The sequence below is a fragment of the Planktomarina temperata RCA23 genome (assembly GCF_000738435.1).
GTDB lineage: Bacteria > Pseudomonadota > Alphaproteobacteria > Rhodobacterales > Rhodobacteraceae > Planktomarina > Planktomarina temperata.
Genome location: NZ_CP003984.1, coordinates 2,629,166 through 2,686,836, shown reverse-complemented (window position 1 = coordinate 2,686,836; position 57,671 = coordinate 2,629,166). Strand labels below are relative to the sequence as shown.

The 57,671-nt window shown below is 54.7% G+C and carries 50 protein-coding genes and 2 tRNA genes (2 of these 52 running past the window's edge); 24 read left to right on the top strand and 28 right to left on the bottom strand.

The window, feature by feature from the left end:
- Positions 1–302 carry the final stretch of a 3-oxoadipate:acetyl-CoA acetyltransferase gene (locus RCA23_RS12940; protein WP_044050662.1) on the top strand. Its footprint begins 541 nt before the window's first position, so 302 of the gene's 843 nt are visible here — the last part of the coding sequence; its start codon lies off the left edge, out of view; it ends in the stop codon at positions 300–302.
- Complete coding sequence (locus tag RCA23_RS12935; protein ID WP_044050661.1) at positions 299–1,303, top strand: 3-carboxy-cis,cis-muconate cycloisomerase; 1,005 nt, start codon at positions 299–301, stop codon at positions 1,301–1,303. The genes RCA23_RS12940 and RCA23_RS12935 overlap by 4 nt, the downstream gene beginning before the upstream one ends.
- An 11-nt stretch (positions 1,304–1,314) precedes the next feature.
- Here RCA23_RS12935 and hpaD read toward each other — a convergent pair whose 3' ends face one another.
- Both hpaD and hpaE read right to left on the bottom strand, forming a co-directional pair.
- A complete protein-coding gene (gene hpaD, locus RCA23_RS12930; protein ID WP_044050660.1) occupies positions 1,315–2,298 on the bottom strand; it encodes a 3,4-dihydroxyphenylacetate 2,3-dioxygenase in 984 nt (327 codons plus the stop codon).
- A gap of 23 nt (positions 2,299–2,321) precedes the next feature.
- Positions 2,322–3,830, bottom strand: coding sequence for a 5-carboxymethyl-2-hydroxymuconate semialdehyde dehydrogenase (gene hpaE / locus RCA23_RS12925; RefSeq protein ID WP_044050659.1), 1,509 nt, complete (start codon positions 3,828–3,830; stop codon positions 2,322–2,324).
- 119 nt (positions 3,831–3,949) lie between these two features.
- Here hpaE and hpaR point away from each other — a divergent pair, with 119 nt between their 5' ends.
- Positions 3,950–4,411, top strand: coding sequence for a homoprotocatechuate degradation operon regulator HpaR (gene hpaR / locus RCA23_RS12920; RefSeq protein ID WP_044050658.1), 462 nt, complete (start codon positions 3,950–3,952; stop codon positions 4,409–4,411).
- A 52-nt stretch (positions 4,412–4,463) separates the two neighbouring features.
- On the opposite strand, the gene RCA23_RS12915 is transcribed toward hpaR, so the two are convergent.
- Positions 4,464–5,801: an ammonium transporter gene (locus tag RCA23_RS12915; protein WP_044050657.1), complete on the bottom strand. Its 1,338-nt coding sequence runs from the start codon at positions 5,799–5,801 to the stop codon at positions 4,464–4,466.
- Positions 5,801–6,139, bottom strand: a complete 339-nt coding sequence (locus RCA23_RS12910) for a P-II family nitrogen regulator (RefSeq protein ID WP_044050656.1) — start codon at positions 6,137–6,139, stop codon at positions 5,801–5,803. The genes RCA23_RS12915 and RCA23_RS12910 overlap by 1 nt, the downstream gene beginning before the upstream one ends.
- Before the next feature lie 262 nt (positions 6,140–6,401).
- Between RCA23_RS12910 and RCA23_RS12905 the strand changes: the two genes are divergently transcribed.
- The 5 genes from RCA23_RS12905 (at position 6,402) to RCA23_RS12885 (ending at position 11,292) form a co-directional block, all read left to right on the top strand.
- The gene (locus RCA23_RS12905) at positions 6,402–7,541 is read left to right on the top strand and encodes a CaiB/BaiF CoA transferase family protein (RefSeq protein ID WP_236631361.1); all 1,140 of its coding nucleotides are present in this window, start codon (positions 6,402–6,404) and stop codon (positions 7,539–7,541) included.
- Positions 7,542–7,608: 67 nt separating this feature from the next.
- Positions 7,609–9,048 carry an aldehyde dehydrogenase family protein gene (locus RCA23_RS12900; RefSeq protein WP_044050655.1) on the top strand — a complete coding sequence of 480 codons (1,440 nt, stop codon included), beginning with the start codon at positions 7,609–7,611 and terminating at the stop codon, positions 9,046–9,048.
- A gap of 86 nt (positions 9,049–9,134) precedes the next feature.
- Positions 9,135–10,487: a selenium-binding family protein gene (locus RCA23_RS12895; RefSeq protein ID WP_044050654.1), complete on the top strand. Its 1,353-nt coding sequence runs from the start codon at positions 9,135–9,137 to the stop codon at positions 10,485–10,487.
- Positions 10,484–10,840, top strand: coding sequence for a 2Fe-2S iron-sulfur cluster-binding protein (locus RCA23_RS12890; RefSeq protein ID WP_044051572.1), 357 nt, complete (start codon positions 10,484–10,486; stop codon positions 10,838–10,840). Before RCA23_RS12895 ends, RCA23_RS12890 begins: the two co-directional genes overlap by 4 nt.
- Positions 10,841–10,842: 2 nt before the next feature.
- Positions 10,843–11,292 (top strand): CoA-binding protein, encoded by a 450-nt coding sequence (locus RCA23_RS12885; RefSeq protein WP_044050653.1) that lies wholly within the window; start codon positions 10,843–10,845, stop codon positions 11,290–11,292.
- Positions 11,293–11,302: 10 nt separating this feature from the next.
- Here RCA23_RS12885 and RCA23_RS12880 read toward each other — a convergent pair.
- The 4 genes from RCA23_RS12880 to RCA23_RS12865 all read right to left on the bottom strand — a co-directional run bounded on the left by RCA23_RS12880 (position 11,303) and on the right by RCA23_RS12865 (position 15,245).
- Positions 11,303–11,377: transfer RNA gene (locus RCA23_RS12880), tRNA-Gln, on the bottom strand.
- A gap of 117 nt (positions 11,378–11,494) precedes the next feature.
- Positions 11,495–13,138, bottom strand: coding sequence for a KpsE/RkpR family capsule polysaccharide export protein (locus RCA23_RS12875; RefSeq protein ID WP_044050652.1), 1,644 nt, complete (start codon positions 13,136–13,138; stop codon positions 11,495–11,497).
- Positions 13,116–13,775, bottom strand: coding sequence for an ABC transporter ATP-binding protein (locus tag RCA23_RS12870; protein WP_044050651.1), 660 nt, complete (start codon positions 13,773–13,775; stop codon positions 13,116–13,118). Before RCA23_RS12870 ends, RCA23_RS12875 begins: the two co-directional genes overlap by 23 nt.
- A gap of 171 nt (positions 13,776–13,946) precedes the next feature.
- Positions 13,947–15,245, bottom strand: coding sequence for a Na+/H+ antiporter NhaA (locus tag RCA23_RS12865; RefSeq protein ID WP_044050650.1), 1,299 nt, complete (start codon positions 15,243–15,245; stop codon positions 13,947–13,949).
- A 46-nt stretch (positions 15,246–15,291) separates the two neighbouring features.
- On the opposite strand from RCA23_RS12865, the gene RCA23_RS12860 reads away from it, so the two are divergent.
- Positions 15,292–15,912, top strand: a complete 621-nt coding sequence (locus RCA23_RS12860; protein ID WP_044050649.1) for a uracil-DNA glycosylase family protein — start codon at positions 15,292–15,294, stop codon at positions 15,910–15,912.
- Positions 15,899–16,675 (top strand): SseB family protein, encoded by a 777-nt coding sequence (locus tag RCA23_RS12855; protein WP_044050648.1) that lies wholly within the window; start codon positions 15,899–15,901, stop codon positions 16,673–16,675. The genes RCA23_RS12860 and RCA23_RS12855 overlap by 14 nt, the downstream gene beginning before the upstream one ends.
- Positions 16,676–16,684: 9 nt before the next feature.
- On the opposite strand, the gene RCA23_RS12850 is transcribed toward RCA23_RS12855, so the two are convergent.
- The 7 genes from RCA23_RS12850 to RCA23_RS12820 all read right to left on the bottom strand — a co-directional run bounded on the left by RCA23_RS12850 (position 16,685) and on the right by RCA23_RS12820 (position 24,902).
- On the bottom strand, positions 16,685–17,614 hold the full coding sequence (locus RCA23_RS12850; protein WP_044050647.1) for a 2-hydroxyacid dehydrogenase: 930 nt from the start codon (positions 17,612–17,614) through the stop codon (positions 16,685–16,687).
- A complete protein-coding gene (rodA, locus tag RCA23_RS12845; RefSeq protein WP_044050646.1) occupies positions 17,611–18,762 on the bottom strand; it encodes a rod shape-determining protein RodA in 1,152 nt (383 codons plus the stop codon). The genes RCA23_RS12850 and rodA overlap by 4 nt, the downstream gene beginning before the upstream one ends.
- Positions 18,759–20,711: a penicillin-binding protein 2 gene (gene mrdA / locus RCA23_RS12840; protein WP_052377182.1), complete on the bottom strand. Its 1,953-nt coding sequence runs from the start codon at positions 20,709–20,711 to the stop codon at positions 18,759–18,761. The genes rodA and mrdA overlap by 4 nt, the downstream gene beginning before the upstream one ends.
- Entirely contained in the window at positions 20,708–21,247 is a 540-nt protein-coding gene (locus tag RCA23_RS12835) for a hypothetical protein (protein WP_044050645.1), read from the bottom strand. The genes mrdA and RCA23_RS12835 overlap by 4 nt, the downstream gene beginning before the upstream one ends.
- On the bottom strand, positions 21,244–22,128 hold the full coding sequence (gene mreC, locus RCA23_RS12830; protein ID WP_044050644.1) for a rod shape-determining protein MreC: 885 nt from the start codon (positions 22,126–22,128) through the stop codon (positions 21,244–21,246). The genes RCA23_RS12835 and mreC overlap by 4 nt, the downstream gene beginning before the upstream one ends.
- A gap of 30 nt (positions 22,129–22,158) precedes the next feature.
- On the bottom strand, positions 22,159–23,196 hold the full coding sequence (locus RCA23_RS12825) for a rod shape-determining protein (RefSeq protein WP_044050643.1): 1,038 nt from the start codon (positions 23,194–23,196) through the stop codon (positions 22,159–22,161).
- 140 nt (positions 23,197–23,336) lie between these two features.
- Complete coding sequence (locus RCA23_RS12820) at positions 23,337–24,902, bottom strand: 2-isopropylmalate synthase (protein WP_044050642.1); 1,566 nt, start codon at positions 24,900–24,902, stop codon at positions 23,337–23,339.
- Between the two features lie 162 nt (positions 24,903–25,064).
- On the opposite strand from RCA23_RS12820, the gene RCA23_RS12815 reads away from it, so the two are divergent.
- Positions 25,065–25,826 (top strand): SDR family NAD(P)-dependent oxidoreductase, encoded by a 762-nt coding sequence (locus tag RCA23_RS12815; RefSeq protein ID WP_347721362.1) that lies wholly within the window; start codon positions 25,065–25,067, stop codon positions 25,824–25,826.
- A gap of 13 nt (positions 25,827–25,839) precedes the next feature.
- On the opposite strand, the gene RCA23_RS12810 is transcribed toward RCA23_RS12815, so the two are convergent.
- Complete coding sequence (locus tag RCA23_RS12810; protein ID WP_044050641.1) at positions 25,840–27,282, bottom strand: MORN repeat-containing protein; 1,443 nt, start codon at positions 27,280–27,282, stop codon at positions 25,840–25,842.
- Between the two features lie 179 nt (positions 27,283–27,461).
- On the opposite strand from RCA23_RS12810, the gene RCA23_RS12805 reads away from it, so the two are divergent.
- Positions 27,462–29,123 carry an NAD+ synthase gene (locus RCA23_RS12805; protein ID WP_044050640.1) on the top strand — a complete coding sequence of 554 codons (1,662 nt, stop codon included), beginning with the start codon at positions 27,462–27,464 and terminating at the stop codon, positions 29,121–29,123.
- 67 nt (positions 29,124–29,190) lie between these two features.
- On the top strand, positions 29,191–30,510 hold the full coding sequence (gene gltX / locus RCA23_RS12800; protein WP_044050639.1) for a glutamate--tRNA ligase: 1,320 nt from the start codon (positions 29,191–29,193) through the stop codon (positions 30,508–30,510).
- A 121-nt stretch (positions 30,511–30,631) separates the two neighbouring features.
- On the opposite strand, the gene RCA23_RS12795 is transcribed toward gltX, so the two are convergent.
- Together RCA23_RS12795 and ettA are read right to left on the bottom strand one after the other, a co-directional pair.
- Positions 30,632–30,838: a cold-shock protein gene (locus RCA23_RS12795; protein WP_044050638.1), complete on the bottom strand. Its 207-nt coding sequence runs from the start codon at positions 30,836–30,838 to the stop codon at positions 30,632–30,634.
- A 242-nt stretch (positions 30,839–31,080) separates the two neighbouring features.
- Positions 31,081–32,736, bottom strand: a complete 1,656-nt coding sequence (gene ettA, locus RCA23_RS12790; protein ID WP_044050637.1) for an energy-dependent translational throttle protein EttA — start codon at positions 32,734–32,736, stop codon at positions 31,081–31,083.
- A 136-nt stretch (positions 32,737–32,872) separates the two neighbouring features.
- Here ettA and RCA23_RS12785 point away from each other — a divergent pair, with 136 nt between their 5' ends.
- Entirely contained in the window at positions 32,873–33,472 is a 600-nt protein-coding gene (locus tag RCA23_RS12785) for a nicotinate-nucleotide adenylyltransferase (protein ID WP_044051569.1), read from the top strand.
- Here RCA23_RS12785 and RCA23_RS12780 read toward each other — a convergent pair.
- Entirely contained in the window at positions 33,469–34,296 is an 828-nt protein-coding gene (locus tag RCA23_RS12780; RefSeq protein ID WP_044050636.1) for a DMT family transporter, read from the bottom strand. The genes RCA23_RS12785 and RCA23_RS12780 overlap by 4 nt on opposite strands.
- Positions 34,297–34,503: 207 nt before the next feature.
- Between RCA23_RS12780 and dacB the strand changes: the two genes are divergently transcribed.
- A complete protein-coding gene (dacB, locus tag RCA23_RS12775) occupies positions 34,504–35,961 on the top strand; it encodes a D-alanyl-D-alanine carboxypeptidase/D-alanyl-D-alanine endopeptidase (protein ID WP_044050635.1) in 1,458 nt (485 codons plus the stop codon).
- On the opposite strand, the gene RCA23_RS12770 is transcribed toward dacB, so the two are convergent.
- Positions 35,953–36,327, bottom strand: coding sequence for a tellurite resistance TerB family protein (locus RCA23_RS12770; protein WP_052377181.1), 375 nt, complete (start codon positions 36,325–36,327; stop codon positions 35,953–35,955). The two genes, dacB and RCA23_RS12770, sit on opposite strands and share 9 nt — an antisense overlap.
- A gap of 139 nt (positions 36,328–36,466) precedes the next feature.
- Here RCA23_RS12770 and RCA23_RS12765 point away from each other — a divergent pair, with 139 nt between their 5' ends.
- The 4 genes from RCA23_RS12765 (at position 36,467) to RCA23_RS12755 (ending at position 40,928) form a co-directional block, all read left to right on the top strand.
- A complete protein-coding gene (locus RCA23_RS12765; RefSeq protein WP_044050633.1) occupies positions 36,467–38,041 on the top strand; it encodes a lysine--tRNA ligase in 1,575 nt (524 codons plus the stop codon).
- Positions 38,042–38,104: 63 nt separating this feature from the next.
- Positions 38,105–38,506, top strand: a complete 402-nt coding sequence (locus RCA23_RS12760; protein ID WP_044050632.1) for a DUF4864 domain-containing protein — start codon at positions 38,105–38,107, stop codon at positions 38,504–38,506.
- A gap of 134 nt (positions 38,507–38,640) precedes the next feature.
- Positions 38,641–39,195, top strand: a complete 555-nt coding sequence (locus RCA23_RS16925; protein WP_347721361.1) for a hypothetical protein — start codon at positions 38,641–38,643, stop codon at positions 39,193–39,195.
- Complete coding sequence (locus RCA23_RS12755) at positions 39,138–40,928, top strand: glycosyl hydrolase family 28-related protein (RefSeq protein ID WP_347721360.1); 1,791 nt, start codon at positions 39,138–39,140, stop codon at positions 40,926–40,928. The genes RCA23_RS16925 and RCA23_RS12755 overlap by 58 nt, the downstream gene beginning before the upstream one ends.
- Before the next feature lie 74 nt (positions 40,929–41,002).
- Here the strand turns inward: RCA23_RS12755 and uvrB are convergent, their stop codons facing one another.
- Entirely contained in the window at positions 41,003–43,192 is a 2,190-nt protein-coding gene (gene uvrB, locus RCA23_RS12750) for an excinuclease ABC subunit UvrB (protein WP_044050631.1), read from the bottom strand.
- Between the two features lie 187 nt (positions 43,193–43,379).
- Here uvrB and RCA23_RS12745 point away from each other — a divergent pair, with 187 nt between their 5' ends.
- Positions 43,380–44,465, top strand: coding sequence for an NAD(P)/FAD-dependent oxidoreductase (locus RCA23_RS12745; RefSeq protein WP_044050630.1), 1,086 nt, complete (start codon positions 43,380–43,382; stop codon positions 44,463–44,465).
- 3 nt (positions 44,466–44,468) lie between these two features.
- On the opposite strand, the gene RCA23_RS12740 is transcribed toward RCA23_RS12745, so the two are convergent.
- Genes RCA23_RS12740 through RCA23_RS12715 form a run of 6 tightly spaced genes read right to left on the bottom strand, consistent with a single transcriptional unit; the run spans position 44,469 to position 49,872 of the window.
- Positions 44,469–45,398 (bottom strand): AEC family transporter, encoded by a 930-nt coding sequence (locus RCA23_RS12740; protein WP_044050629.1) that lies wholly within the window; start codon positions 45,396–45,398, stop codon positions 44,469–44,471.
- A 1-nt stretch (position 45,399) separates the two neighbouring features.
- A complete protein-coding gene (locus RCA23_RS12735) occupies positions 45,400–46,188 on the bottom strand; it encodes an MBL fold metallo-hydrolase (protein WP_044050628.1) in 789 nt (262 codons plus the stop codon).
- A complete protein-coding gene (locus RCA23_RS12730; RefSeq protein ID WP_044050627.1) occupies positions 46,185–46,973 on the bottom strand; it encodes a TatD family hydrolase in 789 nt (262 codons plus the stop codon). Before RCA23_RS12730 ends, RCA23_RS12735 begins: the two co-directional genes overlap by 4 nt.
- Positions 46,970–48,094 (bottom strand): DNA polymerase III subunit delta', encoded by a 1,125-nt coding sequence (locus RCA23_RS12725; RefSeq protein ID WP_044050626.1) that lies wholly within the window; start codon positions 48,092–48,094, stop codon positions 46,970–46,972. The genes RCA23_RS12730 and RCA23_RS12725 overlap by 4 nt, the downstream gene beginning before the upstream one ends.
- Positions 48,091–48,705 carry a dTMP kinase gene (gene tmk, locus RCA23_RS12720; protein ID WP_044050625.1) on the bottom strand — a complete coding sequence of 205 codons (615 nt, stop codon included), beginning with the start codon at positions 48,703–48,705 and terminating at the stop codon, positions 48,091–48,093. The genes RCA23_RS12725 and tmk overlap by 4 nt, the downstream gene beginning before the upstream one ends.
- Positions 48,706–49,872 (bottom strand): serine hydrolase, encoded by a 1,167-nt coding sequence (locus RCA23_RS12715; RefSeq protein WP_052377286.1) that lies wholly within the window; start codon positions 49,870–49,872, stop codon positions 48,706–48,708.
- Between the two features lie 15 nt (positions 49,873–49,887).
- Here RCA23_RS12715 and RCA23_RS16590 point away from each other — a divergent pair, with 15 nt between their 5' ends.
- From RCA23_RS16590 to RCA23_RS12705, 3 genes are all read left to right on the top strand, one after another.
- Positions 49,888–50,103, top strand: coding sequence for a hypothetical protein (locus RCA23_RS16590; RefSeq protein ID WP_169701416.1), 216 nt, complete (start codon positions 49,888–49,890; stop codon positions 50,101–50,103).
- 32 nt (positions 50,104–50,135) lie between these two features.
- Positions 50,136–50,225, top strand: a tRNA-Ser gene (locus tag RCA23_RS12710).
- A 100-nt stretch (positions 50,226–50,325) separates the two neighbouring features.
- Complete coding sequence (locus RCA23_RS12705; protein ID WP_044050624.1) at positions 50,326–51,495, top strand: DUF6538 domain-containing protein; 1,170 nt, start codon at positions 50,326–50,328, stop codon at positions 51,493–51,495.
- Positions 51,496–52,370: 875 nt separating this feature from the next.
- Here RCA23_RS12705 and RCA23_RS16070 read toward each other — a convergent pair.
- Positions 52,371–54,917, bottom strand: a complete 2,547-nt coding sequence (locus RCA23_RS16070; RefSeq protein ID WP_052377180.1) for a tetratricopeptide repeat protein — start codon at positions 54,915–54,917, stop codon at positions 52,371–52,373.
- 103 nt (positions 54,918–55,020) lie between these two features.
- Between RCA23_RS16070 and RCA23_RS12690 the strand changes: the two genes are divergently transcribed.
- Positions 55,021–57,671, top strand: partial view of a hypothetical protein gene (locus RCA23_RS12690; RefSeq protein ID WP_169701415.1) — the 5' portion only. Its footprint extends 535 nt past the window's final position; the window shows 2,651 of its 3,186 coding nt (coding positions 1–2,651); it begins with the start codon at positions 55,021–55,023; its stop codon lies off the right edge, out of view.

Sequence of the window (57,671 nt, the reverse complement as noted above, 5' to 3'; positions counted from 1 at the left end):
CCATGCCGGCAGATCGAGCGGTTTTTGATTTTTATGTGGCGCAGATGCAAGCCCGCGCGCCTCAAGCTGAGTGGTGTGCCGCGGGTATTGGGCCCAATCAATTGGTTGTGAATGAATGGGCCATCGCGGCAGGTGGCCATACCCGCGCTGGGCTTGAGGACAATGTGCGCCTCGACCGCAACACGCTGGCCCCGTCGAATGCCGCTTTGATCGCCCGTGCCGCTGAACTTTGCACCCGCTATGAGCGCCCGGTCGCAAGCCCGGCGCAAGCGCGCGAAATTCTCGGTTTGCGGGCCGTATGACGACGGTATTTGACCATGCCTGGATGACAGGCCTCTTCGGCGACAAAGGCGTTGCGGAGCACCTGTCTGCTGAGGTGCAATTGGCGCATATGCTGCGCATTGAAGCGGCGCACAGCCGGTCATTGGGCAATGAATCTGCGGCCCGCGCGATTGAGGCGGCCCGGATAGGCCCAGAAGATTTGACAGAGGGAACGGCCACGGATGGGGTGCCTGTTCCTCAGTTGGTGCGCTGTCTCAAGGCGCAGATCTCGCCAGAGTTGCATGGGGATATCCACCGAGGGCTGACCAGCCAAGACGTGATGGACACGGCCCTGGTTTTATCTTTGAAGGACATTTTACCGATCTTCCGGCAGGGATTGATCGCGTTGCAGGCGGATTTGGCGCAATTGACGCAAGCACATGGCGGCGGTGCCTTGATGGGGCGCACGCGTATGCAGGCCGCGCTTCCCATAACGGTTGCAGATCGCCTTGTCACTTGGCGGATGCCCTTGGAGCGCCATCTCGCGCGGCTCGATGAGGTGCGCGCGCGTGTGCTCTGCGTGCAGTGTGGCGGCCCGGTGGGCCTTGGCGCGGGCGGGGCTGCGCTTGCGGCGCAATTGGGATTGGCCGCGCCGGATAAAAGCTGGCACGCCATGCGCGATGGATTTGCCGAATTGGCCAATTGGCTGTCGCTGGTGTCTGGCAGCTTAGGCAAAATGGGCAAGGATATTTCGCTCATGACCCAGCAAGGCGTGGATGAGATGCGCTTGCGCGCAGGCGGCTCTTCCTCGGCCATGCCCCATAAACAAAACCCAATTTTGGCGGAGCTATTGGTCACCCTGGCGCGCTATAATTCTGTTCAGCTTGGCGGGATGCATCAGGCTTTGATCCACGAGCAAGAACGCTCTGGGGCGGCTTGGGCGCTGGAATGGATGATTTTGCCTGCGATGCTACACAGCACCGCAAGAGGGCTCAGGGCGGCACAAGAGCTGCTGGCCCAAGTGGAAACAATCGGAAGCTGAGCGCGCGGCGCTTACGGCGCGATGATCGGCGTGGCGTTCAAGGCGCTGTCGCGCGGCGCAACCTCCGTGAACTCCGTGCCATGTTCAAACCAGCTTTTTGGCGCCGCCGCGCCCCATAGGGTTTGCCGTTGCGGATCTTTGAGGTCCCATTTGATGGGCTCATGATCGGGGTCCACAGTTTGATAATCTGAGCAATAGATTTCAATGCGATGCCCATCTGGGTCCAGGATATACAAGAAAAAGGCGTTTGAAATGCCGTGCCGCCCCGGTCCGCGCTCGATATTGCTGACATAGCCAGTGGTGGCCATGAGATCGAGCAGGTCAATGATGTTCAGCGGCGTCGGCACCCAAAATGCGATATGGTGCATCCGAGGGCCGCGGCCATTGGTGAAGGCCATATCATGCACGCCGCCTTTGCGATGCATCCATGCAGCCCAGAGTTTGCCACTGGCCTCATCCTCGGTATATTCGGTCACCCGAAAGCCAATGTCATTGTAGAACGCCACTGAGGCGTCGACATCGGGCGAGAAGCAATTGAAATGATCAATCCGCAAAGGTTTCACGCCGCGATAGAGTGCAAATTTTTGGTGCAGAGAGGGCAGGCGATCCATTTTATGATAAAATTCTAAAGGAATTCCAATATTATCCTCGGTCAACAAGGTTCGGCCCTGATAGGGGCGCTCGACCCATTGTGTCGGGCAGCCTTTGGCACGAAACTCGGCTTCGGCCCGATCTAAATCTGCCTCATCATAGGTCTTAAAGCCCATGACCTCCACCGTGCCGGGAAGATCGGATTTTTGCAAAATCACGCTGTGATGGCCGCGCTCTTCCATGGCGCGCAGATAGACATGGCTGTCTGTTTCATCCGAGACCTGCAAACCCAGAATTTCCGTGTAAAAGGTCTTTGAGCGGCCTAAGTCCGCGACGTTGAGGCAGGCATGGCTGAGGCGGACGGTGTTGAAGCTTGGGTAAAGATTTGGGCTGGGAACTGGCATTTTGGGCTCCTTTAATTCTGAGGTCAGACGCCTAGGCGTGAAATTTTATGGGCTCCGGTGGCAAAGCCAATGTGCTTTTGCTCCATATAAAATTCAAAGCTCCAATCGCCGCCGTCCCGGCCAATTCCGCTGGCCTTGACGCCGCCGAAGGGGGTGGGCAGGTGCCGGACGTTTTCGCTATTCACCCAGATCATGCCCGCCTCAAGCTTGTCAGTAAAACGCAACGCGCGGGTCAGGTCATTGGTCCATAGGTAGGCGGTGAGCCCGTAGGGCGTGTCATTTGCAATCTGAAGGGCCTGATCTTCACTGGCAAATGGAATGGAGGTGAGAACCGGGCCAAAAATTTCCTCTTGGGCAATGCGCATGGCATTATTCGCCTGCGTAAAGAGGGTTGGACGGATGAAATATCCGGTGTCGCCAAGAACCTCCCCACCAGCGGCCACTTGGGCCCCATCGTTTTTGGCAATATCGAAATAGGAGGTGACCTTGGCGAAATGCTCTTCGCTGATCAGTGGCCCGATTTCAGTGGCAGGATCGAGCGGGTGGCCGACTTTGATCTTATTGACCCGCTCAATCAACCGGGATTCAAAAGCGTCCTTGATGGTCTCATGGATCAAAAGCCGCGAGGAGGAGGTGCAGCGTTCGCCGTTGATGGAATAGATCATGAAGATCACCGCATCCAAAGCACGTTCCAAATCCGCATCTTCAAAGACGATGACGGGATTTTTGCCGCCCAATTCGAAATGCGTCCGCTTCAACGTATCTGCGCCCTGTTTGGTAATCATAGAACCGGTGCGGCTCTCCCCAACAAATGCGATGGCCTTGATGTCAGGGTGTTCTGTGAGCGCCTTGCCGGCATCCTCGCCATAGCCTTGAACCGTGTTTAGAACCCCGGGAGGCAGGCCGGCCTCTTCGGCAATTTCCACCAAGATCCGGGCCGTGAGCGGCGAGGCCTCTGCGGGCTTATGCACCACGGTGCAACCAGCTGCGAGGGCAGGGGCAATTTTCCATGTGGAGAGCATAAAGGGCGTATTCCAAGGGGTAATCACACCCACTGGGCCGATGGGCACCCTTGTGGTGATGTTCATCAATGTGGCCGATTGCAAATGCTGCCCATCTCGGGCGGCCTCCACTTGATCGGCAAAATAGCGAAAATTCTCCGCCCCGCGAATGGCCGCTTTTGACATGAAGCGCCAGGCCTGGCCGGTGTCCCAGCATTCGCAGAGTGCGATTTCTTCGGCGCGGGCTTCAATGCCCTCGGCAATTTTGATCAAAATAGCCTTGCGCTGTTTGGCGGGCATATCGCGCCAGGCTGGAAAGGCCGCTTTGGCCGCTTTAGCTGCCTTATCAATATCGCCTGCGTCGCCGCGCGCCACCTGGCAGATTGTGGATTTATCCACCGGGGAGAGGGTTTCAAAGACACCGCCGCCGCCCGCATGATCCGCCCCCGCGATCCGGTGCAGGATGCCGCTGCGCTGGAAGCGCGCCAAATGGCCATTGAGTTTTTCGATATTTTGTTCCAACGCGGACATTGCAGCTCTCTTTCAACCCTAGATTTTAGGTAACATGTTAACTAAATGGAGTGTTCTGATTTTTCATTGTGCTGTCAATATTTTTAAATAACATTGCACGGCAATTCATAGGTGCGTCAATGGCCAGAACCAAGCTTCAGCTTCCCTCGACACGGCGGTCTTTACCAATTGCCTTGATGCGATCGCGTGAAAAGGTCATGGCGCCGATCCGCGATATGCTGCGAGCTTCTGGTTTGACCGAACAGCAATGGCGGGTGCTGCGTATATTGTCCGAATTTGGCCCGCAGGATTTGACAGAGATTGCGCGGCAGGCCTGTTTGTTGATGCCAAGCCTATCGCGCATTATTCGAAGCCTGGCGCAAAATGGCCTCGTCATCCGGGCGTCTGATACCAAGGATCGGCGGCGGCAAACTGTGGTGATTTCCCCAGCGGGGCAGCACCTGATTGATGACAATTTGGTGCAGGCGACGCAGATCGCCGCAAATTATAGAAATCAGCTTGGCGCCGAGCGCTATGAGCTTTTGTTGGATCTTTTGACGGAATTGGAGCAGGGCCCGCCTTATCCCGTGAAACGCGCATAAAAAAGCCCCCTGAAAATTACCTTTCAGGGGGCCCAGTACGACGGGAAAGAAGTTAGCTACCCGAGAATTCCGGATAGGCTTCCATGCCCAGCTCGCTGCGGTCGAGACCGGTGATTTCGGCCTCTTCACTGACCCGCAGGCCGAACATCGCTTTAAGCACCAACCAAACCACGGCGGAGGACACAGTCACAAAGGCCCCGACGATGACGATTGATGTCAGTTGAACTGAGAAGCTGGCGGCGCTGTTTGTGAAGCAAACGGCCAGAGTGCCCCAGATGCCTGCGAAGAGGTGCACCGGGATGGCCCCGACCACATCATCAATCTTCAAGCGATCCAGAAGCGGCACGGCGAAGACGACGATAACACCGCCAACAGCACCGATCAGGGTCGCTGAGACCAGTGAAGGGGTCAGCGGCTCCGCAGTGATGGACACCAAACCTGCCAAGGCCCCGTTCAAGATCATGGTCAAATCAGGCTTTTTGTACAGGAGTTGCGTCAAGATCAGAGCTGCCACCGCACCGGCGGCTGCCGCTGTATTGGTGTTGGAGAAGATCCGGCTGATATCAGCCACATTGCCGGATGTGTCCATATACAGTTGTGACCCACCGTTAAAGCCGAACCAACCGAGCCAAAGGATAAATGTCCCCAAGGTGGCCAATGCGAGATTTGAGCCTGGCATTGGGTTTACCTTACCATCTTTGTATTTGCCCAAGCGAGGACCAAGGATGATCGCGCCGGTCAAAGCTGCCCAGCCGCCGACAGAGTGCACAACTGTTGAGCCTGCAAAGTCTTGAAAGCCCATTGCGTCCAAGAAACCACCGCCCCATTTCCAGCTGGCTTGGATCGGATAGATCACGGCCACAAGAACGATGACAAAGGCGAGGAACGGCCAAAGTTTGATCCGCTCGGCCAATGCGCCTGACACAATAGAAGCGGTCGCTGCGCAGAACATCAATTGGAAGAAAAAATCGGAGCCGACAGAGGCGTAGGTTAGATCAGCTTCCACACCTTCGAGCCCGACAGGCTCTAGCGCGGTGACTGAAAAGGCACCAACCACGTTTTGAATGGTCCAGCCATCGCCTGGATACATGAGATTATATCCCAAAATGTAGAAAAACAGCGACGCCAGAGAAAACAGTGCCATGTTTTTGGTCAGCTGCATCGCCACGTTTTTGCCGCGTACCAAACCGGCTTCCAACATGGCAAACCCAGCGGCCATGAAGAACACCAAGAACCCTGAGACAAGGAACATGAATGTGGTGAAAATAAAGCCGATGTCGGCATTCAGCGGGGTGACATCCGCCTCCTGCGCTGCGGCCAGTTGTGGAACGGCCAGCAGCAGAGTGGCCAGGCTTACAGTTCCTAATTTACTCGTTAACTCTCTACGCATCACAGAGCCTCTTCATTTGTTTCGCCGGTGCGCACGCGCAGGGCTTGTTCCAGGTCAAGGACGAAAATTTTGCCATCACCGATTTTTCCGGTATGGGCCGCTTTGGTGATGGCCTCCACCACACCGGCCGCAGCCGCATCGGTGACGGCGATTTCAAGTTTGATTTTGGGAACAAAATTAACTGTGTATTCTGCTCCTCGATATGTTTCGGTGTGACCAGATTGAGCGCCGAAGCCTTTAACTTCGCTCACCATCATGCCGCTGACACCGACCTCAGACACCGCTTCGCGCACGTCTTCGAGCTTGAAGGGTTTGATCGTTGCAATAATCAGTTTCACTCGTCTTCCTTTCGTTCTACCGGGTATAATTCTGGCTCTACCTTCAAATTGCTGCAGAGCGGCGTAAACTTTGAGCCTTGGTAAAAAACCGCAGATGTCGTGATTTGCCTAAAATATAGGCAATGAGGCAGGTGAGTTTCAAAACATCAGCGCGATCGGTCTGGAGATGGATGGCATTTTCCGCGCAGGGCCGGCCCTCTGGCCTTGTCTTTTGGTGACCCGAGGGCACAAACTGGCGCGATAGCGGACATGAGCTTGAAAGATGGATGATGATTCCATGGGGTTGAATAAAGAACTGGACGGGATGACGGTGGTCTCCCTCGAGCAGGCAGTGGCGGCGCCCTATTGTGGTTTGATGCTGGCGGATGCTGGGGCGCGGGTGATTAAGGTTGAGCGTCCGGAGGGGGATTTTGCCCGCGGCTATGATGCCGGCGCCAATGGGCAGAGTGCAATTTTTGCCTGGCTGAACCGCGGCAAGGAATCGATTTGCTTGAACCTCAAAGATCCCGAGGACTTGGCCGTGATGCACCGTATGCTGGCCAAGGCCGATGTCTTTGTTTCCAATCTTGCACCCGGTTCAGTGGCGCGTATGGGGCTCGGCGGCGCAGAGCTGCGACGTGATAACCCCGGTTTGATCACCTGCATGATTTCAGGGTACGGGCAATCGGGCGCGGCGGCGAAAAAGAAGGCCTATGATTTTTTGATCCAAGCGGAGAGTGGTCTGTGTTCTGTGACCGGCAGCGCAGAAAGCCCGGCGCGTGTGGGCCTGTCCCTGACCGATCTTTCGACAGGTTTGACTGCCTTTTCGGCCATTTTGCGCGCCTTGATCCAACGGGGGCGCACGGGGCGGGGCATTGATTTGGAAATTTCCATGTTTGATGTGCTGGCCGATTGGATGAATATGCCGCTCTTGGCACATCGTTATATGGGCGGCGCTCCGGCGCGCTCGGGGTTGAAACATTCGTTCATTGCCCCTTACGGCGCCTTTGAATGTCGGGACGGTGCGCAGGTTTTAATTTCTGTGCAAAGCAACCGAGAATTTGCGGCCCTATGCCGCCAGGTCTTGCAGCGACCGGAGTTGCCCGAAGATCCCAGGTTTTCGGAAAATCCGGAGCGATATGCCCATCGTGACGCGCTGGATGCCATCGTGGCGGATTGTTTTGCACAGTTCACCGCCGCTGAGATGGTGGACAAGCTGGATGCGGCGCAAATTGCCAATGCGCAACTCAATTCCGTGGCGGATCTGTCGGACCATCCATTTTTGCGCAATTCTGTGGTACAGATTGGCGATTGTGACGTTTCTTTGGCCGCTTTGCCAGTGACAAGCCATGCCGGACCAGGACAAAAAGTGCCGAATTTGGGCGCGCAAACCGAAGCTCTTCGCGCTGAGTTTAAAGCGTGATTTTTTGCGTGCAGAAGTGGCGCGCCTGTGAATAATGACCAAAGGTTCTAGCTGAAAGCGAAACGGTATGACAGTCGACACAAGCAATCTAGGTAAGTTTTACATCGCCGGGCAGTGGGTGGCGCCGAGATCACAGGCCAATATGCCCGTTTTAAACCCCGCCAATGAGCGCCAGATCGGCATCGTGCCCTTGGGGGATGCGGCAGATGTGGACGCGGCGGTTGCGGCGGCGGTGTCGGCCTTTCCGGCCTATAGCCAGACGCGCAAATCTGAACGTGTGGCTCTTCTTCAAAGCTTGATGAAGGTGACCCAGAGCAGGTTTGAAGATTTGGCGCAGGCGATGCGCATGGAGATGGGCGCGCCGATCACCATGGCCCGCGAGGCGCAGGCCGATGCCGCCATCGGTCATTTGCAGGGTTTCATGGACGCATTGGCCGAGTTGGTGGAACGGGAAACTTTGAGCAATGGGGACATTCTTTTACGCGAGCCGATTGGGGTGTGCGGATTAATCACCCCTTGGAATTGGCCGATGAACCAAATTGCCTTGAAGGTCATCCCGGCCTTGGCGACGGGCTGTTGCTGCGTTTTGAAACCCTCTGAGCATACGCCAATCTCTGCGATGATATACGCTGAAATTATAGATGCGGCGGCCTTTCCGCCCGGTGTGTTCAATTTGGTCCAGGGCGATGGCCCAACGGTGGGCGCGGCCCTGTCGCGCCACAAGGATGTGCAGATGATGTCATTTACCGGTTCCACCCGTGCCGGGACGGCTGTGACCCGTGATGCGGCAGAAACCGTCAAGCGTGTGACCTTGGAGCTTGGTGGCAAATCGCCCAATCTGGTGTTTGCCGATTGTGACCTTGAGGCCCAGGTGAGTGCCTCGGTCGCCGAATGCATGTATAACACGGGGCAATCTTGCGACGCGCCAACCCGGCTATTGGCCGAGCGCAGCTGCTATGAGGCTGTGCTTGAGATTGCCAAACGCGCGGCAGAGGCCACCGAGGTGGGAGATCCGGCGCAAGAGGGCGCGCATATTGGCCCGCTGTTTGACCGTATCCAATTTGATCGGGTGCAAGCCATGATTAAAGTGGGGCTTGAGGAGGGCGCACGCCTCTTGGCTGGTGGCTTGGGACGTCCTGAGGGGATTGATGCCGGCTGGTTTGTGAAGCCCACTATTTTTTGTGATGTGTCAAATGATATGCGGATTGCGCAGGAGGAAATCTTTGGTCCTGTTTTGGTCATCATTCCCTTCGAGGATGAGGCTGAGGCGATTGAAATCGCCAATGATACGCCCTATGGGCTGGCGGCCTACCTGCAAACTGGTGATCCGGCACGCGCGGAACGTGTCGCGGCCCGCCTCAGGGCTGGTGCGATCCACATCAATGGCGGCGGCTTCAATTATGGCTCACCCTTTGGGGGGTATAAACAATCCGGAAATGGCCGAGAAGGTGGTATGATGGGATTGGAAGATTACCTTGAAACCAAAACGCTGCACGGATTAGGCTAGGGGTGAGGCAGAAAGAGTTCTCAAGAAACCGCCCGTGGACGTGATAGGGTGGTGAGACTTGCGATCTTTGAAAGGGAGCAGTGAACATGAAGGACTGTTGTGGACCGGGCTACGCAAGCCCGCAGGAGGCGATCAAAGCGCCGCGTGAAAAGCTGCTCTATACTATTGCGATTTACACCGGCACGGGCATTCAAAAACCCGATTATTTGGCAACGGTGGATGTTGATCCCGACAGTCCGACCTATTCGCAGGTGATCCACCGCTTGGAGATGCCCGGCATCGGCGATGAGTTGCACCATATGGGGTGGAACGCCTGCTCGTCCTGTTTCGATGATGGCTCAATGTCGCGTAAGTATTTGCTGCTGCCTGGGGTGCGCTCGAACAACATCCATGTGGTTGACACGGCCAGTGACCCGCGCGCGCCGCGTCTTCACAAGGTGATTGACGGGGCTGAGATCAAGTCAAAAACCAATCTGTCGGGACCGCATACGGTGCATTGTTTAGGCTCGGAAATCATTATTTCCATGTTGGGCGATGCCAAAGGGGAAGCGCCAGGCGGTTATCTCCATCTGAACAAAGATTTTGACATCGTCGGGCGGTGGGAGAATTCCATGGGCGATATCAAGTTCGGATATGATTTTTGGTATCAACCACGCCACAATGTGATGGTCTCTTCCGAATGGGCCGCCCCCAATACTTTTATGCCGGGGTTTGATTTAGAAGAAGTCGGGCATTTGAAATATGGCCGCGAAATCCATTTTTGGGATTTTGAGAAGAAAGTCCCGATTGAAACGATGTATCTTGGCGAGGATGGGTTGTTGCCCTTGGAGGTGAAATTCCACCATGACCCCGATAGCACCCATGGGTTTTGTGGGGCGGCGCTCAGCTCAAATGTAATCCATTGGTGGCGCGATGAGGCTGGAGAATGGCAATGGGAAAAGATCATTGATGTGGCCAATGAACCGCATCCTGAATGGCCCATCCCGGTGCCGGGGGTAATGTCGGCTATTTTAATCTCGATGGATGACAAATATTTATACCTCAACAATTGGTTGCATGGGGATATGCGCCAATATGATATCTCAGATCCGCATAACCCGGTTTTGACGGGACAGGTCTGGATGGGCGGCTTATTGGGCAAGGCGCCGGAGGTGAATGGGGTGAAAATGGCTGGCGGACCGCAGATGTTCCAATTGTCTCTCGACGGCCGACGTCTCTATGTCACCACCAGCCTGTTCAGCACCTGGGACAATCAATTTTATCCTGAAATTCGCGAGCAGGGTGGTGTGATGGTGCAGATTGATTGCGATCCTGAAAATGGCGGAATGGTGTTAAATAAGGATTTTATTGTCGACTTTGGACAGGAGCCCAATGGTCCCTCCCGTTGCCATGAAGCGCGCTATCCGGGCGGCGATTGCACGAGTGATATTTGGCTGTGATCGTGACCTTATCAAACCGAGATGGGGCGCAATATAAGGTGGACCCCCGCCGTCCCCTCTTGGACAGCCTGCGCGATCAGGGGGTAGATTTGCCCTATGGCTGCAAATATGGCGGCTGCATCACCTGCGCGGCAAAATTGACCGCAGGAGAGGTTGACCAGCGCCGGCAAGTGGCGCTGAACAATCGGCAAATCAATCAAGGTTACGTGATCTTATGTGTCGCACGCCCCATGTCTGACATCACGCTCGAAATTGGGGTGGAAAGCCATGACCGCCTCTATCGCAACCCATTTCTGGACCCGTTGCAATCCCACGAACTCAAGGCTGATATTGCCGTGCCAAAGGAGGTCTGACCATGGACCATACTCAACCCTATTCAGATGCCTATTTGCAGGGGATTCTAAAATCGGTCAAAACCATCGCGATGGTTGGCGCCAGCCCCGATAAAACCAAATTTAGCTATGGGGTTTTGCGGGTACTCAGTGAAACTGGCTACGACATGATCCCGGTCAATCCGCGCCCGGGCCTTGAGGACATCCGAGGCTTGAAAGTCTACCCGAGCCTTGCGGCCATAGATCGTCCTGTGGATATGGTCGAAGTGTTTCGTCGTCCCGAAGATCTTATGGGTGTCACAAAAGAGGCCATCGCGATCGGCGCAAAGGTGCTTTGGGGGCAAATCGGCGTGGTGGATCACGCGGCGGCCCAGCTGGCAGAAGAGGCTGGGATGCAAGTTGTCATGGATAAATGCCCGAAAATTGAGCTGTTCCGGCCATTTTGGAAACCGAAATTACACCTGACGATCTAAGAGATAGAGCTGGCTGGGTCGGCAGGACTCGAACCTGCACTCTACTGTACCAAAAACAGGTGCATTACCATTATGCTACGACCCATCAGCGAGGCAGGGGATACGCCGGAAGCGCGGACGTTTCAAGCCCTGAAATCGCAAAAATTGCCCGAAGGGCTATTGTTGTTGATTTTTCATAGATGGCTTTAAAATATCTCCAGGGTCAGACCTGTTCGCGCAGGATGGACGCGGTGAGTGACATAATTAAGTAAACACCTCCGAAAATAAGGAAAGACAATAAGGTGTTTTCAAACTTGCGCGGATAAGAGGGATCCTCAGGCCTTACGGGGGCGACAGAGGTGGCCAAATACCGCGCTTGCCGGTCGGCCGCCACGCGGGCGGCCTCAACACTTTGTACCGCAGCTTGCACCATCATTTCGCGGGTTTGATAATCGGCTTCTGCAACGATCATCCGTGCGTTTTTGCTGGCCATCGAATCTGCGCCACCGGTGGTTTGCGTCAATTCGGCTCGCTTGGCTTCGATAAGATCTTTGTTGATTCGAATGGAGGTCTTCAAAGCATTGACCTTTGAGGTGTTCGGCCGGGCATTCTCCATATGGATAGCCAAGGATTTCTCCATCTGATCGACCTCTTGTTCCAGACTCATGATTTGCTGCTGTATAGAGGCAACGGCGGTTTTTGAATCAATCACCGATAACTCTTGCTGCAAAGTGACCAGGCGATCCAGCGCTTCATTGCGGGCGATCTGGGCATCCTCAAAACTTTCAATAGCGCCTTTCATTTGGTCATCGCGCAGGCGCTGTGTGATATTGCTTACGCGCTCTTCAGCATAGCCGATAAGCGCATTGGAAAATTCGACGCTGGCGTCAGGCGAGGCCGCAATCACCTCCATATTCACCAAACCTTCGGTCGGATCATAGCCGATTTTCACCGATTTTTTGAAAACTTTAAAGGCCTCCTCATTGGAGGCATCCGCTTTAAGACGGGCCAAAGGGTCAATGGCGGGGTCACTGAAATGGGCAATAAAATCGTGATCTTCATCCAAGCGGATCATCGCTTCTATTGAGGTGAGATAGCTTTGCACGGAGCTGCCATCACTCAAACCGGATCCTCCCGCGCCAGAGATCATTCCCATCAATCCCCCCCCGCCTGAGGATTGCTCGCTATTTTGTTGGATCAAAAACGCAGATTTTGTCGAATACATCGGCGAGGCAGCCGTATAAAAATACCAGCCCGCCAGAAGTGTCGGCAGACCGACAAAAAAGGCCAGGCGCAGGCCCAGCAGGGCCAGTTTCTTCTGGCGCCGCCGGATGATCGACTGTTGAATGCGCTCCACCTCACGGGCACGGCGCAGAGCCGGGTCATCCTCAGGGATCAGCGCGGGCAAGTTGTCTGATGCGTCGCGGCGCTGGGGCAATTGTGGCCGGCTGGCCCGGCCAGGTTTGGTCATAGGTGGAGGGCTGCCATCGTTTTTTGGCGCCAGCTCCAGCAGGTTGGACCGCTGGAACGGGTCAATCCCGGCTTGGCGTAAAAGGCGCACGGCGTCAAAATCAGATGTGGCAGGCAGATCATGGCGCTGTGCGGTGCGTCGCGCCATGCGCAATTGACGGCCGGTCAGCCCCTCCTTGCGAATTTCGTCAATATCGGTGCTGCCGATCGGAGCCTTGAGTGGTTGAGCAACTTGGTCATCCAAGCTGGCAACATTTATTGCAGGTTGTTGGGGCGCGGGTGCGACGGCCTTCGCGAGCTCGGGATTTCCCTCGGTCACTCCAAGCGAGGCATCGACCGCTTCCAAAACATCTGGGCGCGGAACACGGAATTTTTTAGCTCTGAGTTTCGAAGTCATAGACCTGTTTCGCCTCTTCCAAAGTGTCAAACTGGATAAATTGCCCATCGCGTAAAACGGCAGCTTGGGTTGCGAATTGTTCTAGGGTTTCTGGCTGGTGACTGACGATCACAATGGTCGTGCGATCGATCCGTTCCTGCAACAAATCACCCGCTTTTTTGTTGAATTCAAAATCTGTCGAACTGGGCATGCCCTCATCGATCAAATACATGTCAAACTCCAAAGCCAGCATGAGGGCGAAGTTGAACCGGGAATTCATACCAGAGGAATAGGTCGCCATAGGCATGTCGAAATATTCATCAATATCCACCAGCCAGCGACAGAAGGCCTCAATATAATCGGGATCAAGGCTGTAGAGCCGTGCGATATAGCGGGCATTTTCCTTTCCCGTATGGCGCGGCGATGTCCCGCCCATGAAGCCGAGAGGAAAGGAGATATTGCAGCCCCGAATAATGCGCCCTTCGTCAGGCTTTTCCAGCCCCGCCATCATATTGATCAACGTGGTTTTTCCAGTGCCGTTCGGGGCTAAAATTCCTAAGGATGTGCCCAATTCCACACGGAAAGACGCATTGTCCAAAATGACTTTGCGTTGGGTTCCAGTCCAAAAAGATTTGCTTACATTAGAGAATTCGAGCATCAGCTCTGTCCAATTTTTTCGTGAAATTAACGTAACTCAATAAAATTAAGAAGGAATCAATATGTATTTTTTAAGAGTATATCAGGTGAATTGATAAACATAACGTCTTTTGTCGCAGACGCCCCAAAGCTGCCAAATTGGCTTTGGGACGCCCGGCTATCTTGGTCGCGCCTATAGGTCTTTGCGCTCAACTTTTGTTAACTTACCGACCACCAGCGAAATGCCAGCTGCTGCAAAAGAAAACAGCGCGCCCATTTTCGCGGCGTCCTGTACGGGTCCGGGTTCGAAGGCCACAACCGCTATGAACAGCGCCACGGTGAAGCCGATGGCCGCGATACAGCCGATGACAAACAGATCGATGATCCGCATTCCATCGGGCAGACCCAGACGGAACACCCGCGCACCCAGCCAACCAAAGAGCAATACACCGAACGGTTTTCCAATCAACAGACCGGCCAAAACCAACCATGTCGCCGCCCCCATGGCGCCAAATTCAACACCGGCATTCAGCAGCCCGAAAAAGAACAGCACCACTTCAACCGGGTGTTTCAGCAGATGTTCGCAGTGGTTTAAAAGGTCTGTCAGGTATTGCTCGGCTTCGGAGAAAATACCGAAGGCGCGGTCTGCATGAGGGATAGCCGGAACGATGGGCAAGAGACCAAGAGAGGGATGCAAGCCCGCGCGCATAAAGCCATACCAAGACAGGCCAGCTGCCAATAGATAGGGCCAAAAGCTGAGCGTGTTGCGCACCCAGGTCGAGGCGGGCCGCAGTTGCTTGCCTATATCCAAACGGCGCGGCAATACGTTAAACAGCAGATAAACCGCCACAGCCGCGCCAACTGAAAGCATGAGCCAAATCGGAGCCAGATCTCCTTGCGGATAAAATACCGCCAAAATTATCAGCCCAGCGGCATCATCAGCGATGGCCAGAAGGAGCAAAAAGCGCACCGCCGGGTGTCCTGCACCAAAGACCAACCGCCCCACCAAGTAGGAAAAAGCGATGTCTGTTGCCGTCGGGATGGCCCAGCCATTGGCCACGGCATCATAGGTATCTGATCCCATAAAGGCTGCCAACACGAGGTAGACCGAGACCGGCCCCAACATGCCGCCTAAGGTGGCGAAGAGGGGTGTTGCCGCTTTTTTCCCGCGCAATGAGCCATTCTTTAGGATGACAGCTTCCCAAACTTCCTTTGCGGCAATGGCAAAAAAGAACGCCATGAGCATATCATTCACCAGATAGTGCAGGCTCAAAACTTTGAGACTGCCAGCGCCGCCAAATTCTGCATAGCCTGTGCCAAAGCTCTTGGCCCAATAGCTATAGTCTAGGCCTACATGATCATTGAACCAAAGTGGAAACTCTACAAAATGATGATAGCTGCTTGGATTTATATTCGCCCAAATCAGCGCGATGAGAGCTCCGGAAATTAATAAGATTGAATAGTTTGCGATAAAATTCCAGACACGGTACATTAATGAGCGCTCCACTGATTGCGTGTGATTGGAGATAGTTTACCCGATGCGGGCCAGCAACTACAATGGAGAAGTTTTTTCGCAAATTGCGCAGTGCCGCCTGTGTGAAACCCGGTTTTCCCAAGGGGTTTTGGCGCATGAGCCTCGGCCGGTGGTCTGGGCGGCGCCAGAGGCGAAAATATTGATCGCCGGTCAAGCGCCTGGGCTGCGGGTTCATCACTCCGGTCGACCATTCGATGACCGCTCGGGTCAGCGCTTACGTCAGTGGATGGGCCTGAGTGACGCGGAGTTTTTTGATCAAAACCTCTGCGCCATCCTGCCCATGGCGTTTTGTTTTCCGGGTTATAATGCCGCCGGTCACGACCTTGCGCCGCCGGCCATCTGCGCCAAAACTTGGCGTGACCGGGCCTTGAAGGCACTGCCGCAAATTTCCCTGACCTTGCTGATCGGCAGCTATGCGCAGGCCTGGCATTTGCGCGACGGGCTGCGGGTAAGTGACCGGTTGCGCAATTGGCGCGCCTATGGTGAGAACAGCTTTGTGTTGCCGCATCCCTCATGGCGTAATACTGCATGGATCAAACGTAACCCTTGGTTTGAAACTGAGCTCATTGCGGCGCTCCAGGCGCGGATTGGCCAGATCAGAAAGATGGCCTATGACCCCGCTTGAACGCACGATTGTCATGCTCCAAGCCGCGCCGGAAGATCCCGCGCGCTTTTCCGCGGTGCTGGAACGCCTCTGTGATGCAGAGGTGTTTTTGGCGCTCGAGGCCGAAGCATCCGATGAAAATGTAACGCCCAAAACCGTCGAACGGGACGGGCAAAGCTATGTCGCGATCTTTGATACGGAATTGCGTCTGGCTGAGGCGGTGGGTGGCTCTGCCGATTACCTTTCAGTGTCCGGCCGGGCATTGGTGCAAATGTTGGTCGGGCAGGACAGCGGTATCGCGCTCAATCCTGGGTCTTCGGCTATTGGATATGTGTTTGAACGCACGACGCTCGATTGGCTGGCGCGTTCTTTGGATGAACGGCCCGATGAAATGGCCCAGCAGATTGCCGAAATCGGCCCGCCGCCTGCACTGCCGCCCAAGGCGCTTGAGGCGCTTTCGGCCAAACTTACTGCCGCCCAGGGCTTGGCGGAATTTGCCTGTTTGGTGCAAGCCCGCGATGGGGCTGGGGTGCAAAATCCCCTCATTTGCTTTGTAGGAGAATTTCCCGCAGCCCAGGCTGACTTGGCGAAATTGATACAAGAATACTTACAATTTTCCCAATTGGATGGGGCGCCTTGGGATGTGTCTTATCTCTTGCCGGATCATCCGATGGTCGCGCGCTTTGTGAAAACCGGCTTGCGCTTTGATTTGCCAATACCCGAAGCTGCGCCCGAACGCCCCGCGCCGGGCAGCACGCCTGGTCAACCACCAATCTTGCGATAATGAGGCGGCTCAATAGCCGGCTGTGCGGTCGACCAAATGCACAAACGGGGCGCCTGTTTCTCCGCGTGCAATGTTTTCCACCAAGACTTCAGCGGCTGTGGTCGGGCGGGTGCCGGAGGCGATATGCGGTGTGACCGTGACATTTGGGAGGTGCCAATAGGGATGATCTTGCGGCAAAGGTTCCACGCGAAATACATCCAAACAAGCCGCTGAAATCTGCCCTTCCTTAAGTGCTGCCAAGAGGGCTTTGTCCTCAATCAACGGCCCGCGACCGGGGTTTATGATCGTAGAGCCACGCGGCATCTGTGTGAGGGTTTGGGCGTTGATCACATGTTCGGTCTCTGGGGTATCTGGCAAAAGCAAAATCAGAATTTCCGCGTTCTGCAACGCGGGTTTGAGCCCATCCGGGCCATGGTGGCAGGTCAGACCGTCTATTTGCTTTGGCCCGCGAGACCAGCCGCTCACGGGAAAATTAAGTGCGGTTAATGCGGCAGCACAGGCCTGGCCCAAGGCGCCCAAGCCCAGAATGGTGACCGGGCGATCCTGTGCCAGGGGCGGGTGGCTTTCGCGCCAAATATGATCTGGATTGACGATATGCTGGTCCATCCCCAGATGGTACCGCAGCGTATGGCCCACGACCCATTCCACCATGCCATCGCGCAGGCCGCTGTCGACCATGCGGCATAGGGGCTGCGTCAGGCTGGCATTGCCAACAATTTTCTCCACGCCCGCCCAGAGGCTCAGCACCGCTTTGCAGCGGGTATAGGGGGTGAAATCTTGTAGCGTGCTGCTGGGTGCGTAAACCACATAATCTACATCGGCTGGCGGACAGTCTGTTGTCACATTTGCATGGATCCCCCGCTGCGCCAGACCCTGGAGCAGTGGCGCTTCATAGAGTTCAAACTGCTCTGGGCGGGCGGCGAATAGGACATTTATCATTTGAATTTTGGCCTTGGACGGTGAACATGGGCGCTTTGCATCAAGCCAAAGCCGAGCAGCAAAATAAGCATAGCAGAGCCGCCATAGCTCACCAACGGTAAGGGCACACCGACAACGGGCGCCAGCCCCATGACCATGGCTATATTCACCGCAAAGAACAAGAAGAAGGTAATGCCAATGCCGAGGGTCAAAAGGGCCGAGAAGCGGTCCTTATTGCTCAGGGCCGAGGCAATGCAGGCCAGAACCACCAAAGTGTAGAGACCCAAAAGCGAGATGGAACCGATGAACCCGAATTCTTCGGATAGGGTGGTAAAGATGAAATCCGTGTGTTTTTCGGGCAAAAAGTTGAGCCGCGATTGGGTACCCTGCATCAAGCCGCGCCCCGTCCAACCTCCTGAGCCGAGAGCGATTTTCGCCTGGGTGATATGATAGCCTGCGCCCAATGGGTCCCGATCTGGATTGAGGAACGTGTCAATCCGGCTGTATTGATAGTCTTTGAGCAATTGCCACCCTGTGCCGCGGGTTTGAAATACGGCCACAACAAGGCCAATGCCACTGCCAATGATCGTTGCGAAATAGGCCCAATGCACCCCGGCCAAAAACATGATCGCGCCGCCGCCCATGATCAACAGCAATGAGGTGCCAAGATCGGGTTGTCTGAGAACTAAGAACACCGGGATTAAAATCAACAGCGCTGGCAGCAAGACCCAAAATGGGCGCGAAATCTGTTCGCGGGGCAACCAATCGTAATAGGCGGCCAGCACCAGCATCAGAGCGATTTTCATCACCTCGGAGGGTTGCAGGCGGATAAAGCCAAGATCGATCCATCTTTGGGCCCCCATGCCCGTTGTGCCGACGAATTCTACAGCGATGAGCAATAGGATCGCCAGGCAATAGGCGGGGAAAGACATGTTGCGCCAAAACCAAATCGGCACCATAGCCACCACAAAAAGCCCGGTCATGCCCAAGAAAAAACGCAGCATCTGAGGTTGGGCCCAGCGGTCAATTTGACCGCCAGCAACCGAGTAGAGCATGATAAACCCCACGCCAGAAATTGCGGTGAGTAAGATCAAAATTAGCCAATTGAGCGCCAGGATTTTGCGAAAACCGACGGGCACTGCGGCCAGATTGTGCTCAAGATAGCTCATGTTTGCACCTGTCCTTTTCGCTCCAGCGTGCTCCAATCGAAAAGTTTTGGCGCCAACTCCTCTTGCTCTTCTTTGATCTGCGCTTTGACGCCCGACGGGTAGTGGCTCAGCTCGGGCATTTGTCCGGTCAAGGCAAACAGTGTGATGTCCCGAGCGATTGGGGCGGCTGTGGAGCTGCCGCCACCTCCGTGTTCCACCACAACCGCAACGGCAACTTTGGGATTGTCATGGGGGGCATAGTTGACAAAGAGCGCATGATCGCGTTTTTCCCAGGGCAGATCTTCATTGCTGATCACCCCGGTCAGCCGCTCCTCTGCCGTGATGCGCCGCACCTGGGCTGTGCCGGTCTTGCCAGCCATTTGGAGGTCGGGGCTGACAATGCGCTTGCTATAGGCTGTGCCCTTTTTGGTGTTAGTGACCGCAAACATTGCCCGTTGCACCACTTTTAAATGCGCAGGATCCACATCCAAAGGAGCGCCGGTCCCCAAGGGCATTGCCGTGTCATCGATGGATTGCAGCAATCTGGGTTGAACGGCCCGCCCCGTTCCCAATCGTGCCGCCATGATTGCCAATTGCAGCGGCGAGGCCAATACATAGCCTTGCCCGATTGAGGCATTGACCGTATCGCCGATCAGCCAGGCTTTATCGAAAGATTTTTGTTTCCAAGCCCGCGTTGGCGCCACGCCGCGGCTGATGGCACTGAGCGGCAGATCGTGATATTCACCCAAGCCAAACCGGCGCGCCATGGCGGAAATTTTGTCGATACCAACTTTTTGGCTGATGGAATAGAAAAACACGTCGCAGCTCTGCGCGATACTGTCTTCTACGTTCAAAGCGCCGTGACCTTGCCGTTTCCAGCAATGAAAACGATTGTTGGAAATCTCAAAATGCCCGGGGCAAAAAACCGTATCATCCGGACTCAACACCCCATCTTCCAGCGCTGCGAGGGCTGTGATCATTTTAAAGGTTGAGGCGGGCGCATAGGTGCCTTGCACCGCTTTGGCCCTGAGCGGGCCAAAAATATCATCGCGCAGGGCATCATAATTTTTGCTTGATATGCCGCGAACAAAGAGATTTGGATCAAAGCTTGGACTCGACGCCACGGCCAAGAGATCTCCGGTTGCGCAATCAATCACCACCGCAGAGGCGGACAAGCCATCCATCCGCGCCAAAGCAAAGTTTTGGATTTTACTGTCGATGGTGAGCTTAACTGTGGCGCCTGGCTGCCCTTCGGTGCGTTCCAATTCGCGCATCACCCGTCCGACTGCATTGACCTCAATTCGTTGGTGTCCAGCAGAGCCGCGCAGGCCGTGCTCCATCTGCGCCTCAACTCCGGTCTTGCCGACCTGAAACCTGGGGATTTGCAAGAGCGGATCAGGGTCCTTTGTGCGGGACAGATAATGCTCACTCACCGGGCCGACATAGCCGACCACATGGGCCAAATTTTCTTTTTGGGGATAAATGCGGGACAGGCCGACATCAGTTAAGAGCCCCGGGAGTGCTGGGGCATTGGCCGCCACGCGGGCGAAATCACTCCAAGAGAGATTCTCGGTTACGGTCACCGGTACAAAGGCGCTGCGGCGGGATAATTCTCTGCGGGCTTTTTCCAGATCATTCGGGTTGATTGCAATGAGCTTTTGCAATTGTGTTAAAACCTGTTCGACATCTTCAGTTTCTTCACGGACCAGCAAGATCCGATAGTTTGGTACATTGGCGGCAACCGGCCGCCCATCTCGGTCAAACATGATGCCGCGCGCCGGCGGCAAGAGTCGCATATTGATGCGATTTTCTTCTGCCAAAAGCCGGAATTTTTCGGCTTCTTTAACCTGTAGAAACCGCATACGGGCACCCAGGGCGGTCACGACGCCAAGCTGCAAGGCGCCGACAAGAAGGGCGCGCCGTGAGAGTTTTTGGGCCGCGTTGATGATGTCATTGGGATTGTATTTCATTTTGCGGCCCTCGACGCGCTGGGATGCAATGTTTGCGTCAGGGCAAAGCTCAACATGGCGCGGAAGAGCCATTTGCAGATCGGGTAGATCAAGATGCTCAGCGTCACTTGGACGACATATTGTTGCACATCTGGAACTGGCAGAAATGAGAACATTAAGGCGAAATAATGCACCAAAAAGCTCACCCCAATCACCCAGGAGACAATGAACCATTCATAAAGAAACAGCATTTCCTTCCGACCACGGGTCCGCATGCGCAAGAAAATGGAGGCGCAGAGCACGATCAATGTCCATAGGCCAGGCGGCCGTTGAAGAATGGCGTCTGCAAATAAAAAGGCCAGTGTGATGAGGATTGGGCTCATGACATCGGGGCGCCGCATGATCCAGGCAAAGGTGATGGCGAGCGGCACATCTGCTGGGGCAAAGGGATAGGGCAGGCTTTGCAGCGGGAGGGTTTGCAACAAAACCACCAGCGCAACTATCGCAAGATAGGTCAGTTGCAGGCGCAAGACGCGCAGAGGGGGATCTTGCGTCATGGCGCCCCCCGCGGCTCAGAGAGCGGTACCCCGACCAGATCACCGGCGGTTGGGATGGGCTCACGTGGTTGGTGGCGCACCACGCGCAGAAATTCGAGCCTTTGCATATCGGCGGCCAATCGCACGCGCAGCCGTCCCGATTGGGTTTGAGTGACCTGGCCGACAAAGAGGCCTGATGGAAACACCCCGCCATCTCCAGAGGTCACGACACGATCCCCCGGGCGGACGGTTTCGGGGGCCTCCAAGAATTCCAAGGGCGGACGGCTGGTGTTGTCGCCAACAATCATAGCGCGCTGCCCGTTGGATTCGATTGAGACCGCGATCCGGCTCGAAGTGTCTGTGAGCAAGATCACCCGTGAGGTGCGCTCCCCGACGCCCGCGATACGGCCCACCAGGCCGATGCCATCAATGGCCGCCCATCCATCCACGATCCCATCGCGTCGCCCGACATTGAGCAACACCGTTTGGCGGAAGGGGCTGCCGCTGTCTGCCAGAACCACACCGGTGATTTTTGTGAATTTTGGATCGAGCCGCACATTGTTCAAATCAAGCAGCCGTGCGTTTTCCTGTTCACGTTGGAGCGCCGCTTCTTTCCAGGCCTTCATCTGCTGTAATTCGCGCCGCAGCTCTTGGTTTTGCTGATAGATCCGCGTGTAACTACGGGCTGAGCGCAAGATGTTGACCGCGGCGGTCACCGGGGCCGTGATGGCGGAAAAATTGGGAATAACGCGATCGGTAATTTCCATACGCAGCCGCTCGACCCGCGGGCTGTCAATGCGCCACAGCAAGAAGAGCCCAAGCAGCATAACGACCAAAGCGCCCAGCATCAGCCGACCAATGGCCGTTGAATAGCGATCTGGCGTGTTACGATCCCGTGCCATAAGCTCCCCTAAGGGTTGAGCGGTTAACGTTTAACTGTCGTAGTCAATAACATGGGTGAGCTGTTTTTCATATTCCAAAGCCTTGCCCGTGCCAAGCGCCACGCAGTTGAGGCTTTCTTCTGCAACCGAGACAGCCAGGCCGGTCTGTTCGCGCAGCGCGAGGTCCAATTCGCCCAGCAAAGCGCCGCCGCCGGTCAACATAACGCCGCGGTCCACGATATCTGCGGCCAAATCGGGCGGAGTGGCCTCCAACGCGGTCATGACGGCCTCGCAAATCTGTTGGACCGGTTCGGCGAGGGCCTCGGCCACTTGTGCTTGGCTGATTTCGGTTTCTTTGGGCACGCCATTGAGCAGGTCACGCCCGCGAATAGCCATGGCAGCACCGCGCCCGTCATCGGGCATGCGCGCGGTTCCGATTGTGGTTTTAATGCGCTCGGCTGTCGCCTCCCCGACCAAAAGGTTATGCTGGCGCCGAAGATAGCTGATAATGGCCTCATCCATCCGGTCGCCACCGACGCGCGCCGAGCGGGCATAGACGATATCTGCCAAGGACAACACCGCCACCTCTGTTGTCCCGCCGCCGATATCTACGACCATAGAGCCTGTGGGATCCGTGATGGGCATGCCGGCCCCAATCGCTGCGGCAATCGGCTCTGCGATCAAACCGGCCCGGCGCGCGCCCGCTGAAAGGACGGATTGACGAATGGCGCGTTTTTCCACCGGAGTGGCACCATGGGGTACGCAGACGATGATTTTGGGCTTGGAAAAGGTGGTGCGCTTGTGAACCTTGCGGATGAAATGCTTGATCATTTCTTCGGCCACGTCAAAATCAGCAATGACCCCGTCGCGCATTGGGCGAATGGCTTGAATGGAGCCGGGTGTGCGGCCCAGCATGAGCTTGGCATCTTCGCCAAAGGCCAGCGCTTTTTTCTGACCATCTTTGACTTGATAGGCCACCACGGAGGGTTCATTTAAAACGATTCCCTTGCCGCGCACGTAGACCAGGGTATTGGCTGTGCCCAAATCAATCGCCATATCTGAAGAAAAGAGACCACCAAGTCCAAACATCCGCAACGCCCCATAGGTATGAACCTAAGCCAACTCAGGCCTAGAAGTTCCCCATCTATAAGGTTTAGGCATCGCCTTTCCAAGGCCTTGTAGGGTGGTTTTCACCCTAAAAGCCATCAATTTAGAGAAATGGGCGGGGATCAGCCGGCATCTTTGTATGAAACCGATTTTAAGTCCTCCCCGGGCGCAGATTTTTCGCGCCGAACGATCAAGCGGTTTAAGGCGTTGATATAGGCTTTGGCTGAGGCCACCACCGTATCGGTATCTGCCGATTGTCCGGTTGCGATCTTGCCGTCTTCCTCCATCCGGACGCTGACGGTGGCCTGGGCATCGGTGCCTTCGGTCACCGCATTCACTTGATAAAGCTGCAAGCGCGCCGCATGTGGGTAGAGCTCTTTGACCGCGTTAAAAGTCGCATCCACTGGACCGTCACCTGTGGCGGTAACGCTGCGCACAACCCCATCAATGGACAACTCCAAGCTGGCCTCCTGTGGGCCTTGCGTACCGCAGACCACGCGTAAAGATTTCAGGTTGAGGTGATCGGATTGCTCGTCGGCTGTATCTGCCCGAACCAAAGCAAGAAGATCTTCGTCAAACACTTCCTTTTTGCGATCCGCCAGATCTTTGAAGCGCACAAAGACGTCGTTCAATTGATTGTCTGCCAAATCAATGCCCAAATCTTTGAGCTTGGAGCGCAATGCGGCGCGGCCGGAGTGTTTGCCCATGACCAGGTTGGTTTCGCTCAATCCTACATCTTCGGGACGCATAATCTCAAAGGTCTCGGCATTTTTCAGCATTCCGTCCTGGTGAATTCCGCTTTCATGAGCAAAGGCATTTTTACCGACGATGGCTTTGTTAAACTGCACCGCAAAGCCGGACACCGTGGCCACGCGGCGGCTAATGGCCATTATTTTTGTGCTGTCGATCTGTGTGCGGTAGGGCATGATGTCGTTGCGCACTTTCATCGCCATTACGACCTCTTCCAGTGCCGTGTTGCCAGCGCGCTCTCCCAAGCCATTGATTGTGCACTCAATTTGACGTGCGCCGGCATCGACGGCGGCCAAGGAATTGGCGGTGGCCATGCCAAGATCATTGTGGCAATGCGTGGCGAAAATCACCTCTGTAGCGCCGGGCACGTCTTTAATTAAACGCCCGATCAGCTCGGCACTTTCGCGCGGCGCCGTATAGCCGACCGTGTCGGGAATGTTGATGGTGCTTGCGCCGGCCTTGATGGCGATTTCAATGGTGCGGCAGAGGTAGTCATATTCTGTGCGGGTGGCATCCATTGGCGACCACTGCACATTGTCGCAAAGGTTGCGGGCATGTGTGACCGTTTCGTGAATGCGCTCGGCCATTTCATCTTGGGTCAGGTTGGGAATGGCACGGTGCAAGGGCGATGTGCCAATGAATGTATGAATGCGGGGTTGGGCCGCATGGCGCACGGCTTCGGCACAGCGATCAATATCCTTGAAATTGGCACGGGCAAGGCCGCAGATCATGGCGTTTGTGCTGCGTTTGGCAATCTCGCTGACGGCCTTGAAATCGCCTTCCGAGGCGATTGGGAATCCAGCTTCAATGATATCAACGCCCATATCGTCAAGCATTTCGGCCAATTCAAGCTTTTCGGAATGGGTCATGGTTGCGCCGGGGCTTTGTTCACCGTCACGCAAAGTGGTGTCGAAAATATATACACGATCTTGGGTCATAGGACTGTTCTTCTGCTAGGATTTTGGAAGGGTTCGGCGCTGGGCTTAGGTGAGCGTCCCGCGCCGAAAAGCACGCTCAGCCTAGGCTAAGTGTTAGAAGGAGAAGTTGCTCAGTCAAATGTTCCATGGGTCTAGGTATACCTGTGATTTTGCAAATGGGAAGTGAAAAAATATGACAAAACCCGGTGCGCGCAAGCAATTTGTGGCAAAAACTGGCGATTGGGTGGCCATGCGGATGATGCGCCCTACCTCGAGGCTATGAAACGGATTTTGATCATCGGTGCCTCGGGCGCTATTGGAACGGCCCTGGCAGAGACCTACCGCAGCCAGGGGTGGCAGTGCGCGGGCCTGTCTCGCACGGAGCAGGGATTGGACTTAACGCAAGAGCGCAGTATCGCCCCCGCCTTAGCGACGCTCAAAGGCCCCTTTGATACGATTGTCATGGCCACCGGAGCACTAACGCTGGACGGGGTTGGGCCTGAAAAGACCATTAAGGCTGTGACGGCGCAAACTATGGCGGCACAGATGCAGGTTAACGCCATTGGGCCAGCGCTCATTCTGGGTCAGATTGGCCCTTTGCTGCCGCGTGATCGTCAAGCCAGGGTTGCGGTCCTCTCAGCGCGGGTGGGATCGATTGGTGACAACCGGCTGGGGGGCTGGATTTCCTATCGGGCGGCCAAGGCTGCCCTTAATCAAATTGTGCGCACCTCTGCGATTGAATTGGCCCGCAGTCATCCGCAGCTGTCCTGTTTTGCGCTGCATCCTGGCACCGTCGACACGCCTTTAACACGGCCCTTTTCCGCAAAATATGACGCGCGGCCTGCGCCAGAGGCGGCCGCTAGATTACATGAGGTGATTGAAGCGCGCGGGGCGCATGAGACCGGACAATTTTTCGATCAAAACGGACGTGTTGTGCCGTGGTGAAGGGCTCTGGGCGTCATTCGGAGGGGCTGGCCGCGTCCTCGGGCGCAGGTGCCGCATCCTCGGCCGGTTGCAAAACCCCGTTTTCCCAAGTGCCGCTGGCAACCCCTCCGGTGGCATAGCGCATTGTGCCCTTGCCCTGACGGCGCCCGTCTACAAAGCTGCCTGTGTAGACATCCCCATTGGCATAGGTGGCTGTCCCCTTGCCGTGGATTTCGCCGTCGAGCCATTCGCCCGTGTAGCTAAAGCCATCGGTCATTTTGATGTAGCCTTCACCCGAGCGCTGCCCTTCGACAAACCCGCCGACATATGTTGTACCGTCACGGTATCGCGCTTGCCCGGCGCCGTGGCGCTTTCCATCTTTCCAGTTGCCTTCGTAGCGGTAACTGTCGGCAAAGGTCATAATGCCATAGCCGTGATTTTGCGCATTTTTAAAACTGCCTTCATAGACGAGGCCATTGGGGTAGGTCGCTTTTCCGGCCCCTTCAATGACTCCGGCTTTCCAATTGCCCTCATAGGTCGAACCATCAGGATAGGTAATTTTGCCCACACCCTCAGGCAGATCATCCACAAAGGCGCCAAGATAGATCGACCCATCCGGGTAGCGCACCTCGCCGCGTCCTGAAATTTTGCCATTCTGCCAACTGCCAGAGTAACGATAGCCATCGGCGGCCAGAAAGGTGCCATTGCCATGGCGGCGGTCTTTGTGAAATTGACCTTCGTAAAGATCGCCATTGGCATAGACGACCTTACCACGCCCCTCGCGCTTACCATCTTGCAAGATACCAGTAAAAACATCGCCATTTGCATGGGTGAGGGTACTCTCGCCGTTGATTTTACCGTTTGTCCAATTGCCTTCATAGGTCACCCCATCGGGCATGGTCAAAATGCCAGCCCCAGAGCGCTCGCCCGCCTCAATAGAGCCTTGGTATACCGCCCCATCCGAATAGATAATGGTGCCGTTTCCCTGTTTTTCGCCGTCAACCCAATTGCCGTCATAGCGATATCCGCTGTCAGAGGTGAGAATGCCCTGGCCGTGGTGTTTGGTGTCGCGAAACTCCCCTTCATAACGCAACCCGTTGGCATAAACCGCCACCCCTTGGCCGTCGATTTTGCCAGCCACCCAGCTGCCTTCATAAGTGCCACCATCGGCATAGTTTATGCGGCCTTCTCCGTGGGGTTTCCCATTCGAAAACGCTCCCGTGTAGACCGATCCATCAGGAAAGGTTGCCTCACCCTGACCAGAAATTTCGCCATTTTCCCAATTGCCGGTGTATGTATAGCCCGACGGTAGGCTGTAGGTGCCTTGCCCGTGTTGGCGACCGTTTTTGAAGGTGCCCTCATAATATCCACCGTCTTCATATTGTTTCGACTGGATCGTGGCGGTTTGCGCCTGGGCCAGGCTGCTCCATAGCAGGGCCGTTGTGACCAATAGGAGATGTGAGATCTTCTTATTCATTGAAGTTTTAACCTCTTAGACAATGGCTCGGCGTCGGGGTGACTCTATTTTTATCCATCGCAGACTAGTAAACCTCACCCGTGAGGGCAATGTCTTTCCACATTTCCCATTCAATTGGGCTTTTGCTTCGGCGGATGTCTGATAGATAAGGCGGGGGTTTGACAGGATTGAGCAAGCAGATGACACAGAAATTTCGGTTAACCATGGCGCAGCTCAACGCAACTGTGGGTGATCTTGCTGGCAATGCGGCGCAAGCGCTTGAGGCTTGGACAGCGGCCAAAGTCGCGGGCGCTGATATGGTTATGTTGCCAGAGATGTTTGTCACGGGCTATCAGGTGCAAGATTTGGTGCTCAAACCTGCGTTCACCCGTGATGCGATGGCGCAAATTCAGACCCTGGCCCAATCCTGTGCTGAGGGGCCAGCCATGGGGATTGGTGGGCCGTTTCGCGATGAGAGCGGTCTTTATAATGCCTATTATGTTCTGGCCGGTGGGCAGATCCAAACTGTGATCAAAAAGCATATTTTGCCGAATGATGACGTGTTCGACGAAAAACGCCTCTATCAATCGGCTGATATTTCAGGGCCGTATCTTGTGGGTACCCTGCGGATTGGCACGCCGATTTGCGAAGATGCGTGGCATGCAGATGTGCCGGAGGCTTTGGCCGAGTCTGGCGCGGAAGTGCTTTTTGTCCCCAATGGCTCGCCCTATGCGCGCGGCAAAATGGACGTGCGCATGGCCCATATGGTTGCGCGGGTGGTCGAAACGGGGCTGCCATTGGTCTATGTGAATATGGTTGGTGGCCAGGATGATCAGGTTTTTGATGGCGGATCATTCGTACTCAATCCCGGTGGTGCTTTGGCCCTGTCTTTGCCAATGTTTGAAAATTGCCTTGCGCATGTGGATTTTGAGCTGACCGATCAAGGCTGGCAGGCCGCGGCAGGCACCTTGGCCCATTGGCCGGATGCTTTTGAGCAAGACTACCGTGCAATGGTGTTGTCCCTGCGCGATTATATGCGCAAAACAGGGTTTTCATCAGCGCTCTTGGGTCTTTCGGGTGGAATTGACTCGGCCATTGTTGCCACGATTGCCGCCGATGCGCTGGGGCCGCAAAATGTGCATTGCGTCATGTTGCCCTCGGAGTTTACCAGCCAAGCATCGCTTCAGGATGCCGCCTCTGTGGCGCAAGCGCTGGGCGCGCCTTTGCAAACCCTGCCCATTACCGGCCCACAAGCGGCGATCACCGACAGTTTGGCGCCGATTTTTGCCGGCCGGCCTGCGGATTTAACGGAGGAGAATATCCAATCTCGTCTGCGCGGCCTGTTGCTCATGTCCCTGTCCAATAAATTCGGCCATATGCTGCTGACCACAGGCAATAAATCGGAAGTCGCGGTCGGCTATGCGACGATCTACGGCGATATGGCAGGCGGATATAATCCGATTAAGGATTTGTACAAGACGCGGGTGTTTGACATCTGCCGCTGGCGCAATGCGCATCATCGTGATTGGATGATGGGACCGGAGGGGGTGGTTATTGATCCGCGCATCATCGACAAAGCCCCCAGCGCCGAGCTGCGCGCGGATCAAAAGGACGAAGACAGCCTGCCGCCCTATCCGGTGCTCGATGGCATCTTGCAGATGTTGGTGGACGATGAGGCCTCTGTCGCCGATTGCATAGCGGCCGGTTTTGAGCGTGAAACAGTCAAGAAAATTGAGCATTTGATCTATATTAGCGAGTATAAGCGCTTCCAATCTGCGCCAGGAACGCGCCTATCGCCGCGGGCATTTTGGTTGGATCGGCGCTATCCCATAGCCAACCGCTGGCGCGATCACAGCACATAGTGGCGCGCGGCCATATCTGGACATCTCCCGCGCCCTATGTGTAAAGACTGCGCAACAGGAGAACCCTATGACAACCACACGTTTTGCCCCTTCGCCTACGGGCTATCTTCACATCGGCAACCTGCGCACGGCGCTGTTTAACTATCTTATCGCGCGTCAGGCGGGCGGAGAGTTTATTCTGCGGATCGATGACACGGATCCAGAGCGCTCCAAGGCCGAATATGTCGAGGCGATAAAGCGCGATTTGGACTGGCTGGGCCTGCATTGGGATCGCATCGAGCATCAATCCGCCCGGTTTGACCGCTATGCAGAAGTGGCCGATCAACTGCGTGACCAAGGACTTTTTTACGAATGTTTTGAAACGCCTGTTGAATTGGATCTCAAGCGTAAAAAGCAACTGAATATGGGCAAGCCCCCGGTGTATGACCGCTCGGGACTGGCGCTTTCGGAGGCGGAGCGCACGGCGCTGCGTGCGGAACGCAAGGGCCATTGGCGTTTTAAACTCGATCAATCGCGGATTGAATGGCATGACGGAATTCTCGGCGATCTGTCGATCGATGCCGCCTCGGTGAGCGATCCGGTGCTGATCCGCGGTGATGGGCAGGTGCTCTATACTTTGGCCTCCATCTGCGATGACACGGATATGGGCGTGACCCATGTGGTGCGTGGGTCAGACCATGTGACCAATACCGCGACACAGATCCAGATGATCCGCGCCATTGGCGGCTCAGTGCCCAATTTTGCCCACCATTCTTTGTTGACTGGGCCCAAAGGGGAAGGCCTGTCTAAGCGTTTGGGGTCGTTGGCGCTGCGGGACATGCGGGCGGCAGGCGTGCAACCTATGGCGCTGCTGAGCCATTTGGCGCGTCTGGGATCGTCTGATCCGGTTGAGCTGCGTGGCTCTATGGAGGAAATCGTCGCGGGTTTCGAGCTGACGAAATTTGGCTCTGCTCCGACGAAATTTGACGAGGCGGATCTGGGGCCGCTGACGGCGAAATATTTGCAAGGGCTTGAGCTCGAGGGTGTTGCCGCGGATGTCGCGGCCATTGGCGTGCCGGCAGAGATGGCCCAGGCTTTCTGGCAGGTCACGCGCGGCAATATATCCACCCTCCATGATCTCGCCGGCTGGTGGGATTTAATCCAAAATGGCGCCACCGCGGTGATTGATGCAGAAGATCAGGAGTTTGTAGCGCAGGCCCTATTGATGCTGCCGGCCGGCCCGTTTGACTCCGACACTTGGGGCGCTTGGACCTCTGCGGTCAAAGAGGCCACCGGGCGCAAGGGCAAAGCTCTATTTATGCCGCTGCGCAAAGCCTTGACGGGCCTGTCGCATGGCCCCGATATGGGCGCGCTTTTGCCGCTTTTGCAGAAAATTCCGCGGGACTAGAGTCCAAAAGAGGGGCAGGATTGCCCCTGCTTAGGCTGCCCTTTGCATGAGGGGCGCCATGAAAAAGGCCAATCTAAGGGATGCGGATTAAATCCTCAGCTTAGATTGGCCCTAAATCATATTATTGTGCTTGCAAGTCAGTCGCAGCTTCACGGCCGTTGCGGCCGGTTTCAACTTCAAAGCTTACTTTTTGGTTGTCATTCAGACCGTCCAAACCCGCGCGTTGTACAGCTGTAATGTGAACAAACACATCTTCGCCGCCATTGTCCGGTGCAATAAAGCCATAGCCTTTGTCTGCGTTAAACCATTTTACGGTGCCAGTAGCCATCCCGTTTACTCCATTTTACAGTACTGCCCACGGTATTGCGGCAGGTCGGCGTCAGTCAATTCATGTCGAGGACTGTGGCCTTGTAAGCAAAACAGTTGGTCGAGATGCGGTAACGGTCGCAGAGGCCATATGGCCGTTTCGGAATTTTTTTGCAAGCCAGAAGACGTGCCAGCGGTAAAAACTCCATTAAGTCCGTGGGAAGGCCTCAACGGAGCATGGGGGCGCTGGCAAAATCTGCGGGCTTACCGTGCGAATTTCTTATGCTTGATCCGCGTGGGTTGCAGGGCATCGGCACCGAGGCGGCGTTTCTTGTCCTCCTCATAGTCTTCGAAATTGCCCTCAAACCATTCCACATGCGCATCGCCCTCAAATGCCAGGATATGGGTGCAGATCCGGTCAAGGAAAAAGCGGTCGTGGGAGATGACCACAGCGCAGCCGGCAAAATCAACCAAAGCATCTTCGAGGGCCCGTAGGGTCTCCACGTCCAAATCGTTGGTCGGCTCATCGAGCAGCAAGACATTGCCCCCCGCGCGCAGCAATCGCGCCATATGCACCCGGTTGCGTTCCCCGCCCGAGAGCAGGCTGACTTTTTTCTGCTGGGTCGCGCCTTTGAAGTTAAAAGCTGAGCAATAGGCCCGCCCGTTGACTTCCACATCCCCCAGTTGCACCACGTCTAGACCATCCGCAATCGCCTCCCAAACATTGGCATTGGGATCCAAATCATCGCGAGATTGATCGACATAGGACAATTGCACCGTATCGCCATAGTCAACGGTGCCTTCATCGGGCTGTTCTTGCCCGGTGAGCATTTTGAACAGGGTGGTCTTGCCCGCCCCATTGGGTCCGATCACCCCGACAATGCCGCCGGGGGGCAGTGAGAAGGAGAGATCTTCGACCAACAACTTGTCGCCCATGGCTTTTTTGAGCCCAGAGACTTCAATGACCTTGGACCCCAATCTTGGCCCATTTGGGATGATGATTTGCGCATGTCCCAGTTTTTCACGCTCGGATTGATTGGCCATATCATTATAGGCGGCAATCCGGGCTTTGGATTTGGCCTGCCGGGCCTTTTGGCCCTGCCGCATCCATTCCAATTCGCGCTCCAGCGTTTTTTGTTTGGATTTATCCTCACGGGATTCTTGCGCCAAACGCTTTGCCTTTTGCTCAAGCCAAGCGGAATAATTGCCTTCATAGGGCACGCCTTGCCCCCGATCAATTTCGAGGATCCAGCCGGTAATATCATCGAGAAAATAGCGGTCGTGAGTCACAACGAGGATTGTCCCGGTATAGTCAATCAAGTGTTTTTGCAGCCAAGCAATGGTTTCAGCGTCCAAGTGGTTGGTCGGCTCATCAAGCAGCAACATATCCGGTTGCTCGAGCAAAAGCCGGCACAGGGCCACGCGGCGCGCTTCACCGCCTGAAAGATTTTCAGGCATCGCATCGTCGGGTGGGCAGCGCAGAGCCTCCATGCTCACATCAATTTGAGCATCCAAATCCCAAAGGTTATTGGCGTCAATTTCATCTTGCAGCTGCGCCATTTCATCGGCGGTTTCATCGGAGTAATTCATCGCCAGATCATTGTAACGATCCAGGATGTCTTTTTTGGCCTTCACACCCAGCATAACATTCTCGCGGACGGTCAGGCCTTCTTCCAGTTTCGGCTCCTGAGGCAGGTAGCCAACTTTCGCGCCCTCTGCCGCCCAGGCTTCGCCGGAAAAATCTGTATCCAAGCCGGCCATAATCTTGAGCAGGGTTGATTTCCCGGCGCCATTCACCCCAACCACACCGATTTTCACGCCAGGAAGGAACGACAGGCGGATGTTTTCGAAACATTTTTTGCCACCGGGATAAGTTTTTGAAACGCCATCCATGTGGTATACGTATTGATATGCGGCCATGAGTGCCCCCGGGTGTTAGACTGAAAAATTCAAACCTCTGTTACAGTGGCGCGCGGGCGGGCGCAAATGTGAAATTGCGAAAACTGGCACGGCCATGGCTTGCGCAGGGGGCTATCTGCGCTAAAGGTGAGGAATGCTGCGGTTTAACTTGCCAAAATCTAACGCCGGGCGGCGTGTCGGCCTTTTGGGCGGGTCGTTTGATCCGGCCCATGAAGGGCATGTGCGGATTTCTGAGCAGGCGCTGAAGCGCTTTGACCTTGATCAAGTTTGGTGGCTGGTCAGCCCGGCCAATCCATTGAAACCGCAGGGACCTGCGCCGCTTGATAAGCGGGTGGCCCATGCGAAACGCCTTATTGACCATCCGCGTATTGTCATCACCGATGTGGAAACCCAGCTGGACACAAGGTTCACCTTCGACAGCTTGCGCGCGCTGCGGGATATCTATTCCACCACGCGGTTCACCTGGCTTATGGGGGCAGATAATCTGGCGCAGATCCATCAGTGGCGAGATTGGCAGGATATATTCCAGCTTATGCCCGTTGGCGTTTTGGCTCGACCGGGGCAGGGGCTGGCGGCGCAATGCGCACCTGCGGCGCGGCGCTTTGCCTCTGCCAGGCTTGCCGCGCGCGATTCAAGGCTTTTGAGCCATTGCACGGCGCCCGCCTGGTGTTTCGTGGATATGCCGCAGAATCCGGCGAGCTCTTCGGCTATTCGCAACCGTGGGGGCTGGGGTTAGCGGCGCAAGAAAGCGGAGCCAAAGCCTGAGATCATCAGCAAGGCCAAACCGGCAAGCCCCCAGATGTCGGGCAGCGTACCAAAAACACCCCATCCCAATAATAATGCGCCCACCAGTTGAAAATAGACAAAGGGTGCCATGCGGGTGGCAGGTGCGCGCCCATAGGCGAGGATCAAAAACATATTGCCGAGCATGGAGGCACCGCCAGAGACGGCGAGCATGGATGGGCTGGCGAAGAGCTGCTCCGGCCAATATATCAGCGCCATAGGCGTGCAGAGGACGGCGGCGATGAGCAATTGCGAGAACAAAAGAGCTTTGGGCTCTTCTTGGCCCGCGGCCAGACGCGACAGGGTCAGAAATACGCCATAGCTGCAGCCGGCGAAAAGGGCACAGGCCAGTCCAATGGAAAAGCCAAAGCCGGGTCTGGCAATGAGCAAAATTCCGGTGAAGCCGAGGAAAAGCAAGGCGCTGCGGGGGAGGGTCACGGCTTCTTTCAGGAAGATTGCCGCCAGAATATAGCTGATAATCGGCCCAATGAAAAAGACCGCAAAAACATCGGCCAAGTCTTCCAATGCGACTGCAAAGGTGATGACGCTGATGCCCATCGCCAGCAGCAGCCCTCGGCCCCAGGCCACTGGGTTGCGAAAAACTGTGAAGCAGCGGCGCGGCATGAAAGGCAGGACCAAAAGTGATCCGACCGTGAACCGGGCCCAAGTGATGAAAAAAGGATGATACCCATGGGTATTTGACAGCAGTTTGCTGGCGGCATCGCCGGTTGGGATGAGCATCATCCCGATCAACATAAAGAGTATCGCGCGCCACATTCTGCCGGGTTAGCAGCCACCGGTTTTAGGCACCAGCCCCATTGAAGCAAGACCTCTGCATAACGCCATTTCAACACGAAAGGGAGGCAGGCAGGCGCAGCCCGGTGTTGCCACCGGGCACAGTGTTTTGGCTTGGCGGTTGGGCTATGCAGAGGTCTTTTGAAAATGGTCTTGCCAAAGACCCATGTGCCCCGCTAGCCATTGGGGATGAAAAAAACTCTCACACGCAGAGCAGCGCTTAGCACGGCCCTTGCGGCGCTTGGCACTTCAGCCTTTGCTGGGGCGCCCTTGAAGTCTTTGCGGCCCATCGCAAGGCCGGATGCATCGCCCATGCTCTTGGGTGGCGCGGCGGCCGTTATTCGCTCGTTTTCGCTCACAGGTCAGGTCAGCTGCGCGCTTATGGATCCGGAAACGGGGGTGCTTCTCGACGCCTATTCACCGGAGGCTGAATTGCCTCCGGCCAGTGTGACCAAAGCACTGACCGCCGCCTATGGTTTGCAAAAACTTGGGCGTGATTTTCAATTCGTCACGCGTTTAAGTCTGCAAGGACGGGTGAGACATGGGGCGTTTGTCGGGGATGTCATTTTGACTGGATCTGCGGATCCAACTTTACACACAGATGATTTGGTCAAGTTTGCCAAGGCCCTGCAGAAAACAGGAATTCAGCGGGTTAAAGGCCGGCTTTTGATTGTGGACAATGGTTTTCCCTACCTGCGTGAAATCGACAGCAGCCAATTGCCGCAAGCCAATTACAACCCGGCGATTGCCGGGGTGAATCTCAACCTCAACCGGGTGCAATTTGAATGGGCCCGCCAGGCCAGCGGCGGCTATGATCTGTCCATGAGCGCGCCGGGGCGAATTTATCGGCCGCAGATCCCCTCGATTGGGATGCGTGTTGAGGAGCGGGACGCGCCGAGCTATGCCTATCAATACGCAACCGAACGCGAGGAATGGTCCGTGCAGCGCTCTGCCTTGGGCAAGGATGGGGGGCGGTGGTTGCCCGCGCGCAATCCAAGACGCTATGCCGGGGAGGCTTTTCGGGTGATATGCGCAGAGATGGGCATTGAACTGCCACCTCCCACTATCGTCGAGGGGCAGCACCCGGATGCGGTGATGGCGGTGGATATCGCGCAAAAGAACTCGCGCCCCTATCATGAAATCGCCAAATCGATGTTGAAATTGTCGACGAATTTGACGGCTGAGGTGATCGGCCTCACAGCCTCAGGCGCGCCAAACCTGCGCCAATCGGCAGCGGCTCTGAGCCAATTTGCGCAGGCCCATGGGATGCGTGGTGCGGTTGTCGACCACTCGGGTCTGTCGGATCAATCGCGGCTCACCGCCGGTGGGCTGGCCATGTTCATGGCCTGGCACCATCGCAACGGGCTAGCCGATTTGCTCAAGCCCAAGATCTTGCGCCACAAAGGAAAGCCTATGGCGGGTGTGGATCTGCGGGTTAAAACAGGCACGTTGAATTTTGTAAGCACGCTGTCGGGATATCTCACATATGAAGGCAAAAGCCTTGGATTTGCTATTTTGACCGCTGATATGGCGCGGCGTGAAAAAGTGAAAGGCACTGAAAATCCACGCGGGGCCAAGGGATGGGAGGCGCGATCGCGTAGCTTGCAATATGCGCTTTTGCGCGATTGGCCGGGGCATTTACGTTAGGGTGCGAAACCTCGCGCGTGCACCCGCTTCAATGGCCGCGCCATGCAGGCGGTCAACCTCTAGCTCATGGCGTATCTCCTGCAGCATGCGCAGCTCGATTTGCCCGAGTTTTCCATCCGCCGCGGCCACATCGCAGGCCATAGCATAGGCGGTTTCGTTCAAACCATCGGGCAGACCGTCCCGGATCAAGCCAAACAGTGCATCAAGCCCGTCTTCTTCGGACAAAAGATCCAAGACCATGGCGGCCACAGATTTGATGCGGTCCACATCATACTCTCCAAAGATCGGCAGGTGGTTTACGATCGCTTGAATGCTCATCAGCTCTGCTGTGCGAATGTTTTCGTCACTTGCAGACACGGCAATCATGACCGCAACCAGACAATCTTGAGATGAGAGGGAAGGGGGATGGGTATTCACGAAGAGACGTCCTTTACAGCTGTGATGACAACTTATTGACCCGAGGCGCGTGCGGCAATAGGGAAGCGTCAGGAAACTGGAGTTAAACATGTCCAAAATGCGTGACGCTGCTACTCAATCGAAAGCCTGGCCCTTTGAAGAGGCGCGGCGGATTTTGAAACGCTTTGAAAAGAAGCTGCCGGAAAAAGGCTATGTCTTGTTTGAGACCGGCTATGGTCCCAGCGGGCTGCCGCATATTGGCACCTTTGGCGAAGTGGCGCGCACCACAATGATCATGCGCGCCTTTCAAGAATTGAGCGACATCCCAACCCGGCTTGTTTGTTTTTCTGATGATCTCGACGGCATGCGCAAAGTGCCGGGCAATGTGCCAAATCCGGAGAGGCTGACCGCGCATTTGCAGCGGCCCTTGACCTCTGTTCCAGATCCGTTTGAGGACTATGAGAGCTTCGGTCATCACAACAACGCCATGTTGCGCCGGTTTTTGGACACATTTGGCTTTGAATATGACTTCATCAGCGCCACAGAGTTTTATCAATCTGGTCAATTTGATCAGATTTTGCTGCGCGCTGTGGAAAAATATGATGACATCATGAAGGTGATGCTGGCCTCGCTTCGTGAGGAGCGGCAGAAGACCTACTCGATCTTCCTGCCCATTCACCCTGAGACCGGTCGGGTGCTTTATGTGCCGATGAAATCTGTGGATGCGAAAAATGGCACCATCACCTTTGACACAGAAGAGGGTGAAGAGATGACCCTTCCGGTGACCGGCGGTAATGTGAAGCTGCAGTGGAAACCCGATTTTGGTGCCCGCTGGGCGGCCCTTGGGGTAGATTTTGAGATGTATGGCAAGGATCACTCCACCAATACCCCGATTTATGACAAAATTTGCCGTATTCTGGGGCAACCGGCACCGGAACATTTCAGCTATGAATTGTTCCTCGACGAGAATGGGCAAAAAATTTCCAAGACCTCCGGCAATGGCGTGTCGATTGATGAGTGGTTGACCTATGCCAGCACGGAAAGCCTGTCTTACTTCATGTATCTAAAACCCAAAACTGCCAAGCGGATGCATTTTGATGTCATCCCCAAGGCGGTAGATGAGTATCACCAGCAATTGCGCGCCTATGAGGGGCAAGACGACAAAGCACGTCTGAACAATCCGGTGTGGCATATTCATGGCGGCGATGTACCGGTCAGCAAAATGGTCGTGCCTTTCTCAATGCTGCTCAATCTGGCGTCTGTGTCTGGGGCGGAGGATAAAGATCAACTTTGGGGATTCATCAAACGTTATGCCCCCGAGGCTTCCGCCGAAACCCATGCGGACTTAGACGCGGCGGCGGGGTTTGCGGTCCGGTATTACAATGATTTTGTCAAACCTGCCAAAGTCTACCGCGCGCCCACGGATCTCGAACGCGAGGCTTTGATTGCGCTGCGCGACGGGCTGAAGGCTTGGGATCAAGGTTTGGATGGGGATGCGCTGCAATCTTTGGTTTTCGCCTGTGGCCGCGAGCGGTTTGACCCGATGCGCGATTGGTTCAAAGCACTCTATGAGGTGCTTTTGGGCGCATCACAGGGGCCGCGGTTTGGCGGATTTATTGCGCTTTTGGGCATCGAAGAGAGCATAGCCCTGATCGACAAAGGCCTTGCCGGCGAGTTTACCTAAGCCCCGACGAATTTGACTCCCTCCTGTTGCGTCCTATTTTATGGCAGTCAACAGGAGGGTGTTATGAGAAAGTTCATTCTAGCGATTGCTTTTTGGGTTGCGACGGCACTGCCGGCCTGGGCCGAGAGCCAAGAGATTGAAACAACAATTCGTGCGCAAATTACCGCTTTTCAGGCGGATGATTTCGAACGTGCCTTTACCTACGCCAGCCCGACGATTCAGCAGATATTTCGCGCGCCAGAGGTGTTTGGGCGCATGGTCAGGCAAGGCTATCCTATGGTGTACCGCCCGTCTGAGATTGCATTTTTGGAACTCGCCACGGTTGAGGGATATTACTGGCAGAAAGTGCAAATTCGCGACGGCCAGGGTCGATATCACATCATGGCCTATCAGATGATCCAATTGGACGGGGTATGGCGCATTAATGGTGTCCAGCTTTTGCCATCGCAAGAGACCGGCGTGTGAGCACCGTACGCTACAGCTAGGCCTTCTTAACATCGAGCTTTTACCCCTGTTTCGCAGAGCAGCACCTACCTCAGGGGCTGCGGTTGCGGATCAATCACACAAACGCATGGAGCGGCGTTTGGAAAGGGGCTTTTATGAACAAAACAATCACCGATGGGATCGTCTTTACACCACCCAAATTTGCTTTTGGATTGCATCATTGGTCGAGCCAGGACGGCACGCCCGGGCAAGATGACTATGACAATGAGCCCAACGCCGCCTTCGTGCCGGCGGATCAAGATTTTTCCGGCTGCTTGGAGCTGACCAAGACGCAAGCCGTGCAAAAGCTGCGCGCCTTCTATCAAACACCGCTCTCTCCGGGCTGCTATCTGCGCATTCGCACGCGTGTGAAATTGGTATCGGGCGCATTTCCCACGGTGAGCATCGCCGGTTGGCCTGGGGCTGCGGGCAATGTGCATTTGACCGGGGTCAATGAAGCGGGGCCGGTCACCAGCCTCAACACCTATGGTGAGGTGGTCGAGCTCTCGGCCATTGTTGGGTCCGGCAATCGCACGGGCGTCGATCTGCATTGGGGGAAAATGCGATTTATGGGCATTTTGGCCTCGACCTCACCGGCCCAAGCGGCGGTGTTGTGCGGATTGAGGATATTATTATCGAAGATATCAGCGGCGCTTTTGTCGATCAGCTGATTGGCGCGGTCGATGTGCGCGACTATGGGGCTATTGGCGATGGATTCGCAGATGATCATGACGCGTTTGAAGCGGCAGATAAGGCCGCCGCGGGTCGTGAAGTTCTGGTGCCACGGGGGAACTTCCGCATCAATGGGTCTATCACATTCCAAAACCGCGTGCGCTTTGTGGGCAATATCACCATGCCGGACTCGGCCCGTCTGACCCTACTCAAAGACTTTAATCTGCCCAGCTATATTGACGCTTTTGGCGATGAGGTCGTGGCGTTCAAAAAAGCCTATCAATCCTTGTTGAATTTCAACGATCATTACATCCTTGATATGGGCGGGCGCCGGATTGAGTTGGATGGGCCTCTCGATATGCAAGCGGCGGTCGACAATAAAACTGTGTTCAATAGCCGTCGAGTGGTTCAAACTGGTCAGATCCAAGCCAACGCCAATGCCGCTTGGACCCCAGATCAAGTGGTGGCTCAGGCGACCTATTCAACCTCTGATCCGAAATCGCTGACCTCTGTGGCCAATATCGCCAATATTGCCGTTGGATCTTTGGTTGAAGGCACAGGCGTTGGACGGGAAATCTATGTCAAAGAGGTCAATGTCGGGAGTCAGTCCTTAACCTTATCCCAACCGCTTTATGGCGCCGCGGGCACACATCAATTTACCTTCACACGTTTTAAATATCTGCTCGATTTTTCTGGATTTCAAAAGGTCAGCGGGGCTCATTTTGATGGGATTGATTTTCAATGTACCGGCAATGCCTCGGCGGTGTTGCTTCCGCCCGATGGCGAGACCTTCCACTTCCGGGATTGCTTGATCGTGAAGCCCAAAGATCGCGGCATCACCTCCCCGGGGACGGCCTGCCAGGGGATGATTTTTGATCGCTGTCAATTCATCTCAAACGAAAGCCCGCTAAAGGTGCAAGACCGGGTATCCATTGCCTTTAACGCCAATAAAAACGACGTTAAAATCCGCGATTGCCGGGCAATGCATTTCAAGCATTTCGGCATTATGGGCGGATCGGGGTCAGTGATTACCGGCAATCACTGGTTTCATGGCGACAACGAAACCAATGGGGTGCGCAAGGGTGGGATCGTTTTTACCACAACAAATCTCAAAACTCTAATCACGGGCAACTATGTCGACAATAACTTCATTGAATGGACCAATGAATATGAGGCGGATCCATCCTTCGCCAACCAATATTCATTCGGGGGACTGACCATCACCGGCAATATTTTCACTGCCAATGATGTGGCCTCTTGGTTTAGCTTTTTGGTGATTAAACCTTATGGACCCGGCCATTTCGTGCATGGGCTGACGATGACCGGCAATGTCTTTCGTTCAATCAACGGGCCAATTGACCGGGTCGAGTCCGTGGACAGCACCTTCGCCACGCTCAACCACAGCAAGGCGCGCAATGTCGTGGTGCAAGGCAATACGTTCAATGCCATCAGTGAGCCAATCTACAATCCGTGCATTTTGGAGCATAGCCAAGCCTCAGATACTCAAACCTGGACGGTTGATTTTGCGCCATCTCTACCGTTCAATGGCCGCGCGCGGACAGTTGAGGCGGTGGTTACGGTTGGAGCCATTCAATCAGGCAGTGCGAATATCTATGAATTGCCGCATTCTCAGGCCGAGCAAGGGGGCAGCGGCAGCCAGGTGAAATTGAACTGGTCGCGGCCCTGTCGCGGGAGCGTCAACCTCACCGCGCGCATGGACAACCCCACTTAAATCCGACGCTTTTCGCAAGTCAGGGGGCATTAGGGCGCAGACCCTATTGCCCCTTTTTTTGCGCGGGGTCATGTCTATTTGCGCCGCCGGGCGCCGCCCCTTTGACCTGCGCGCCCACCTTTTGACCGGCCGGAGGCGTTATGGGCGTCTTCAACTGCTTTTTCGACCGCATATTGCCGGGCCAGGGGATCATCTGAGATCGTCAGCTCAACTGTCTCGAGGCGTTTGACCTCGTCGCGCAGCCGGGCGGCTTCTTCAAACTCCAAATTTTCTGCCGCCTTGCGCATATCGAGCCGCAGACCTTCGAGCACGGTTTGGATATTGCCGCCTTGCAAGGTCGGATCAATCTTCGCGGTGACCCGCGCCATATCGGTATCGCCTTTGTAAAGACCGGCCAGCACATCCTCGACATTCTTTTTAACCGTCAGAGGGGTAATTCCATGGGCGACATTATAGGCATGTTGCTTTTCGCGCCGACGGTTGGTTTCGCCAATCGCGCGTTCCATTGAACCGGTCATGCGATCTGCATACATGATGACCCGCCCATCGGCGTTGCGCGCGGCCCGGCCAATGGTCTGCACCAAAGAGGTTTCGGACCGTAAAAAGCCCTCCTTATCTGCGTCAAGGATCGCAACCAAACCGCACTCAGGGATATCGAGCCCCTCGCGCAGAAGGTTGATGCCCAGCAGCACATCAAAGGCGCCCAACCGCAAATCGCGCAGAATCTCAATACGCTCAATCGTATCGATATCGCTGTGCATGTAACGCACCCGAATGCCCTGCTCATGCAAATATTCCGTGAGATCTTCGGCCATGCGTTTGGTCAATGTTGTGGCCAGAACCCTTTGCCCCATGGCGGTGACTTTGCGAATTTCATCCAGAAGATCATCAACCTGCGTTTCCACGGGGCGAATTTCCACCGGCGGATCCAGCAGGCCCGTGGGGCGGATCACCTGCTCTGTGAACACGCCGCCGGCTTGGTCCAGTTCCCATTTGGATGGGGTGGCGGAGACAAAAACAGACTGCGGCCGCATCGCATCCCATTCTTCGAATTTGAGTGGTCGGTTGTCCATACAAGACGGCAATCGGAACCCGTGTTCGGCCAGGGTGAATTTACGGCGGTAGTCGCCCTTATACATCGCGCCAATCTGCGGCACGCTGACATGGCTTTCATCGGCGAAGACAATCGCATTGTCTGGTATGAATTCAAACAGTGTGGGGGGTGGTTCACCCGGCGCGCGGCCCGTGAGATAGCGCGAATAATTTTCAATCCCGCTGCACACGCCCGTCGCTTCAAGCATTTCCAAATCGAAATTTGTGCGCTGTTCCAGCCGTTGCGCTTCGAGCAATTTGCCCTCACTCACCAATTGATCAAGCCGCATACGCAGCTCTTTTTTGATCCCAATCACAGCCTGCTGCATGGTCGGGCGCGGGGTCACATAGTGGCTGTTGGCATAGATCCGCACCCGTTCAAACGTATCAGTGCGCGCCCCTGTCAGCGGGTCAAACTCAACAATGGTCTCCAGCTCTTCGCCAAAAAAGCTCAAACGCCAAGCCCGGTCGTCCAAATGCGCCGGCCAAACCTCCAAACTGTCTCCACGCACCCGAAAAGTGCCGCGTTGGAAGGCTTGGTCGTTGCGGCGATATTGTTGGGCGATGAGATCGGCAATGACTTGGCGCTGGTCATAGCAATTGCCGCTGTGCAAATCTTGAGTCATCGCCCCATAGGTTTCAACTGATCCTATGCCATAGATGCAGGAGACAGACGCCACGATAATGACGTCATCACGCTCCAGCAAAGCGCGGGTTGCCGAGTGACGCATCCGGTCAATCTGCTCGTTGATCTGGCTTTCCTTCTCAATATAGGTGTCCGAGCGGGCCACATAGGCTTCTGGTTGGTAATAGTCGTAATAGCTGACGAAATATTCCACGGCATTATCGGGGAAAAACCCTTTGAATTCGCCATAAAGCTGGGCCGCGAGGGTTTTGTTTGGCGCAAGAATAATCGCCGGGCTCTGGGTGTCTTGTATGATCCGCGCCATGGTGAAGGTCTTGCCCGTGCCCGTGGCCCCGAGCAAAACTTGATTGGCCTCTCCCGCGGTGATCCCCTCCACCAGCTCTTTGATGGCGGTGGGTTGGTCGCCTGCGGCGGTGAACTCGGTTTCAAGTCGAAAGGCCTTGCCCCCTTCCATCTTTTCCCGGTCGCGCACATTCGGAGCGGGGTTTTGCAAGACGGGCATTTGTTCGGGCGAATTATTGTGCATATTTGATTCCTTGTGCCTCCTAGATTTGGCCTTCTGGGGGGCAGAAACAAGGGGGCGGGGCGGCAAAGTCCGATTCAATCCCTCGCTGTGATCATTTTTCCCCGCTGGGGATGAAAATTGCTTCCGTCGCGCGCCGCGAACGTGTCATGACTGGTCAAGAAGGCGCCAGCGCAGGGAAGGGCAGGATATGACGGCAGCTGCAAAAGTTGTGATCGTGGGATCTGGAATCATCGGCGCCAGCACGGCTTTGGCCTGCCAAGATCTCGGTGCTGAGGTCATTGTTGTGGACCAGGGGCCTTTGGGCGGCGTGGCCAGTGCCAATTCTTTTGGCTGGATCAATGCCAGTTTTGCCGAAACCCAAGCCTATTTCGATCTGCGCAACGCGGCCTTAGAGAGCTTCCGAACCCTGGGGCAGAGGTTAGAATTACAGGCCCATGTCAGCTGGCCAGGCACGCTGTGGTGGGAAGATGCGGGGCAAGATTTTGAGGCGCAATTTGCCAGTCTGACCGCGCGGGGCTATGGGGCCCGGCGACTTGATCACGATGAGATCGCGGCGCTTGAGCCCAATCTGCGCGCGTGTCCAGCCCATGCGCTGTTCACGCCCATGGAAGGGGCCGCACAGGCTCAATCTGTGGCGCAGTCCCTTCTGGCGCATGTGGCGCGGCGGGGTGGGCAGCTTTGCCCCGAACGGGAAGTGACGGCGGTGCGATCCAGTCCCGGTGCCGGCCATATTGTTCAAACCAATGCCGGCGATTTGCCCTGTGATTTTGTGATTTTGGCCACGGGCGCTGCGGCCTGCCGCGGTCTGGCGGGTGTCGAATGGGCTTTGCCCATGGCCAATAAACGCGGCATGATTTTGCAAACCCGGCCGGTGCAGACGCGCATTCATCATATTCTTATGACGCCTGATGTGCATTTTAGACAAAATCCCGATGGCAGTCTTGTGGCAGGAGAAATATTCAGCGGTGACTTGGATCCATCTGAGGATGCGTCCGCACTTGCGGACACTGTGATCGCGCGAATTTGCCAAAAATTGCGTGGGCAGCCGGATGTGCAGCTGGCAGAAGTGAAGCTGGGGGAGCGCCCCGTGCCCTTGGATGGCCTGCCTGTTGTGGGCTCGGTCCCCGGCGCCCCGGGGGTTTTTCTGGCTGTTATGCACAGCGGCGTGACCCTTGGTCCTTTGATAGGTCAGTTGCTGGCGCAGGAAATATTGCAAGGCAGCCCGAGCCCCTTGCTGTCGAGTTTTCGCGCCTCGAGATTTGCCCAAGCTTGAGCACTACCCCAGCGCGTAGAGCCAGAGGCTTGCGGTGAAAATTGTGAGACCGGTGCTGATCAAGACGGCGGAAGCTGCGACCCGCTGCGCGCGCCCGTACATTTGCGCGAAAATATAGGCATTGACCCCCGGCGCCATGGCCGCTGTCAGCACCGCACTGCGAAAATCACTGGTGGAGAGATCGACATAGCTTCCCGTGATCCAAACCAAGGCAGGATGAACCACAAGCGAAATCGCGCAGATATATAAGATCACTCGGATATCGCCCTCTGGCCGGTAGCGCACCAAAACACCGCCCAAGCCAAACAGGGCCGCCGGCAAAGCCCCTCGGGCCAAAAGATCAACGCCATCGGTGACGATTTCTGGTAAAGTAAAGCCTGATAAGTTGATCGCAAACCCAAGGCTTAAGGCAATCACCAACGCATTTTTAAATACTGATTTTATTATCTTACGCAGAAGCGCCATGCCGCTCAGGCCGCGTCCGCGCACCAGCTCCATCACTGTTATGCCGAGCGCATAGCCGATCGGTGCATGGACCGCGATGATGGCAAAATTGGCCGTCAGGGCGTCCGTCCCATAGGCACGCTCTGTGATGGGCAGACCCAAGAGCACTGTGTTTGAGAACAGACAGCAAAAGCCAATGGCGACACTGTCTTCCCAACTGCGTTTAAACAAGATGCGCGCGCCAAACAGGCCCAAGCCAAATCCGGCTATCGCGCCAATGTAAAAACTGCCGAGAAGCCCCGGCTGGAAGGTTTGCCCCAGGTCCAAAGTTGAAATGGCGCGAAACAGCAGGCAAGGGATGGCAAAATTTTGGGTAAAGGCCATCAGAGCCCCAACCCCTTCGTCGGAGAACCACTTGCGCCAGACGGCCAGATATCCAAAGCCAACAACGAAAAACACCGGCAGGATCACTTGGAGCAGGATGCTCATATCAGAGGACTTCTGTCATCATATCGAAGGCCGGCACCACGCCATCGGGCAATTCGGTTTGCAATGTCGCGTAGTCTAAATCCACATGCATGTTGGTTAATATCGCGCGTTTTGGCTGCGCATGCGCAATCCACTGCAGGGTTTTTTCCAAATGGGTGTGAGAGGGGTGGGGATCATAGCGCAGCGCATCGACAATCCAAAGGTCGAGACCTTGCAAATGTGACCAGGCATTTTCGGGGATGTCGGAGACATCGGGCAAATACACCATATCGCCGATGCGAAATCCCAAAGCTGTGATCGTGCCATGGGCCACTTCAAAGGGGGTGAAGTCTAGCGCGCCACCGGCACCGGTGATGGTGAAGGGCCCGCTTATGTTATTCATTTCCAAGATGGGCGGATAGCTTGAGCCTTCGGGCGTTTCAAAGGCATAAGAGAACCGCGACAAGAGATCGGATCGGGTCGGCCCATCCGCCCAAACCGGCAGGCGGCGGCGCATGTTGATGACGATCATCCGCAGATCGTCCAGCCCGTGCACGTGATCTGCATGGGCATGGGTGTAAACCACGGCGTCCAATGTGCCCACCTGCGCGGTTAACAATTGCGTCCGCAAATCGGGCGAGCTGTCGATCAGAACGCGCGTTGTGCCTTCTGGTCCGGATTGCTCAACCAATATGGAGCAGCGTTGCCGGCGATTTTTGGGATTGTTTGGATCACAAGCCCCCCAATTGCCCCCCAAACGCGGCACGCCGCCGGAGGAACCGCAGCCCAATATAGTGACCCGGCGCGTCATGCAGCTTTCCAAAAGAGGCGCTCGAAATTGGCCTCTGTTTGGGCGGCAAATTCCGACAAAGAGAGACCAAAGACATCCGCACCAACCTGCGCGGTAAAGGCGGTATAGGCCGGCTCATTGCGCTTGCCGCGAAAGGGCGGCGGGGCGAGATAGGGGGCGTCGGTTTCCACCAAAATCCTGTCCAAAGGCGCCGATGCGAAGATGTCGCGCACCTCTTGTGATTTCGGGAATGTGGCGATGCCGGACATGGACAGATAAAACCCCAAATCCAAAGCCGCGCGCCCAAGCTCGGGTGATGAGCTGAAACAATGCATGACGCAGTTAAAGGGTGCGTTGCGATATTCGGAGCTCAAAATTTCAGCCATATCCTCATCAGCGGCGCGCGCATGGATAATCAGAGGCAGGTTACTTTTTTGAGCGGCCTCAATATGAACGCGCAGGGATTGCTTTTGGATTTCGGCACTCTCGGCGGTGTAGTGGTAATCCAACCCGGTTTCGCCGATGGCGATAAACTTCGGATGCGTCGCCAGAGCGAGCAACTCTTCGACCTTTGCCAATGGCTCTTTGTCGGCATTCATCGGGTGGGTGCCGGCCGCATAGAAGACCGGCGCATGAGTTTCAGCAATGGCGCGCACTTGGGGCTCTTGGCGCAGGCGTGTGCAAATGGTTACCATACGGTGCACGCCGGCCTCGGCCGCCCGTGCGATGATCTGGTCCAGCTCGCCCTCAAAATCTGGAAAATCAAGATGGCAATGGCTGTCGGTCAGTTTTGGCGCCTCGATCACGAAAGACCTTTCTCGCGCAAAATTTTAGACGCGGTTTCCTCTATCTTTAATCCCATATCTAAGATCAGCGAACTGGGGTCAAGGTTCGCTGTTTTGCCTTGCCTGGCTCTTTGGCCGAGCTCAAGCTGGGCATCTGCCCAAATTCGGGCGGCCGCGGGTCCGGGGCAGAGACGCGCGAAGACCTCCGCCTCACCGCGCGCCGCTTCTTGACCGGGCGCGCTTACCCCAGCGCGGGCCAGCCGGGCAAGGAATAGATCCAGCAGATCGAGAAGTTGTTCCAGTTTTCCATCAGTGGCGCGGCCTGTAGAATTGGCTAATTTCAGCAGAGCGTTGCGATCGAGCTGCGGCAAGCCGTGGCAGAGGCTCACAATCGCGCCATAGGTGTCAGTGCCATGGGTGAGTGACAGCTCTGCAGCCTGTCCCACAGAGCCTGCCGCCAGGGCAGTTAGGCCCGGATCAAACGCCTGTTCTGGCAAGGCTTGCGCAAAGGCGCGCTGCAAATCCTCTGGCGACAGAGGCGCGCAGGCCAGGGTGCGGCAGCGCGAACGAATGGTGGGCAAAATCCGGCTTGGTTGATGTGTCACCAGCAACAAAACCGCATCTTGCGGCGGCTCTTCCAGAACTTTGAGCAACGCATTGGCCGCATTGGCATTCATCTCATCAATGCAGTCGACAATCACAACCCGCCGACCATTGCCCCCGGCCGAGAGGCTGAAGAACCGCCGCAATTCGCGCACGGTATCGACGGGGATCACGGTCTTCAGCTTGCCGGTTTTTTCATCCACGGGCCGGCGCAAGACACATAGGCCTGGCTCCGATCCCGCCCGGATACGGCGCGCCACCGGAAGATCTGCGGGCACGAATAGGCTTGTCGCTGGTGGCGACGCGCCAAAGAGGCTGTCTCCGGCGGGCTCGGCGGTAAGCAAAAAACGTGCGATATGATAGGCAAAGCTGGCTTTGCCAATCCCTTTGGGGCCGGTCAGCATCCAAGCATGATGCATCCGGTCACCGTTGAAGGCCTCCAAGACCTGTGCGCAAGCGGCATCATGGCCGAATAAAAGTTCGGTTTCACAGGGGTGAGGCAGGCCGGCAATGCGATCGGCTTGTGGCAGATCACTCATGACGTCGCCAGTGCCAATACATCAGTGAAAATCGCCTCCGGGCTGCGATTTCCATCTATAATGCGACACCGTTGCGGATATTGCGCCGCAAGTGCCAGAAAACCCGCCCGCAGGTGTTGTTGGAACGGCAGTCCGAAATCCTCAAAGCGATCCTCGCCTGAGTTGCGCGCCAATCCGCGGGTGAGGGCAATTTCAGGGTCGACATCAATGATGAGTGTCAGATCTGGCTCACGGCCAATCATCGCGCTGTGCAGTTGATCGACCTTGCCGCGCAGATCGCCGCGGGTTGCGCCCTGATAGACACGGGTGCTGTCGGCAAAGCGATCACAGATGACCATCTTGCCCGCGGATAGGGCTGGGGTGATGGTGCGCTCAAGGTGATCGCGCCTTGCAGCGGTGAACAATAGAAGCTCTGTCTCAGCACTCCATTTGTCGGTGGCACCGGTCAACAAGAGCTGGCGTATGGCTTCCGCCCCCGGGCTGCCCCCCGGTTCACGGGTGAGCACAACCTCTTGGCCCGCAGTGGTGAGATGGGCAGCCAGACGCTTGGCTTGGGTGGATTTCCCACAGCCGTCTATGCCCTCAAAGGATAAAAATTTTGCGTCAGTCATCTATGTGCCGGACAGGCCCCCATTTACTTTACGCAATAGCACGAGTGCCGCTGTGCGCAAGCGCGGTAAAAACCCGCCACGCGTGACGCTCTGTGCTGCGACCAGTGGCAGGCGGGTCTCGGGCAGGCCTGGCACAGAAATGACAAGTTCGGCGACCTGATCCCCCTTGGCAATAGGGGCCTGTAGCGGCCCGTCATAAACAACTTTCGAGGTGATTTCCTGCCCGCCCGTGACAGGGATCAGGATCTTCGGTGCCCCATCAAGCGATAGGCCGACGTTCCGGCTGCTGCCCATCCAAACTGCCGCTTGGGCCAAAGCCTCGCCCGGCTGGCTTAGGGTTTTTGAGGTGAACTGCCGAAAGGCCCAGGTGACGATGCGCTCGGCCTCTTCGGCCCGCTCCTGCTGGCTTTGCAAACCGGTTAAAACGAAAATGACTCGCCGCTCGCCCTGTTGCGCCGATCCAACCAAACCATAACCGGCCTCCGCCGTGTGCCCGGTCTTTAGCCCATCTGCGCCGATGCCCAGAGTCAACAAAGGATTGCGGTTGCGCGTGTTGCTGGGCGCGCGGCCATCGAATCCAAATTCCGTTTCTGAGAACATCGTATATTGCTCGGGAAATTCGGTGATCAAATGCTGCGCCAGAATGGCCAGATCCTTCATCGACATTCGGTGGTTGATGTCGGGCCAGCCGTTGGAATTGTCAAAGACTGAATTTTCCATTCCGAGATCCTTGGCGCGATCGGTCATCATTGCGGCAAAGCCCGCTTCGGTGCCATCCAAAGACAGGGCTTCGGCAATGACAACGCAGGCATCATTGCCCGATAATACGATAATGCCGCGAATGAGATCCTCGACGGTGACCCGATCGGTCGTGTCCAAAAACATGGTGGATCCGCCATAGCTCATGGCATGGGTGGAGACCGGCAAACGCTCATCCCAACGCAGGCGTCCATCACGGAGCGCTTCGAAGGCTAAAAAGAGAGTCATCAATTTTGACATTGAGGCGGGAGGAAGGGCCACGTCCGCCTGCTTGGCCAGCAGTACGGTGCCGCTCTCATGATCCAGCACATAGGCCGCTTGCGCTTTGGTTTCAAACGCCAAGGCCGCCCCACTGATCCAGGTGCAAAAAAAGGCCAAAATCAAGATTGGTCCGGAACGTATGGGCATGATCCCCTCCTTGCTATGTTCGCGCGTGGCACTGATGGGCCCAAGCTGCCGAAAAATCTTTGGCCGAACCGTCAAGACCAGTCGCCCAAAACCCGCGCCCGGTTTGATCGAAAGGCCTGCCATGTCACGGGTCAACCTAACCCAATCGCGGCACAAGTGGAAAGCCCAGTGTTGCGGGTCATCGCACAAAGGCGATTTCTTGCGTCTCTTGAGCATTCTTGCTCTTGCTGAATCAATTTCTCGCGATTATGTAAGCTTTTGTCGGAGGAGTGGCAGAGTGGTCGAATGCACCGGTCTTGAAAACCGACGAGGGTGAAAGTCCTCCCAGGGTTCGAATCCCTGTTCCTCCGCCACCACTGCCCTACTAGCAGTGGCATATCCCCGATAAGCATCAGTTATAACTCATATCTTCTGGCCCGGCGCTTGTAATGCCGCACGTGAGTACTGACCAAATTGCTGACCAAATCTATCCCCCATACTTTCATCCGTAACGGCTATTATTACTTCTCCAGGCGTGTTCCTGTCGACCTGCAAGGCCATTATTCTTACCATCGTATTGTCCAAGGGCTTCGTACGACATCCCCTCAGAAAGCTAAGGTGCAAGCCAGTATTACGGCTGCCAAGCTAGAGGCGTACTGGAGCCAGATGCGATTGGCTAAGTCTGATGTGATTGGTTTGTCGTTGGTTAGGGACTCTTCGAGCAGCGGCCAAGAAGTAGCCTCGAACCAGCCTCAAACTAACTGTCCGTCCCTCTTAGATGCCTTGGAAGTATATCTTTTGCATAAGGGCAAAGGTCGACCTAAGACCTTCCGTGTAGCTGCTGAGCGGTCGTGTAACTATTTGATTGGTCTTAGTGGGAATAAGCCATTGTCGCATTATACCCGCCAAGATGCTCTGCAGTTTAGGGATTGGCTTGTTGCTCGTGGACTTACAGGCTCCAGCATCACCCGCAATTTTTCGTATCTGAAGGCTGTCATAAACTTTGCTCTGTCTGAGTATGCCTTGGATATTCGTAATCCTTTTGTTGGAGTCTATCACGATCGCAGTGCTGGGGTTTTAGTTCGTAAGCCAATACCTATTGAGGCTATTAGAAACGTACAATCTGAGTGTCATGCAATCGATGATGATATGAGATGGCTGATAGCTTTGATCTCTGACACGGGAATGCGTTTGGCTGAAGGGGCAGGGCTGCTTAAGGAGGATTTGGTAGGGCTTGATACGGATCTGCCATGTGTCCGTGTAACCAAACATCCTTGGCGTAACCTGAAGACATCAAGCAGTGAACGACACATTCCACTTATTGGTGAAGCACTTTGGGCTGCCAAACGCATCGTAGAGGCAGACAATGGATCAGACTTTGCTTTCCCAAGGTACAATATGACATCACCCACAGCAGCTAACTCTGCCAGTGCTGCTTTAAACAAATGGCTTAAACAGTATGTCCCAGCAGGATGCACGATGCACAGCTTTAGACACTCTATGCGAGACAGGTTGAGAGCGGTTCAATGCCCTGCTGATATGACAGACCAAATAGGTGGATGGATGACTGATGGTGTTGGGCAGGGGTATGGCTCAGGCTATCCACTGAGTGTGCTTCGGGAATGGTTAGAGAAGGCCAAATAGCAATTTGGTCAGTACTCACGTGCGGCATTACAAGCGCCGGGCCAGAAGATATGAGTTATAACTGATGCTTATCGGGGATATGCCACTGCTAGTAGGGCAGTGGTGGCGGAGGAACAGGGTGTTCATCTCCTGTAGCATCCACCAGTAATCAGCTAACTCTATGTAATCACTGGATACAGCATACCTCAGTTCACTGCAATAAGGCGCATATTGGTCAGTAATCTGGTCAGTAATGCAGACCCCCCCTGCATGTGCCACTCCGCCCCCTAGGTGATACCGTACATAGCCCTGACCTGCGATTGGGGTTTGAGTGTCGTCAACCAACAGCATCAGCCTGTTTAGGTCAGACTTGACGGTTTCATCTGTGAGGCAGGGTGCGGGCTGTATGTATGCCTCTGCTACTTCGTAGCGTGCTTATGCATGATGCCTGCTGTTGCTACCCTGTATCCTAGGAAATCGTTACAGTAGCATCAGAGGGCCTCTGCATGGGCCACAGTGGGTGTGCGGGATAAGTATATATGGCCTCTGCCAGTGATAAGGGCTGTGGTGATGTAAACCACTATTGGTTCTGTTTCGGGTTAGATGACCGTTAAGGTGATCCTTATTGTGACAGGTTCCTATATAGCTCTATAGCACTTTGTCACATTAACGGTATCACTCACTCGAAACTTAAGGCTCTGGCCCGTAGAGATACTCCAGCTTTAACTCACTGATAGCACCTTCACCCCAGCCTGTTGCTAGATGCGCCAGTACTTCTGCTTCAGTCCACGGGGTGTAGAGGCTGGTAGTGGGACTGCCTGAGTAATCCTTGGGGAGGAATAGGTGATGGTGGGTGGTCTTGCGTTCATTACCAGCTTTGAAGGTGGCTATTCGAGCTAATAAGCTTCAAGTCCATCGAACACACCACCCAAAAATGGCTCATACTTTCTCCACGCTTGTGAACTGCCCTTATAAACCTTCTGCCGAACTTGCTGCTGAGAAGCCGTCTTTACAGACCTCTTGTTGTTCTGTGGAGCTAGACATGCATCTTCCCAGTTAAGCTCCAAGTATTCTATCAAACCCCGTGTTTCTGACTCTTGGTCTTCTGTCAGTTTATCGTAATCGAGATTGTAAATGCGATCGCTGTAGCTTTGAGACCAGAAGTGCATGAGATCTTTGTATAGCCCGTAGTATTTGACTGTATCTCGAAGGTCGTATGAATACCCAAGGTCTTTTGAAACGAAGTAATGCTTGAAGTTTGACCAACATGTAGCCTCAGCGTTTCTCTGTACATGAACAATCTTTGCCTCAGGAAATGCTGCACAAATCAAGGCGATGTATCTGAAGTTATGAGGCATCTTATCAGTTACAAAGGCTTGCCCCTCAGCCCTTTTAGCAAGTTCTGTGAGGTAACGCTCTCGGAATACTGACACTGCCTTTAAAGTGGGACTTGTTGCACCTGCAACTAACTTTGTTCCAAACTGTGATACGTAAGCCAGTTCGCCTGCGCCAGTGACTTCGGTGTGCGAGGAAACTATTTGTTCAACTAATGTCGTTCCAGATCTGGGCATCCCAAGAATAAAGATGGGGGTATGCGTGATTGGTTTACCAGTTACGTTGAGGGCAACATCTTTAAACTGTGGTACTTTTTGTTTAATTCGACCAAACAAATGCTCATCTTGGGTGAACTCATACCCTAGTAACGTCTGCCTGAGACCCCCCCCAGCCACGTAGCTATCAAATGCGTCGCTCAAATCTCCCAGATCCTCCTGCATTTTAGCATGTGTGTAGAGCAATTTGCATCGATCTGAGTCGTTTAAACCAGTCCGCTGCAACAACGCTTTAACTTCACTAATCTGAGCGGTGTCAGAGTTATACTTAGTTACAAGACTCAAATTCCTGTGTGCTTCTGCATAACCAGGCTTGATGGATAGAGCTTTGTTGTAAGCCTCTATAGCCTCTTCCAGCTTACCTTGTTCTTTGAGAGCATTGCCCATGTTGTTGTAGGCTTCAGCGTAATCAGGCTTGATGGCTAGGGACTTGTTGTAAGCTTCTATAGCCTCTACCGGCTTACCTTGGTCTTTGAGGACAATGCCCATGTTGCCGTAGGCTTCAGCAAAATCAGGCTTGATGTTTAAAGCTTTGTTGTAAGCCTCTATTGCCTCTTCCAGCTTACCTTGGTCTGCAAGGGCAGTACCCATGTTGCCGTAGGCTTCAGCAAAATCAGGCTTGATATCTAGAGCTTTGTTGTAAGCCTCTATCGCCTCTTCCAGCTTGCCTTGGTCTTTGAGAACAATGCCCATGTTGTAGTAAGCTTCTGCGTTATCAGGCTTTATGATTATAGCTTTGTTGTATGCCTCTATGGCCTCTTCCAGCTTACCTTGGTCTTGGAGAGTAACGCCCATGTTTTTGTAGGCTTCAGCGTGGTCAGGTTTGATATCTAGAGCTTTGTTGTAAGCCTCTATCGCCTCTTCCAGCTTACCTTGATCTTTGAGAGCATTGCCCATGTTGTAGTAGGCTTCAGCATAATTAGGCTTGATAGCTAGAGCTTTGTTGTAAGCCTCTATAGCCTCCTCCAGCTTACCTTGCTCTTGGAGAGTGACGCCCATGTTGTTGTAGGCATCAGCATTATCAGGCTTGATAGCTAGAGCTTTGTTATAAGCCTCAACGGAGGCATCAAGTTGTCCCAGGCCTTTAAGTACAGCCCCTTGGATGTTGAACAAGATGGCTGACTGTGGGAATTGCTGAACTAAGGTCCCAGCCTCCTGTAACGCTTGCTGAAGCTGCCCTTGGCTGTAGAGATTAATCAGTGCTTGTGTCTGAGCTTGTGGTGGCTCCTGAACTTTAGAGGCTTTCCCAACAGGCCTTCCCACTAACCCCTTCAGCCCATCACTGGCTCTTTTGTTCTTAGGGAACTTAGTCAAAATATCCTGATAGATACGCTTAGCTTCTTCAGGAGAGCCGTCTTTTGCTTTCTTCTTTGCAAGACTGATCGCTTGATCCAGTTTGAGAGTATCTAAGATATTTGGCTGCTTAAGCTGTGGTTCAGAAGCTACCTGCTTCCCCTTTATAGGCTCTTGTCCAGCATCCTTTAGCCGTTGCTCCAGCTTATCAAAGCCATCACCCTTAGCGCCCTTGCTCTTGGCTTGATCCAGCACTGCCTTGGCATCAGCCAATTTCTCCAACTTAATCAGAGCATCAATGTAACTAAGCCAGAACTGCGCTGTAGCAGGATTAGCCTCCAGTGCCGTCTTGAAGAACGGCAGAGCTTCTTGAACCTTGCCAACGCCTACAGCCAGTACACCCATATTGTGGTTCGCATCAGGATGCTTGGGCTGGGCTTTTAAAATGGCGGTATAAAGGCGATCAGCCTCTTGCACCTGTCCTGCCTTATGAGCCTCAACACCTTGCTGTAGAGCTTGATCAATTGTAAGTTCTGTCATTGCTCTTCCACCGTTTTTATAATCTCATTTCGAGATCATCACTTATTGGTACTTCTCAGTTTCCATGTTTAGGATCTCTGACCAAGTTTGGAAAGGGATGCAAATGAGCGAAGTAATGACACTCCTGAAGTCTGCTACTGGTCATGCCCTCGTTAAAAGCTTCAATGGCACAGATATAACTCCACAGCCCTTTTCCACTGGCAAACTGTTCAACGTATCTGAAGAACCAGTGTCCGATCTTCAAAGCCTGTCTGCATTGCTGCAAAGACTTGAGAATGATCCCAAGCATACGGTCATCAGAGGGTCACTGACGGACGGTAAAAACAGCCCAGTGCCTCGCAAAATGGAATACTTCACAGCAATACCTCGCCAGTGGTGCATGATCGACATCGATAGCCTTGCTTGGGATGGTGATGTTTCTGATCAACAAGAAATGGTGTCTTATGCAATCCAGCAGCTTCCTGTTGAGTTCCAAGCTGCTGACTGCTGGTATCATTTTTCATCCAGCATGGGCATCAAAGCTGGGATTAATGTGCATCTGTGGTTCTGGTTGGAACGCACGTGTTCTGACAATGAACTGAAGGCGTGGCTGTCTGGCGGTCCTGTCGACATGCGGATGTTCAATCCAATCCAAATCCACCTGACGGCTAACCCTCTATTTAGCGATGGTGCTGTTGATCCTTATCCAAACAGGTCTGGCTTGTTTAAAGCTGGCACTGGAATATCAACCGTAACAGTGCCATCTGATTTAGCCTTCAGGAGTGCTGTCGCTTCAAGGTCGTCAAAGCAACGAACACGAGGCACATCAGGACTGCTTGATCCTGCCGATATTATCCGTGATCCAGATACTGGTCTTGCCATTGATGACAGGGAGCAATTGATGTTCTTACTGTCCACCCAGGTCATGCAGGAGTTGGTCACCCTAGAACACACTCCAAGCGAAGAAGAGGTGACCGCTGCCCTTTGGAACCGTTTCTGTGAGGAAGCAGATATAAGCGTGGTATCTGACCGTGGCCCTTGGACAGTTGTTGATGCCGCAACAAAGGCCAGAGCAAGATTGCACGAACTTGATAGCGGTACGTATGACTTTGTATCTCGCTCAGATAGAACGATACTTGTAGCAGGTGCAGGCAAGGTGAAACGCCCAAAGCTTGTCGGAGCCGTGGAAGCACAATCAAAACTTGATGCCATTCTAAGAGGCTTCTTCGAGAACTTGGCTGAGGGCGCTAATCCAAGAGCCGCTGTTCGCCTCACAATGGGAACAGGTAAAACCAAACAAACCATAGCCGAACTAAAAAGGTATCTGACAGATAAGTTCCAGCATACCATAGAAGTCTATGTGCCAAGGCATGATCTAGCTGACGAATGGGAACAAAGCCTAGAAGGCATCAATGCCACGGTCATTCACGTTTATCCTCGTACAGGCGGCAAATGGGACGAAGAACAGAACTCATACCCCAACCCGATCATGTGTCAGAGGGCTGATTATGTCAGGGACTTGGAGCAAAAGGGTCACAGCATCTATGGCAATGCCTGTCTAAGCCGTACCTCAGGAGAGCAATGCAGCTTCTTTGGCAATTGTAGCTATTTGGATCAGTTCAGGCAATCGGGCAATGATCTGGGCGTTGAGAATACGATCCGTATTTACACTCATGCGTCCTTGTTTCTGAGCAGGAATGAATTTGAACGCCAAGCAGAGCCTGATCTGGTAATAATAGATGAGGCGTTTATGTCCTCTGCCGTTAGCAATATGCCATCCATGCCAGTGGGTGATGTAACTCAGCATATTCGTATGGATGGTATTCCAAGTTTAGGCTTTGACCTGGTGGAGTGCCTAACCAAACATCAAGGTGATCTATCCTACCTACGGGACAAAGACATTGGAGCCTTTGAGTTCAACGCCGTGTCGGTTGAAGGGCTAAATCCAGCTACTCCCTTCAGTGCTGATACTACGCAAAGCCGCAATGTGAGATCCGCCAAGCAATATAAGGCCCTGACCAAACTGCTTGAGATCGCAGCACGGGAGATTGAGGATCAGGTTAGAGACAGCTTCGGGCAGTTGGTTCACGACAACAGAAAAACTCCCAACAACAACCGTAAGAACGATATTGTAATCTGTGAGCATAGGCCCATTCGAGTGACACGGTCTGCGCCAGTGCTTTACTTGGATGCTACGGCTGACCCCATAATCACAGACGCCTACTTACCAGCCCTGCAATATCATCGGATTGATGTTCACCAACTAGCTATGGTCAGTCAGGTACATGATCGCACTGGTAGTAAAAACTTCTGGAACAGCAAGATCGGGCCAGAACAAGAGAACCTGTCAGAACCAACCTATGATCCTCGCCACAATGACTTAGCCAGTTTGATCACAATCCTAAACGCATGGGTGAAGGCAGGCGAAAGCCCTCTAGTCGTAGGCAACAAAGATTTATGTGAGTTCCTGCGAGATCACCCTAGGCTTGATACGGGTGTAGCTGTAGCGCACTTTATGTCCCTGCGTGGTTCTAATGCTTACGAGGACAGATCAGTTGTATTTATTACGGGCCGCAACCAGCCACCAATCGATGAAATAGAACAACAAGCGAGGGCTGTCTTTGGTAACTCAGGCAACCCACTAAGCTATGATGATAAAGAGAACCTACCTTTAGATCAGGTTGAGTATTGTCTGTCTGCACGAAGCCCTCATTCCCCAGCAGCTATGACAGTTCTATCATTTAGTGATCCCCGCATTGAAGCAGTTCAAAAGCA

Bases quoted from the DNA above. Each gene is read 5' to 3' on its own strand.
- RCA23_RS12735 (WP_044050628.1), bottom strand. From the start codon at position 46,188: ATGACGCGCCGGGTCACTATATTGGGCTGCGGTTCCTCCGGCGGCGTG.
- hpaD (WP_044050660.1), bottom strand. From the start codon at position 2,298: ATGCCAGTTCCCAGCCCAAATCTTTACCCAAGCTTCAACACCGTCCGC.
- RCA23_RS12810 (WP_044050641.1), bottom strand. From the start codon at position 27,282: ATGAATAAGAAGATCTCACATCTCCTATTGGTCACAACGGCCCTGCTA.
- RCA23_RS12725 (WP_044050626.1), bottom strand. From the start codon at position 48,094: ATGAGTGATCTGCCACAAGCCGATCGCATTGCCGGCCTGCCTCACCCC.
- RCA23_RS12935 (WP_044050661.1), top strand. From the start codon at position 299: ATGACGACGGTATTTGACCATGCCTGGATGACAGGCCTCTTCGGCGAC.
- RCA23_RS12805 (WP_044050640.1), top strand. From the start codon at position 27,462: ATGACACAGAAATTTCGGTTAACCATGGCGCAGCTCAACGCAACTGTG.
- RCA23_RS12835 (WP_044050645.1), bottom strand. From the start codon at position 21,247: ATGACGCAAGATCCCCCTCTGCGCGTCTTGCGCCTGCAACTGACCTAT.
- mreC (WP_044050644.1), bottom strand. From the start codon at position 22,128: ATGGCACGGGATCGTAACACGCCAGATCGCTATTCAACGGCCATTGGT.
- RCA23_RS12770 (WP_052377181.1), bottom strand. From the start codon at position 36,327: ATGATTGCCGTGTCTGCAAGTGACGAAAACATTCGCACAGCAGAGCTG.
- RCA23_RS12885 (WP_044050653.1), top strand. From the start codon at position 10,843: ATGGACCATACTCAACCCTATTCAGATGCCTATTTGCAGGGGATTCTA.
- mrdA (WP_052377182.1), bottom strand. From the start codon at position 20,711: ATGAAATACAATCCCAATGACATCATCAACGCGGCCCAAAAACTCTCA.
- hpaR (WP_044050658.1), top strand. From the start codon at position 3,950: ATGGCCAGAACCAAGCTTCAGCTTCCCTCGACACGGCGGTCTTTACCA.
- RCA23_RS12895 (WP_044050654.1), top strand. From the start codon at position 9,135: ATGAAGGACTGTTGTGGACCGGGCTACGCAAGCCCGCAGGAGGCGATC.
- RCA23_RS16070 (WP_052377180.1), bottom strand. From the start codon at position 54,917: ATGACAGAACTTACAATTGATCAAGCTCTACAGCAAGGTGTTGAGGCT.
- RCA23_RS12820 (WP_044050642.1), bottom strand. From the start codon at position 24,902: ATGACCCAAGATCGTGTATATATTTTCGACACCACTTTGCGTGACGGT.
- RCA23_RS12715 (WP_052377286.1), bottom strand. From the start codon at position 49,872: ATGCCCATACGTTCCGGACCAATCTTGATTTTGGCCTTTTTTTGCACC.
- ettA (WP_044050637.1), bottom strand. From the start codon at position 32,736: ATGGCCGCATATCAATACGTATACCACATGGATGGCGTTTCAAAAACT.
- RCA23_RS12870 (WP_044050651.1), bottom strand. From the start codon at position 13,775: ATGCTCGAATTCTCTAATGTAAGCAAATCTTTTTGGACTGGAACCCAA.
- RCA23_RS12905 (WP_236631361.1), top strand. From the start codon at position 6,402: ATGGATGATGATTCCATGGGGTTGAATAAAGAACTGGACGGGATGACG.
- RCA23_RS12865 (WP_044050650.1), bottom strand. From the start codon at position 15,245: ATGTACCGTGTCTGGAATTTTATCGCAAACTATTCAATCTTATTAATT.
- uvrB (WP_044050631.1), bottom strand. From the start codon at position 43,192: ATGCACAATAATTCGCCCGAACAAATGCCCGTCTTGCAAAACCCCGCT.
- RCA23_RS12780 (WP_044050636.1), bottom strand. From the start codon at position 34,296: ATGTGGCGCGCGATACTCTTTATGTTGATCGGGATGATGCTCATCCCA.
- RCA23_RS12795 (WP_044050638.1), bottom strand. From the start codon at position 30,838: ATGGCTACTGGCACCGTAAAATGGTTTAACGCAGACAAAGGCTATGGC.
- RCA23_RS12860 (WP_044050649.1), top strand. From the start codon at position 15,292: ATGCGGGCCAGCAACTACAATGGAGAAGTTTTTTCGCAAATTGCGCAG.
- rodA (WP_044050646.1), bottom strand. From the start codon at position 18,762: ATGAGCTATCTTGAGCACAATCTGGCCGCAGTGCCCGTCGGTTTTCGC.
- RCA23_RS12915 (WP_044050657.1), bottom strand. From the start codon at position 5,801: ATGCGTAGAGAGTTAACGAGTAAATTAGGAACTGTAAGCCTGGCCACT.
- RCA23_RS12760 (WP_044050632.1), top strand. From the start codon at position 38,105: ATGAGAAAGTTCATTCTAGCGATTGCTTTTTGGGTTGCGACGGCACTG.
- RCA23_RS12855 (WP_044050648.1), top strand. From the start codon at position 15,899: ATGACCCCGCTTGAACGCACGATTGTCATGCTCCAAGCCGCGCCGGAA.
- RCA23_RS12850 (WP_044050647.1), bottom strand. From the start codon at position 17,614: ATGATAAATGTCCTATTCGCCGCCCGCCCAGAGCAGTTTGAACTCTAT.
- gltX (WP_044050639.1), top strand. From the start codon at position 29,191: ATGACAACCACACGTTTTGCCCCTTCGCCTACGGGCTATCTTCACATC.
- tmk (WP_044050625.1), bottom strand. From the start codon at position 48,705: ATGACTGACGCAAAATTTTTATCCTTTGAGGGCATAGACGGCTGTGGG.
- hpaE (WP_044050659.1), bottom strand. From the start codon at position 3,830: ATGTCCGCGTTGGAACAAAATATCGAAAAACTCAATGGCCATTTGGCG.
- RCA23_RS12900 (WP_044050655.1), top strand. From the start codon at position 7,609: ATGACAGTCGACACAAGCAATCTAGGTAAGTTTTACATCGCCGGGCAG.
- dacB (WP_044050635.1), top strand. From the start codon at position 34,504: ATGAAAAAAACTCTCACACGCAGAGCAGCGCTTAGCACGGCCCTTGCG.
- RCA23_RS12765 (WP_044050633.1), top strand. From the start codon at position 36,467: ATGTCCAAAATGCGTGACGCTGCTACTCAATCGAAAGCCTGGCCCTTT.
- RCA23_RS16925 (WP_347721361.1), top strand. From the start codon at position 38,641: ATGAACAAAACAATCACCGATGGGATCGTCTTTACACCACCCAAATTT.
- RCA23_RS12740 (WP_044050629.1), bottom strand. From the start codon at position 45,398: ATGAGCATCCTGCTCCAAGTGATCCTGCCGGTGTTTTTCGTTGTTGGC.
- RCA23_RS12875 (WP_044050652.1), bottom strand. From the start codon at position 13,138: ATGACTTCGAAACTCAGAGCTAAAAAATTCCGTGTTCCGCGCCCAGAT.
- RCA23_RS16590 (WP_169701416.1), top strand. From the start codon at position 49,888: ATGTTCGCGCGTGGCACTGATGGGCCCAAGCTGCCGAAAAATCTTTGG.
- RCA23_RS12745 (WP_044050630.1), top strand. From the start codon at position 43,380: ATGACGGCAGCTGCAAAAGTTGTGATCGTGGGATCTGGAATCATCGGC.
- RCA23_RS12825 (WP_044050643.1), bottom strand. From the start codon at position 23,196: ATGTTTGGACTTGGTGGTCTCTTTTCTTCAGATATGGCGATTGATTTG.